Consider the following 57,671-nt stretch of genomic DNA (forward strand, 5'->3'; position numbering starts at 1 on the left):
GGGCTAGGGCCATCCGGCCCTAGCCCAGCCGACACCGACGCCGGATGATGTACCGATGTTCCAGACAGACGGCTTCCGCGAACTCGACCGGCAGGAGTGCCTGCGCCTGCTGGCCAAGGTGCCGGTTGGCCGCGTCGTGTACACCCGACAGGCACTACCCGCGGTCCTCCCCGTCAACTTCTCCCTGGACACGGACACCTCCGTCGTGCTGTGCACCTCGCAAGGCTCGGACCTCGTCCACGCCATCGACGGCGTCGTGATCGCCTTCGAGGCGGACGAGTTCGACGCAGCGACCCGGTCCGGTTGGAGCGTGGTGGTCACCGGGAGGGCCACGGCGGTGTCCGACCCCGCCGAGCAGGAACGGCTCTCGCAGGCCGGCCTCACCTCCTGGATGCCCCTGAAGGAACCGGTGTTCGTACGGATCGGCTCCGAGATGGTCACCGGACGCGAGCTCAGGGGCACGAGCAGCCCGCGGTGAGGTGTGACCCTCGGCGGGCCGAAGACAGGCTCGCGCGGCGACAGGTCTTGCGTGTGGGTCCGGGGCGGTCGTCGAAGGCTGCCGCCCCGTTCGATGGGGACCGCGACCGGCCGGCTCTCCAGGTCCCTGCCGAACGGCCGGGGGTGTGTATTGTGGAGCGATGGCTCCGGCACGACCGTCACTGCTCTTTCCTCCATTCCTCCGCTCCGCGTTCGCGGCCCTGGCCGACCGGCCTCTCGCAGCTACCTGCGACGAGAAGATCGCCCGGGGAAGGCACTACGCCTCGGCCTTCCCACCAGGTTCTGCTCCGTAGAGGGCCGGCCGCGGTCAAGGGCTCGACACCCCATAGGTCCGTCAGCATGTCCACGGTGTCGCCAAGTTGAGGAAGCGGGTAGTCGCCCGGTCCTGGCCCACTGCGGCCTGCCCTTTCGGTCCCCGTCCCGGTCGGTGAGGTCGGGTCAGGTCAGCGGGAGCCGGGTGGCGACGTACTCCGTCAGGTCGAGCAGGCGGTTGGTGTAGCCCCACTCGTTGTCGTACCAGCCGAAGACCTTGACCAGCTCACCGCTGGCCTGGGTCAGCGGGGCGTCCAGGACGCAGGAAGCAGGGTCGCCGACGACGTCGCGGGAGACGATCGGGGCGTCCGAGACCCGCAGGACGCCCTTCAGTTGCCCGTCGGCGGCCTCCCGGAACGCGGCGTTGACCTCGTCGGCGGTCACCGGCCGGTCGAGGACGAGACTCAGGTCGGTCAGCGAGCCGTCCTCGACAGGCACGCGTACGGCGATGCCGTCCAGGGTGCCTGCCAGCTCGGGTAGGACCAGACCGACCGCGCGGGCGGCACCGGTGGACGTGGGGATGATGTTCACCGCGGCGCTGCGGCCCCGGCGCAGGTCCTTGTGCGGGCCGTCGAGGACCACCTGGTCGTTGGTATAGCCGTGGATGGTGGTCATCAGACCCTTGACGATGCCGAAGTGCTCGTCGAGCACCTTCACCATCGGGGCCACGCAGTTGGTGGTGCAGGAGGCGTTGGAGATGACGTGGTCCCGCTCCGCGTCGTATGTGCCCTCGTTGATACCCATGACGACGGTGGCGTCGACGCCCTTGCCGGGCACGGACAGCAGCACCTTGCGGGCGCCGCCCTTCAGGTGCATCCCGGCCTGCTCGCGGGTGCGGAAGCGGCCGGTGGACTCGATGACGATGTCAACCCCGAGACCGGCCCAGTCCAGGGCGGCCGGGTCGCGCTCGGCGGTCACGGCGATGCGCTGTCCGTCGACGGTGATCGAGGTGTCGTCGTGCTCGACGGCGCGGCCGAGACGGCCGTACGTCGAGTCGTACGCCAGCAGGTGCGCCAGCGCGGCCGGAGAGGTGAGGTCGTTGACCGCCACCACCTCGATGGCCGTGCCTGGCTCGGTTTCCGCGCGCTGCAGCAGACAGCGCAGGTAGTTGCGTCCGATCCGGCCGAAGCCGTTGATGCCCACGCGCACGCTCATGTCCGTCGCCCTCCCCGATCGACCCGGTCCGATCCGCGTCGCTGCGTCTTTGCGTGCTGCCAGCCTGGCGTCGGGGGGTGCGGTCGGACATGGGCCGTACGGGGACAAGCCGGGGGACCTTCGGCCCGGGCTCGCCGCGCGGGTGTCAGTGACCCTCTTGCTTCAGCCTGTCCTGGGCCTGAGTGGCGATGACCGCGGCCTGGATGCGCCGTTCCACACCGAGCTTGGCCAGCAGCCGGGAGATGTGGTTCTTGACCGTCTTCTCGGCGAGGTAGAGCCGTTGGCCGATCTGGCGGTTGGTCAGGCCCTCACCGATCAGTGCCAGGATCTCCCGCTCCCGGTCGGTCAGCCCCGGCAGGGCGTCGGGCTCGGGTTCCGGCTCCTGGGCCTGACGCAGCCGGGCCATCAGCCTGGTGGTGGCGCTCGGGTCGAGCAGCGACTGGCCGGCGGCCACGGTACGGACGGCCGAGACCAGGTCCGTGCCCTGGATCTGCTTCAACACGTATCCGGAGGCGCCAGCCATGATCGAGTCGAGCAGAGCCTCCTCGTCGTCGAACGAGGTCAGCATCAGGCAGGACAGTTCCGGCATGCGTGAGCGCAGCTCGCGGCAGACGGTCACGCCGTCGCCGTCGGGCAGCCGCACATCGAGCACGGCCACCTGCGGGCGCAGCGCGGGAACCCGCACCAGGGCCTGCTCCGCCGTGCCCGCCTCGCCGACCACGGTGATGTCCGACTCGTCGTTCAGCAGGTCGCGCACACCGCGCCGGACCACCTCGTGGTCGTCCATGAGGAAGACCCGGATCGGGTTGTCACTACCGGGTCGTTCGCTGTCCGCCATCGACGGCTCCTGTCCTATGTCGTATGTCTCAGGAACCGGAAACCGCCGGATGGGCGGGACCAGTCCTTCCCCGCAACAGATCTTGCGCGATCCATGGGCCGAACGGCCAGGGCCGACCGGCCCATTTCGCTCTGACGTTCTCACATTCCCACGCGTACCGGTTCTGATCGCCCACCGGGCGCCGACCGGTGCCGAACCGTCTGCACGCTACGCCGGAAATGCCGCGATGTGCCGTCAATCGTCTGCCGCACCCCTCGTAGCCGGTCGCTCCCTCACGCTCGGCTTCGCCCGCGCGCGAGGAACCCATCGTGTACGGAGCAGCATGCGATGCAGCCCAGCGCCTCTCCAGGGCACCGCCGAACCGCAGCGGGCGTTGCCGAAGCCGCTCACGAGACCGTGCGGAGCTCCCCACGGGAACCACACCGGCCGAGTCGGGACCATCGGCCCCGGAAACGGCGGCCACCCGGTCGTGAGGCTCGGAAGGAGGGCGGTGCAGTCGTCCGCGGCCCGCTGGTCCCGAATCCGTGGGGGTTTCATGGTGCGGGCGAACGCTCACTCGGCTGCCAGCGGGACGGTCGAGAGGTCGTCGTCGGACTCGACGACCTCGGCGACCCGGCCACGCCGCTGCCGGACTTCGCCTTCGCCGCGGCCGCCGCCCGCAAGGCCGCACTGCGCGCCGTGCACGCGCCGAGCCTGCCGCCGCTGTACCGGCACGGCCCCGTTGTGGGCCGACAGGCCGGCCGGAACGCGGTATCACGAGACAGGCGGAGAAGGTGCTGTCCGGCGCTCTGGTGCCGTGGCGGGAGAAGTACCCGCACCGCGCGGTCGATCTCGCCCGTCCGTCGTCGTGCTGAAGGCCGCCGCTCGATGCGGACTCGTGGTCGTCGGCCGCCGGGTGCACCGGCCGACGCTCGGCAAGCGCATCGGCCCGGTGGTCCACGCGGTGCTGCAGCACGCCGCCCCCGGTCACCGTCGTCCCGCACGACTGCGGGCCGGTTCACGTGCGTCTCGAGGGCCGAGCGGGCCCATGGGCGGGGACGTCCAGGACCTGCCCACCGCGTCGGCACCCGTTCGACGCTGGTACCGCACTGAAGATACAGAGAACAGTCAGAGAACCGAGGAGTTGCGCGATGAAGGCAGCAGTCGTCCGGTCCTTCGGCCAGCCGCTGGTCATCGAGGAGCGTCCGGATCCGGAACCCGGTCCCGGCCAGGTCCGCATCCGGCTGGAGGCGTCCGGGCTGTGCCACACCGATATCCACGCTGCGCATGGTGACTGGCCGGTGAAGCCCACTTTGCCGTTCGTCCCCGGCCACGAGGGCGTTGGCATCGTCGAGGCGCTCGGCGACGGCGTGACCCACCTGGAGGTCGGACAGCGGGTTGCGGTTCCGTGGCTGGGCTGGGCCTGCGGGCGTTGCGAGCACTGCCTGTCCGGCTGGGAGACCCTGTGCGAGCGGCAGCGCAACACCGGATACAGCGCGGACGGCGGCTATGCCGAGAAGATGCTCGCCCCGGCCGACTTCGCCGCCCCCGTTCCCGACGGCATCGACCCACGTGACGCCGCCCCGCTGACCTGCGCCGGAGTCACCACGTACAAGGCACTCAAGGTCGCAGACGTCCGCCCGACACAGCTGGTGGCGATCTCCGGCGTCGGCGGCCTCGGGCACCTGGCCGTGCAGTACGCGAAGATCGCCGGGGCCACGGTGGCCGCGATCGACGTCACCGACGACAAGCTCGACCTCGCCCGCGAGCTGGGGGCCGACATCCTCATCGACGCCCGCAAGGAGGACCCGGCCGAGGTGCTGAAGCAGCACGGCGGCGCGCACGCCGCCATCGCGCTGGCTGTCAACGAGCAGGCGTTCGCCTCCGCCTACGGCGGTCTGCGGCGCGGCGGCAAGCTGGTCATGGTCGCTCTGCCCGCCGGCGGAACCATCCGGGTGCCGATCTTCGACACCGTCCTGAACGGCACCTCCGTCATCGGCTCGATCGTCGGCACCCGCCAGGACCTCGCGGAGGTGTTCCAACTGCACGCAGCCGGACGCACCAAGGTGATCTACGAGACCCGCCCACTGGACACCGTCAACGACTCCATCGCCGACGTCCTCGACGGTCGCATCAAGGCTCGCATCGTCTTCGAGACGTGACCCGACCGAGCCTGTCCGCCGTGGGTCGTGCGCCGACCGGCCACGACGCCCGGCGGACACGACCGAGCCCCACATCCTTCCCTGGGAAAGCCGCATGAAAGGGCACACCGTCGTGGTCCGTTACGTGTACGACTTCACCGCGGGCGGCCGTGACATGGCCGACCTGCTCGGTGGCAAGGGCGCCAACCTGGCCGAGATGACCCGGATGGGGCTGCCGGTGCCGCCCGGATTCACCGTCACCACCGAAGCCTGCCGCGCCTTCCTCGCCACCGGCTCCGAACCGGACGGCCTGGCCGGCGAGATCTCCGAGCACCTGACCATCCTGGAGCAGGCCGCCGGCCGGCGGCTGGGGCAGCCGGACGACCCTCTGCTGTTGTCGGTCCGCTCCGGGGCCCGCTTCTCGATGCCCGGCATGATGGAGACGATCCTGGACATCGGCCTGAACGACGAGTCCGTGCTGGGGTTGGCGAAGTCCTCCGGGAGCGAACGCTTCGCCTGGGACTCCTACCGCCGCCTTGTGCAGATGTTCGGCGGCACCGTCATGGGCGTCGACAGCGCGCTGTTCGAGACCGTGATGGCCCGCCTCAGGGAAACCCGCGGCGCGGCCGACGACCTGGGCCTGGACGCGGTCGATCTGGCCGAGCTCGTCGAGGCGTACAAGGAACTGATCCACCAAGAGACGGGCGAGTACTTCCCGCAGTCCCCCGCCGAGCAACTGCGCCGCGCGGTCCTGGCCGTCTTCGAGTCCTGGAACGGCGAGCGCGCCCGTCTCTACCGCCGCCGCGAACACATCCCCGACGACCTGGGCACCGCCGTCAACGTCCAGACCATGGTCTTCGGCAACCTCGGCACCGACTCCGGCAGCGGAGTCGCCTTCACCCGGGACCCGGCAACAGGGCGCCCCGGCCTGTACGGCGACTACCTGACCAACGCGCAGGGAGAGGATGTCGTCGCGGGCATCCGCAACACCGTCGCCCTGGACGAACTGGGCCGGCTGAACCCCGAGGCGTTCGTCCGGCTCCACGACCACATGCGAACGTTGGAGACCCACTACCGGGACCTGTGCGACATCGAGTTCACCGTCGAGCGCGGCCGACTGTGGATGCTGCAGACCCGGGTCGGCAAGCGCACCGCCGAGGCCGCGTTCGCCATCGCCGCCGCGCTGACGGACGAGGAACTCATCACCCCCGACGAGGCTCTGGCGCGCCTCAGCGGCGACGGCCTCGCCCGCCTGATGTTCCCCCGCTTCGACGCCTCCGCCGTCGGGGACGCCCTCGCACGCGGCATTCCGGCCTCGCCGGGCGCCGCGGCCGGCGCTGCGGTCTTCGACTCCGCCGAAGCGGTACGGCGCGCCGCGACCGGGGAGAAGGTCGTCCTCGTACGGCAGGAGACCACCCCCGACGACCTGCCCGGCATGATCGCCGCCCAGGCCGTGCTGACCAGCCGCGGCGGCAAGACCAGCCACGCCGCCGTGGTCGCCCGCGGCATGGGCAAGGTATGCGTGTGCGGCGCCGAGGAGATCTCCGTCGACCCGCAGGGCCGGCGCTTCAGTGCGGGCGGCAGCACCGTCGAGGAGGGCACGGTCATCTCCGTCGACGGCTCCGAAGGCGCCGTCTACCCGGGCGCCGTCCCGCTGGTGGACTCGGCGGTGATGCGGTACTTCGAAGCAGGTTTCGAGACGGGTACAGAGAGGAGCGCCGACACGAGTGAGGGCTCGGACAGAGTGGTCGACGCCGTCGCCCGTGCCATGCGACATGCCGATGGTGTACGGCGGTTGGGGGTGCGGGCCAACGCGGACACCCCCGAGGACGCCGCCCGTGCCCGCAGGTTCGGCGCCGAGGGCATCGGGCTGTGCCGGACCGAGCACATGTTCCTCGGCGACCGGCGGCAGCTGGTCGAGGCGATGATCCTGGCCCGCGACGACGCCGAACGCGAGCGAGCACTGGACGCGCTGTTGCCGCTGCAACGGGAGGACTTCGTCGGCATCCTGGAGGCGATGGACGGTCTGCCGGTCACCATCCGCCTCCTGGATCCGCCGTTGCACGAGTTCCTGCCGGACCGCACCGAACTCGCCGTCCGCGTCGCTGCGGCCGAGGCACACGGAACCCCGCCGAGCGCGCACGACACCGAGCTGCTTCGAGCCGTGAACCGGATGCACGAGGAGAACCCGATGCTCGGCCTGCGCGGCGTACGCCTGGGGCTGGTGGCACCGGGACTGGTCGCCATGCAGGTGCGGGCGATCGCCGAGGCGGTCGTCGAGCGCAGGCGGGCGGGCGGTGATCCGCGTGCGGAGATCATGGTTCCCCTGATCGACACGGTCGAGGAACTGCGGCTCGTACGCGAGGAGGTGGAACAGGTGACAGCCGAGGTCAGCAGGGCCACCGGAGTGCCCGTCGAGTGCCCTGTCGGTACGATGATCGAGCTGCCGAGGGCGGCTCTGACCGCGGGCCGGATCGCCGAGGAGGCGGAGTTCTTCTCCTTCGGCACGAACGACCTGACCCAGACCACCTGGGGCTTCTCCCGCGACGACGTGGAGGCGGCGTTCTTTTCCGCCTACCTTGACAAGGGCATCTTCAAGGTGTCCCCGTTCGAGAGCATCGACCGCGATGGTGTCGGCCGCCTGGTCGAGATCGCGGTCGCAGAGGGCCGCGCGGCCCGGCCCGGGCTGAAGATCGGGGTCTGCGGCGAGCACGGCGGAGACCCGGACTCCGTGCACTTCTTCCACGGCGCGGGACTGGACTACGTCTCCTGCTCACCGTTCCGCGTCCCGGTCGCCCGCCTGGAGGCCGGACGCGCCGCGCTTCCCGGGACGCAGACCAGCGACAGCCGCTGACACATCCCGAAGGGCCGAAGCCGGACGGGAAGGAACCGGCTCCGGCTCTTCGGGCTGCCGGCTGCCGACGGCCGACGGCCGACGGCATGTGAGAGCACACCAGCCGTCTCCAGGCCTGGGGACCACCGACGGCGGACCTCCGGCGGTGGTCGGCGTACAGGAAGAACCGCACTGGGGCCAGGCGCCATGTCGACGGCGTCGCTCCTCGGCCTCCACCAGGACCCGTGACAAGGACGTCGAAGGCGTTCACGTTCTGCGGAGACTTGATGCCGAGCCGATGGGCGGCGACCCGCGGGGACAACGTTGCGCCGTTCCGTTCTGCGTTCCAACACCCCGTCCGCCCTGAGCAGTTACATCTGCTGCACCCCCAGGTCCTTCACCAGGGGCCCGAGGAGACCGATCGGCACCTCGTACTGCCCCGCGATGATCTCGGCTAGGGCTGCCTCCGGCGTCTTCGCCAGCGTGCCTCAGGCGGTCTGCGGCATGGCCCACGGGGCGGCGGTCAGGGCGGTGAACCGAAGGGCCGGCCCGCGACCGCCTCGAAGAACGGCCGCATGCCCGACCCCGTTCGTTCCGCCCCGCGACGGCGACGGCCACGGCGCAAAGCCGGGTCCTGGTGCCGGTTCACCTGCCGGTGTCCGGCATCAGGACCTTGGCGCGGGCTCCCCGAAGGCTGCCGGTCGTCGGCAGTTGCTCGGAGAGGCGTTCTCCGGGTCCGGCCGTCAGCGCCGGTGGGTCGCGTCCACCGGGCGGCCGAGCCGTGTCCGGCAGGTGCGCCAGGCGTGCTCGGTCAGCAGCACGGTGGAGGCCGTGGTGAGGCAGATCGCCCACTGGGCGGGGCTGAGCGGCACGGTGTCGAAGACTCCCTGGGCCATGGGCACTTGCACGGCGACGACCTGGAGGGCCAGGACGGTGGCCAGGCAGATCCACAAGGCGCGGTTGTGCAGCTGGTGGCGGCCGAGGACGGGGCCGTCCTCGCCGCGTGCGGCCAGGGCGTTGCACAGTTGGAAGAGGACGAACGTCGTGAAGGCCATGGTGGCGGCGGTCGCGGTGTCGGTGAGGTGCCGGGCGCCGGCGAAGACGGCCAGGGTGCCTGCGGCCATGACCGCGCCGGAGCGGGTGATGGCGGCCAGGCGGCGGGCGTTCAGGATGCGCTCACCGGGCGGGCGGGGCGGACGCCGCATCACGTTGTCCTGCGGCGGGTCGATGCCGAGGGTCATGGCGGGCGGTCCGTCCATGATGATGTTGACCCACAGCAGCTGGATTGCGGACATGGGCGCGGGCAGTCCGGCCAACACGGTGGCGAGCAGGGTGAGGATGGCGCCGATGTTGGTGGACAGCTGGAAGCGGACGAACGTGACGATATTGTCGTATATGGAACGGCCCTCGCGGACCGCGCGGACGATGGTGGAGAAGTCGTCGTCCGTCAGGACCATGTCGGCGGCCTCTTTGGCCACGTCGGTGCCGGTCATGCCCATCGCGACGCCGATGTGGGCGGCGCGCAGGGCGGCAGCGTCGTTCACGCCGTCTCCGGTCATGGCCACGATGTGGCCCTTCTCGGAGAGCGCGCGGACGACGGTCACCTTGTGTTCGGGGGCGACGCGGGCGAAGACACCGAAGTCCTCGATGCGGTCCGCGAGTTCCTGCTCGCTCATCCGGGCCAGTTCTGTGCCTGAGACGACGTCGCCGGTGATGCCGAGTTCGCGCGCGATGGCGGCGGCGGTGTCGGCATGATCCCCAGTGATCATCTTGACGGTGACGCCGGCGGCCTGCGCCAGGGCGACGGCGTCGCGGGCCTGAGGACGCGGAGGGTCGGCTATCCCCGCGATCGCGGTCAGGGTCAGTCCCGTCACCTCCCGGGGGGCCGACCGGTCCGTGGTGCCGGTGGCTGCCCCGAGGACCCGCAGGCCCTGACCGCCCATCCGCCGGGCGGCGTCGGTGACCTCACGGCGACGCTCGGCGTCGAGGGGGACGCGGCACTGTTCGGTCAGGACGTGGGTGCAGCGCTCCAGCAGGACGTCGACGGCTCCCTTGGCGTGGACACGGACGCGCCCGTCCTCCGCGTCGGTGTGGAAGGTCGCCATGTACTTGGCGGCCGGGTCGAAGGGGATCTCACCGGTACGCGGCATGCGGTCGCGGAGTCCGGCGTCGACACCGGCCTTGGCGGCGAGTACGGCCAGGGCGGCCTCGGTGGGGTCTCCTATGACGCCGTCCGGGGTGACACGGGCGTCGTTGCACAGCGCGAAGGGCAGCACCGCGTCGCACAGGGCAGGCAGAGGCGCGTCATGCGGGGTCACATCGCGCTTGGCCTCGTCGTGCAGGGCCGCATCGTGCGGGTCCCGGCCGTGCCGCTCGTCCACAGGGCGGACGGTGCCCTCGGTGTCGTATCCCTCTCCGGTCACCTCATAGGCGCGCCCGGCGGCCCACAGGGCGCGGGTGGTCATCTCGTTCAGGGTCAGGGTGCCGGTCTTGTCGCTGCACACCACGGTCGCCGCGCCGAGTGCCTCGACGGAGGCCAGGCGCTTGACGATGGTGCCGCGGCGGGCCATGCGGTGGACGCCCAGGGCCAGGGTGAGCGCGAGAACGGCCGGCAGGCCCTCGGGAATCGCGGCGACGGCCAGGGCCACCGCGCGCAGCGCGAGGTCGGCGATCTCCTCACCACGCAGGAGGGCCACGAGCGCATAGGCGGCCACGGCGATGCCGCTGACCAGGGCCAGGCGTCGGCCCAGGCCGTCCATCTGGACCTGGAGCGGGCTTGGCGGTTCCGCGCCGGTCCGCAACGCTTCGGCGATCGCGCCGACCTCGGTGCGCATGCCGGTGGCCGTGACGATCATCTCGGCGCGGCCGCGGGTCAGCGCGGTGTTCATGAAGAGCATACCGGTGCGCTCGGCAACGGGTACGGGCCCGGCACCGTCGGCCCCGGTGGGCGCGGTCGTCTTGGTGACGGGCTGGGACTCGCCGGTCAGCGCGGACTCGCCCGCCTCGACCGACTCGGCGACCACCAGGCGCCCGTCGGCCGGGACACGGTCGCCGGCTTCCAGCAGGACGACGTCGCCGGGCACCAGGGTGCCGGCCGGGATCTCCTTCACCTGGCCGTCGCGGCGCACGCGTGCCGTGGGGACCAGCATCTGACGCAGGGCCTCCAGGCTGCGCTCGGCGCGGCGTTCCTGCAGGTAGCCGATGGTGGCGTTGATAAGCAGGACGACCGTGATGACGAGGGCGTCCTTGATCTGGCCGATGATTCCGGCGACGGCGGCGGCGGCGAGCAGGATGCCGATCAGCCAGCTACGGAACTGGTCCAGCAGGCGCAGCCACTGCGGTCGGCGCACCGGTTCGGCCAGTACGTTGGCGCCCCAGGCGGCGGCCCGCTGCTCGGCGTCCGCCGTGGTCAGGCCCGTGGCCGGGAGCACGGCCAGTAAGTCCGCCACTTCGGCGGCGTCGCGCCGGTAGGCGTCCGGCTGCCGGGGCGTCGGTACCGGCAGGGCGTGGTCTACGGCCGTGGTCTGCACGGGCAGGGTGTCATTCCCTGCCGTGGACCGCTCCTCGGGCACGGTCACTCCTTGCCACGGACGACGGTGACGGGGCAGTGGGCGTGGTGAAGCAGGGCCTGGCTGACCGAGCCGAGCAGCAGGCCGGCGAAGCCGCCCCGGCCCCGGGCTCCGGTCACCACCAGCTGGGCGGACCTGCTCGCCTCGATCAGCTCCTCCCGCGTCCCGCCATGCACCACGCGGCGCTCCACCACCACACCCGGGTACCGCTCCTGGCGTCCGGCGAGTGCCTCGGACAACAGTCGCTCCTCCTCCCCGGCGAGAGCGCCCGGCGGGTTCGCGTAGGGCAGCGACGGGTCCTGCGGCGCGTGCATCGGCGCGTTCCAGGTCGTCCAGGCATGCAGCGCCACCAGCGGCGCCCTCCGCAGCTCGGCCTCGGCGAAGGCGAAGTCCACCGCTGGCGCACCCGCCGCCGAGCCGTCGACGCCCAGCACGATCGGGCCTTCCGTACTCGGCTGCTCCCGCACGACCAGCACCGGACACCGGCCATGTGCCGCCAGATGGACGGCCGTCGACCCGACCAGCAGCCCGACGAACCCGCCCATGCCGCGGGACCCGACCACCACCAGCTCGGCCGCACGCGACTGCGCCTCCAGGACCGTCAGTGGCTCTCCGGGCACGACGGCATGGCTGACCTCGACCTCGGGTGCCGCGGCGCGCGCCCGCTCGACCGCCTCGGCCACCAGACGGTCGGCCAAGTTCCGGAGCCCGCCCTCGGGCGGGCCCGAAGGTGACGGGCCCAAGGGCACGTGCAGCGCGGGCCAGATGAACGCGTGCACCACCCGCAGTCCCGCCCCGCGCAACCGTGCCTCCCGCGCCGCGGCCTCGACCGCGGCGAGACTCGACGCAGACCCGTCCACACCGACTACCACCACACCGCTCATCGTGCCTCCCACATCCAGTGCCTACGCCATTGCTCTCACCCGTCACGCTCCCCCGAACACGCCCGGTGTGCATGGGCCTGATGGCGCCACGGCCAGGGCCGACCGGCGCTCCTTCACGGCGGCGACACACCCGTCCTCGCTCCGGCGGACGATCGTTGCGGCCGACGCCGTGGCGGCGTCGTCACCGACCGGGTCCAGGCGACAGGAGGAAAGTTCGCCTCGTGGCTCAGGGCCGGTCGGCCCTGCCCCGTCGATCCGGTGCACGGAAGGCTGTAGAGGCATCGAGGGCCGGCCACCCGGGACGGGCCAACGGGACGGCAGCGGCCGGACCGGCCGCCCGTACCCGAGAGTTCCGGCCCCCGATGCAGGCCACCGGCACCTCGCACTGTGGCGGCACAGGACGGCCCGCAGCGGCCGTACGCGGGGAAGGCGATCGCTCCACAGGCACCGGCAGAGGCCGGTGCCCCCACGGACACCAGCGGAGAAGGGAACTGCCGTGAAGACATCCAAGGTCGGCGAAGTGATGACCCCCGACGTCGTCCAGGCTTGCCAGGAGACGCCGTTGAAGGACGTGGCACAGCTGCTGGCCCGGCACAGGATCAGCGGCCTGCCGGTGGTGGACGCCGACGACAAGGTCCTCGGGGTGATCTCCGAGACCGACCTGGTCCGCCGTCAGACGGCGGGGGCCCGGCGAGCCCAGGGCATCCGCTCCCGGCTGCCGGCGCTGCGCCGCAAGGCCCGAGTCACCGCTGCCAAGGCCCGTGCCATGACCGCCGCGCAGCTGATGTCGACACCCGCGATCACCGTGCACCCGGAGCAGCGTGTCGCGGACGCCGCGCGGGTGATGGAGCGTCACCAGATCGAACGACTGCCCGTAGTGGACGAGGAGGACCGCCTTGTCGGCATCGCCACCCGCCGTGACCTGCTGCGGGTCTTCTTGCGCACGGACGAGGAGATCCGGCAGGAGATCATCGACGAGGTCCTGACCCATGCCATGTGCCTGCCGCCCCACATCGTCATCGTCTCGGTCCACGACGGGATGGCCACGCTGGAGGGACGCCTGGAACGCCGTAGCGACATCCCGGTGGCTGTCCGGCTTTCCTGGCGGGTGGACGGGGTGGTGGGTGTGATGAACAGTCTCACGTTCCTCGTCGACGACACCCGCCCGCCCGAGAAGCATCCCTCGCGCTGGATCCCCCACCGCTGGCTTTCCGAGCGGTGACGACGCCCCCAGGCGTGCTTCGCCGACGCACCCCTGGTCGAGCGGCCACGGGCGGTGGTGATGCCGCCCAGGTCGAGGATGTCACCGGCCGGCCGAAGGAGACGAGGAGCACAGTGACGGCCTCCTTCGCGTCGGGGCCATCGCCGGAGACGAACACTACGGGTCCTTTCCGGCGGTACGGAGGCCTCGGGTGATCCGTGGCGCCAGGACCAGGCGAACGTCCATACCCCCACCGTCCCCCAGGACGTCGACGACGCTCTGCGGGCGCCGGCGAACGCCCGCCCCGGTACGGGGTCCCGCACATCTCGCTGTCCCGGCCGATCGGCCCTGCCGATCCGGCCCGGTCGGGCCGCGGCCGGGACCTTCGACTTCTGGGTGACGGCTCCCGTCCGAGGGACGGTGGTGGTGGGAGCGGCACCGATCCCCCGCGGTGCCGCTCCCACACGGCACGTGCCGGTCTTCCGGCCCACGACCTCGACGACGGAGGCACGACCCCCATGGCCCGACAGGACGCCCCAACCCGCCCCGCCGCCCCGAGCGGCGAGCCGTCCGAGACCGCCATCGCCGTCGATCGGCTGGTCGCGAACGGGCTCAAGGCGCTCGCCGACTACGAGGACCTGACGCAGGAGCAGGTCGACCTCATCGTGAAGAAGGCGTCGGTCGCCGCCCTGGATCAGCACACCGCGCTCGCGCGGCTCGCGGTCGAGGAGACCGGCCGCGGTGTCTTCGAGGACAAGGCCGCCAAGAACATGTTCGCGTGCGAGCACGTCACGGACAGCATGGGCAAGATGAAGACCGTCGGTGTCATCGCCCGCGACGACATCGAGGACATGATGGAGATCGCGGAACCGGTGGGTGTGGTGTGTGCGATCACTCCGGTCACCAACCCGACCTCCACCACGATCTTCAAGGCGCTCATGGCGCTGAAGACCCGCAACCCGGTCGTGTTCGCCTTCCACCCCTCGGCCCAGCGCTGCAGCGCCGAGGCGGCCCGGATCGTGCGCGACGCGGCCGTCGCCGCGGGCGCGCCGGAGCAGTGCGTCCAGTGGATCGAGACCCCGTCCGTCGAGGCGACCGGCACGCTCATGCGTCACCCGGGGGTCTCGCTGATCCTCGCCACCGGCGGCAACGCCATGGTCAAGGCCGCCTACTCGGCCGGCAAGCCCGCGCTTGGCGTGGGCGCCGGCAACGTTCCCGCGTACGTCCACAAGAGCGCCAAGCTGCGCCGCGCCGTCAACGACCTGGTGTTGTCCAAGTCGTTCGACAACGGCATGATCTGCGCCTCCGAACAGGCCGTCATCCTGGACGACGAGATCTACGACGAGGCTCTGACGGAGTTCCGTACGCTGCACGCCCACCTGGCGACCGCCGAGGAGAAGGCGAAGCTGGAGGCGTTCCTCTTCCCGCCCGGCAAGGCCGCTCCGAGTGGTGGCTGCGAGCCCAAGGTCAACGCGGCGGCCGTGGGACAGAGCCCGGCATGGATCGCCGAACAGGCCGGTTTCAGCGTGCCCGCCGGCACCTCCCTCATCCTGGTCGAGGCCGAACGCGTGGGCCCGGACGAGCCGCTGACCCGCGAGAAGCTCTGCCCGGTCCTCGCCGTCCTGCGGGCAGGCTCCGAGCAGCAGGGTTTCGACCTGGCCGCCGACATGGTCGCCTTCCACGGGCAGGGCCACAGCGCCGTCATCCACACCGATGACCGGGCACTCGCCGAGGCGTACGGCAGGCGCATCAAGACCGTACGGATCATCGTCAACGCGCCCTCCTCACAGGGCGCCATCGGCGGCATCTACAACAGTCTGCTGCCGTCCCTCACCCTGGGCTGCGGCTCCTGGGGCAGCACGTCGGTGTCCAACAACGTCTCCGCCGCCCAGCTCCTGAACGTCAAGCGGGTCGGCACGCGCCGCAACAACCTGCAGTGGTTCAAGATCCCGCCGAAGATCTACTTCGAGCCGCAGGCCATCCGCTACCTGACCTCCATGCCGGACGTCCACCGCGTCACGATCGTCACCGACGCCACCATGACCCGCCTCGGCTTCGTCGAGCGCGTCGACCGCGTCCTCAAACGCCGTGCCGAACCCGTGACGCTGCAGATCATCGACAACGTCGAACCTGAACCCAGCATCGACTCCGTGCAGCACGGCGCCCGCCTCATGCGGGACTTCTGCCCGGACACGATCATCGCGCTCGGGGGCGGTTCGCCCATGGACGCGGCGAAGGTGATGTGGCTGCTGTACGAGCACCCGGACGTCGACTTCGCCGACATGCGGCACAAGTTCTCCGACATCCGCAAGCGCGCCTTCCGCTTCCCCACACTGGGCACACGCGCCCGCCTGGTCTGCGTGCCCACCACCTCCGGCACCGGCGCCGAGGTCACCCCGTTCGCCGTCATCTCCGACCCGACCACCGGCAAGAAGTACCCCCTCGCCGACTACGCGCTCACCCCGAGCGTGGCCATCGTCGACCCCCTCCTGACCACCGCCCTTCCCCCGGCCCTGGCCGCCGACAGCGGCTTCGACGCCCTCACCCACGCCATCGAGGCGTACGTGTCCGTCTACGCCAACGACTTCACCGACGGCCTCGCACTGCACGCGATCCGCCTGATCTTCGACAACCTCGAAGCGGCGGTCAACGACCGCGAGGGGTCGGCGGCGGCCCGGGAGAAGATGCACAACGCCGGCACCATCGCGGGCATGGCCTTCGGCAACGCCTTCCTCGGCATCGTCCACGCCATGTCCCACACCCTCGGCGCCACCTTCCACATCGCCCACGGCCGCACCAACGCCGTCCTGCTCCCCCACGTCATCCGCTACAACGGCACCGTCCCCACGAAGTTGACCGGCTGGCCCAAGTACGAGAACTACCGCGCTCCCGAACGCTTCCAGGACATCGCCCGCGCCCTCGGCCTGCCCGCGGCCACCCCACAGGCGGGTGTGGAGGCCCTCGCCTGGGCTGTTGAGCGGCTGCGTGACGCCGTGGGCATCGAGCCGTCGTTCCAGGCGCTCGGCGTCGACGAGCGGAGCTTCCTGCTCGCGCTGCCCCAGCAGGCCCTGAACGCCTACGAGGACCAGTGCGCGCCCGCCAACCCGCGGATGCCCATGCTCGACGACATGGCGGAGATCATGCGAGCTGCCTACTTCGGCTCGGTCAACGGATCCGGCGACTAGCACCCATCGCTGGTGGTGCGCCCAGGCGCACCACCATGGCGGAGGCGCGTCGTGCCGCATCGGCCTCCACGCCCACGCGCTGCCTTCGCCACGCCCCGATGCCTGCAGAAGGGTGGCTCGTCAGGGCCCTGGTACCGAGCACCGACTGACGGGTCAGAGCGCGATGTCGGGCACGTCTCGTAGGGGACGACGGGGTGTCGCGGGGCCTGACGGGCCATATCCGAGGCGCAGGACCGTCTGCACATGCCCGGTGCCTCTCACCGGACCGCGCAGTGGCCGACGCAGGTCGGGCCGTTCCAGAGCCCGGGTGACGAAGGAGCTGGACAGGCCCTTCACAACCACAGCTCGGCGGCCCGAGGGTCCGGCAGCAGCCGGGTCTGCGCATGCCACCGTCTGTGCACGGCAGCTACCCGCAGGTTCACCATCGCGGCGCCGCGGCCGAGGTGCAAGGCACGGCCAGGGGGGTCGGTGTGCTGCGGCGCGTCGGGGGTCCGAGCGCACCCGGAGGGTTCGGCTGCCGAGAAGGCAGCGGAACCCTCCGGCTGCGCGTTGTGCAGGGACGGCGCGGCCGTCGCGTCGTGGACCAGGGCTGTCACCGTCTCCTGGGTGAGCGATGGCGTCGACACCGAGTGCTCCCCCTGGCTCCTCGAGCGCGTTCTTCGTCCCCGACCCGCGCACCTCCAGGGTGCCACCGCCGCTCGGCCTTCGACCGGCTTCCCGGTATCTCGCCCGGGCGTGACATGCCTCTGTTCACAGGGCCCGCAGGCCGTGCTCCCGGAACTGCTCCCGCACCCGCTCCGTCAGGTCCGCGTCCGGTGTCGGTGTGTCGCGCAGGGGGAAGGGGGTGCCCAGCGCGTCGTACTTGTGGGCGCCGAGCTTGTGGAACGGCAGGACGTCGACCCGGTCGACGTTGCCCAGCCCGGCGAGGAAGGCGCCGAGGCCGTCGATGGCCGCCGGGTCGTCGGTCCAGCCGGGGACGAGAACGTAGCGGATCCACACAGGCACGCCGAGCCGGTCCAGGCGGGTGGCGAAGGTGAGGGTGGGGGCGAGGTCGCCGCCGGTCAGCTTCCGGTAGGTGCGGATGTCGAAGGACTTGATGTCCAGCAGGACCAGGTCGGTGTCGGCGAGCAGTTCGTCGCTCGCGCGGGCGCCGAGGAAGCCGGAGGTGTCCAGGGCGGTGTGCAGGGCGGTGTGCAGGCCGAGTTCCTTGCAGCGGCGGAAGATCGCGGCCGTGAAGGCCGGCTGGAGCAGGGCCTCGCCGCCGGTGAGGGTCACTCCCCCGCCTGCGGTGGTGATGAAGGGCCGGTACTTCTCGATCTCGGTCATCACCTTGTCGACGGTGGCCGGATTGCCGTCGCGCATGTGCCAGGTGTCCGGGTTGGCGCAGTACAGGCAGCGCAGCGGGCAGCCGGAGAGGAAGAGCACGAACCGGGTCCCGGGACCGTCCACTCCCGTGGACAGGTCCCAGGAGTGGATCCGGCCCGCCACCGGCTCGGCGGTGGTGTTCACAGCGATCCGTGGAAGGTGCGGCTGATCACGTCGAGCTGCTGCTCGCGCGTCAGACGGACGAAGTTGACGGCGTATCCGGAGACCCGGATCGTCAGCTCCGGGTACTTCTCCGGGTGTTCCATGGCGTCCTCCAGCGTCGCGCGGTCCAGGACGTTGACGTTCATGTGGAAGCCGCCGGAGGCCATGTAGGCGTCGAGGATGCCGGTCAGGTGCGCGGCACGCTCGGCCGGGTCGTGGCCGAGGCCCTCGGGCGTGATCGTCGTCGTGAGCGAGATGCCGTCGCGGGCCTGCTCGTAGGGCAGCTTGGCCACCGAGAGGGCCGAGGCGGCCACCCCGTGCCGGTCACGGCCGTTCATCGGGTTCGCTCCCGGCGCGAAGGGCGCTTCGGCACGCCGGCCGTCGGGGGTGTTGCCGGTGTGCTTGCCGTAGACCACGTTGGAGGTGATGGTCAGCACGGACTGGGTGTGCTCGGCGTCCCGGTACGCGGGGTGCTCGCGCACCTTCGCCATGAACGACTTCACCAGGTCGGTTGCGATGGCGTCGGCCCGGTCGTCGTTGTTTCCGTACGCCGGGTACTCGCCCTCGACCTCGTAGTCGACAGCCAGGCCGGTCGCGTCCCGGATGACCTTCACGCGCGCGTGTTTGACGGCCGAGAGACTGTCCGCCGCCACCGAGAGTCCGGCGATGCCGCACGCCATGAACCGGTGCACCGGATGGTCGTGCAGCGCCATCTGGATCCGCTCGTAGGCGTACTTGTCGTGCATGTAGTGGATGACGTTGAGCGCGTTGACGTACGTGGCCGCCAGCCAGTCGAGCATGTGGTCGTACGCCGCCCGCAGCTGCTCGTAGTCCAGGTAGTCACGAGTCAGCGCGGGCGCCTGCGGGGCGATCTGCTCGCCGGTCATCTCGTCGCGGCCGCCGTTGATCGCGTACAGCAGGGCCTTGGCCAGGTTGACGCGGGCGCCGAAGAACTGCATCTGCCTGCCGACGGCCATCGCGGAGACGCAGCAGGCGATCGCGGTGTCGTCGCCGGTGCGCGGGCGCATCAGGTCGTCGGACTCGTACTGGATGGCGCTGGTGTCGATGGAGAGCTGGGCGCAGAACCGCTTGAAGCCCTCGGGCAGCCCGGGCGACCACAGGACGGTGAGGTTGGGCTCGGGTGCCGGGCCCAGGTTGTAGAGGGTCTGCAGGAAGCGGAAGGACGTGCGGGTGACCAGCGGGCGGCCGTCCATGCCGATGCCACCGATGGACTCCGTCACCCAGGTCGGGTCACCGGAGAAGAGCGCGTCGTATTCGGGGGTACGCAGGAACCGTACGATCCGCAGCTTGATCACGAAGTCATCGATCAGCTCCTGGGCGCGACTCTCGTCGATCGTCTCCTCGTCCAGGTCCCGTTGGAGGTAGACGTCGAGGAAGGTAGGAGGTGCGGCCGAGCGACATGGCGGCGCCGTTCTGCTCCTTCACCGCGGCCAGGAAGCCGAGGTAGAGCCACTGCACCGCCTCGTGCGCGGTGACGGCAGGGCGGGAGACGTCGCAGCCGTACGAGGCAGCCATCTGCGCGAGTTCGCCCAGCGCCCGGATCTGTTCGGCCAGTTCCTGGCGGTCGCGGATGACGTCCGGGCTGGACGGCTGGGCGTCCAGCCGGGCCCGTTCGGCGCGCTTGGCCTGGATCAGCCGGTCGGTGCCGTAGAGCGCGACGCGCCGGTAGTCGCCGATGATCCGGCCGCGGCCGTACGCGTCCGGCAGACCGGTGATGATCCCGGCCTTGCGAGCGGCCCGCATCTCGGGGGTGTACGCGTCGAAGACACCGTCGTTGTGCGTCTTGCGATAGGTGCCGAAGACGCGGGTGACGAACGGGTCGGGCTCGTAGCCGTAGGCCTTCAGGCCGTTCTCGACCATCCGCAGGCCGCCGTTGGGCATGATCGCGCGCTTGAGCGGGGCGTCGGTCTGCAGGCCGACGATCAGTTCGCGGTCGCGGTCGATGTAGCCCGGCCGGTGCGAGGTGATGGTGGACGGCAGGCCCGTGTCGACGTCGAGGATGCCCCGGCGCCGCTCCTCGGGGAACAGAGCGGTGATTTTGCCCCAGACGGCGAGCGTGCGCTCGGTCGGGCCGGCCAGGAACGCGGAGTCACCGTCGTAGGGTGTGTAGTTGGCCTGGATGAAGTCGCGTACGTCGACTCGGTCCCGCCAGTGCGTGCCGGCGAAGCCGCGCCATGGCTCGGTCGCCGTCCGGGGTCCAGCTGTCGCCGTTGCCTTCATCGCCGGTCTCTCCCTCACTCTGCCCGTGGAAGTTCTTCACTCTTGGTGTTCGACTTTGATACTCGTCGCTCGCGACACCCCCGGAGAGGGCTTCTCGGCGCACCTGGGGCGCTCCACTCGTCCCTCTCGTGCCGGGCCGTAGGTCCCTGCAGGACCAGGGCTCCGCTTCTCGTCGCCTCGCCTGGACAAGACCCACCGTGCGCCGCCTCGCGGGAGCACAGGCAACCGGGGCACCCCCGCCGGCAAGCGGAGGCGCCCCGGTCAGAGGAGTGTCCGACCTTCACAGGAGCCAGCGGTTGCGGCTGACGAAGGGCAGCCGTGCCCATGCCTTGCCCAGGCCCCAGGTAGCGCCGGCGCCCGCGGCCGCGAGGGCGATGAGGACGACGGCGTAGATGAGGTGGTAGTCGGCGAACGGGTTGGTCGACATACTGGCCGACCCGTCGGACAGGTGCCGGGCGGGCGGCCACTCCGCGATCCACATCAGCGCCATCATCAGCGTGCCGGCGACCGCCGCGAGCCGCAGGCCGATGCCGGCGACCAGGGCGAGACCGATGCCGAGCAGGCCGAGCATGAACAGCCAGTCGGCCCAGGCGGCCCCCGCCCAGTCGTGGAAGGTGGACTCCATCGGCCCGACGGCCACACGACTCAGGAAGCCCTTGGTGGGTGAGCCGCCGTCGATCCAACCGTTGCCGGACTGGGTGGCGTAGCCGAAGCCGAAGGTCTTGTCCAGGAACGCCCACAGGAAGACGAACCCGGTCAGCAGGCGCAGACCGGCGAAGGCGTACGCCTGGGTGGCCGTCGCCGCCGCGGTCGTCACCTCACCGGACGCGGGCGCCGTCCCGCTTCGACGCAGGGACGGGAAGCGGAGTCCCAGGTGCCGGTGGGGGTGGTTGTGCACTGCCATGATGCTCATCCCTTTCGAGGGCTGTGACGCACAGGATGCGGGTCGACTTCTCGTGGTGTCTCCAATGTCCCGCGTCACTCACGTCCGTCGGAGGGGCTGCAAGGCCCCGGGCAGCGGGCCGAACGTCCCGCTGCCCGGGAACTCTTGGCATCAGGTTCAGCCGTCCCAGGACCAGTCGGCGACCTCCGGCAGGTCGACGCCGTGGACGCGGATCCACTCGGCGTGGCGCAGCCGGGTGTCCTCCATCCGCTGGCGTACGGCCGCGGCGCGCACCGCCAGGCCGGGCACACGGTCGATGACGTCCATGACCAGCCGGTAGCGGTCGAGATCGTTGCCGACGACCATGTCGAACGGCGTGGTCGTCGTCCCGATCTCCTTGTAGCCGCGCACGTGGAGGTTCTTGTGGCCGGTGCGGCGGTAGGCAAGGCGGTGGATGAGCCATGGGTAGCCGTGGTAGGCGAAGATCACCGGCTTGTCGGTGGTGAACAGGCCGTCGTACTCGAAGTCGCTCATGCCGTGCGGGTGTTCCTCGCTGGGCAGCAGCCGGGCGATGTCGACGACGTTCACGACGCGGACGGCGATGTCGGGCAAGTGTCGGCGCAGCAGCTGGGAGGCGGCCAGGACCTCCTGGGTGGGCACGTCGCCCGCGCAGGCCAGTACGACGTCCGGCTCCCGCCCGTTCTCCGTCCCCGCCCACTCCCAGATCCCCGCGCCACGGGCGCAGTGCACCTTCGCCTGTTCCATCGACAGCCAGTCGAAGCAGGGCTGCTTGCCCGCCACGATCACGTTCACGTAGTCCTTGCTGCGCAGCGCGTGATCGGCCACCGACAGCAGCGTGTTGGCGTCCGGCGGCAGGTAGACCCGTACCGCTTCCGGGCTCTTGTTGAGGATGTGGTCGACGAAGCCGGGGTCCTGGTGGGAGAAGCCGTTGTGGTCCTGCCTCCACACGTGCGAGGTGAGCAGGTAGTTGAGGGAGGCGATGGGAGCGCGCCAGGGCAGGCGGCGGGTGACGCGCAGCCACTTGATGTGCTGGTTGACCATGGAGTCGACGATGTGGACGAACGCCTCGTAGCAGGAGAACAGCCCGTGCCGGCCGGTCAGCAGATATCCCTCCAGCCAGCCCTGGCAGGTGTGTTCGGACAGGATCTCCATCACCCGGCCGTGCCGGTCCAGATGCTCGTCGACGGGAAGGGTCTGTGCCTGCCACGCCTTGCCGCTGGCGCCGAAGACGGCCTGGAGGCGGTTGGAGGCGGTCTCGTCCGGTCCCACGAGGCGGAAGTCACGCCGCTCGCGGGTGGCGTGCATGACGTGTTCCAGCAGATCGCCGAGGACACGGGTCGGTTCGTGCAGGGTCGCGCCGGGCTTGTCGACGGGCACGGCGTAGCGATCCAGTGGGGGCAGCGGCAGTTCCCGCAACTGCAGGCCGCCATTGGCGTGCGGGGTGGCGCCCAGGCGCCGGGAGCCTTCCGGGACGCAAGACAGCACCTGCTCGCGGGGGCTGCCCTGCGCGTCGAAGAGTTCTTCCGGCTTGTACGAGCGCAGCCATGTCTCCAGCTGTCGCAGATGCTGCGGGTTGTCCCGTACGGCGGCCAGCGGCACCTGGTGGGAGCGCCAAGTTCCCTCCACCGGCAGCCCGTCGACCTCCGCCGGGCCGGTCCAGCCCTTCGGTGTGCGGAGCACGATCACCGGCCAGTGCGACCGCTCGGACACGCCGTCTTCGCGCGCGCTGCGCTGCAGGAGCGCGATGCGGTCCAGCGCGTCGTCCATCGCGGCGGCCATCGCCCGGTGCACCGTCATCGGGTCGTCGCCGCTGACGTGGATCGGGATGTGGCCGTATCCCCGCAGCAGGGCGTCAAGTTCACTGTCGGGCAGGCGGGACAGCACCGTCGGGTTGGCGATCTTGTAGCCGTTGAGGTGGAGGATCGGCAGGACGGCGCCGTCGTAGACGGGGTCGAGGAACTTGTTGGAGTGCCAGGAGGCGGCCAGCGGGCCGGTCTCCGCCTCGCCGTCGCCGATCACACAGGCGACGAGCAGCTCCGGATTGTCGAGGGCGGCGCCGTAGGCGTGGGAGAGCGCGTAGCCCAGCTCGCCTCCCTCGTGGATCGAGCCGGGTGTCTCGGGGGCCACGTGGCTGGGCACGCCGCCGGGGAAGGAGAACTGCCTGAACAGCCTCTCCATGCCGACCGCGTCCCGGGTGATGTCGGGGTAGGTCTCGCTGTAGGTGCCCTCCAGCCAGGAGTTGGCGAGGACCGCGGGGCCGCCGTGACCGGGCCCCCAGATGCACAAGGCGTCCTGGCCGCGGGCCTTGATGACGCGGTTGAGATGCGTGTGGACCAGGTTCAGCCCGGGCGAGGTGCCCCAGTGGCCGAGCAGCCGCGGTTTGACGTGCTCAGGACGCAGCGGCTCGGTCAGCAGGGGGTTCGCCATGAGGTAGATCTGACCGACGGACAGGTAGTTCGCGGCCCGCCAGTGGGCATCCAGCGTCCTCAGCTCGTCCTCGGTGAGCGCAGCGAGATGAGGGTCCCCCTGGCCGGAGGCTGGGGGAGGGGCGGACGACTGCGGTGTATCGACGGACATCAAGGGTTCCCTTCCGGGTCGGGGCGGTCGGAGGTGCAGGGGGGTCCGTGCCTCCCCACACTCCCCCACCCAGCCGGGCACCCGACAGGGCCGACCGGGCCATCCGCGTGGCCCGGCGGCGGGCGTCAAGTGGTCGGCACCAGCACCACGGGGCAGTGGGAGTGATGCAGCAGGACATGGCCGACCGGGCCGATCTGCGGACCGATCCGGCCGGCGCGCCGGCGCATGCCGATGACCACGACGTCGGCCTCGCGGGTACCCGCCAGCACGGCGTGGGCCGGTCCCGTGCGGACCGTACGGCTGTCGACCTCGACCTCGGGGTACTCCTCACGCAGCCGGGCGACGCTGAATCGCGGCACGGCCACTTCCGCCCGGTCGTTTCTGGCCTGGCGCTCCTGGCCGGGGCTCGTCGCGGCCACCAGAGAGGGCAGTTCGGGGGTGGTGTGCCGGTGCGTCGACGCGTGCAGGACGCGCAGCCGAGTCCCGCGTCGTGCCGCTTCCCGGAAGGCGTAGGCGGCTGCGGCCGTATCGGCGTCGCTCTCCAGGCCGAGCAGTACCTCGCCGCCCCGGCCGCAGGGGTGATCCCCGCGGACGATCAGCAGCGGACCGTGCGTGTGCGCGGTCAGGCGCCAGCTCACCGAGCCCGCCAGCAGGCCACTGACACTGCCGAACCCACGGGTGCCCACGACGGTGAGCGCCGCGCCCTCGCTCTCCGAGGCCAGTGCCCGCACGGCGCCGCCCTCCACGGCCCTGGTCTCCACCGACAGACCGGGATGACGCCCCTGAACCCGGGAGGCAGCCGACGCCAGAACCGGCCCCGCCTCGTCGCGGTCGGCCACGGCGTACACGATGCGCAACGCGGTGCCGCGGCCCGCCGCCTCATCGGCGGCCCGGTCCAGCGCCCGTACGGCGACCAGCGAGCCGTCCACACCGACGGCCACATGACCGATAGTCATGGTCCTTCTCCTCATCTCTCCGTTCGCGGGATATCGGCCCTTGTGCGGACCGAGGACCGTGGTCGAGTTCGCCGTCGGCGACCGTGCTGTCGATCCCGCGGCTGCTCCACAGCCAGATGCTCGTCGTCCACGGCCCCTCCGGGGCAAGGGCCTACTGAGCCCGTCCACACGCCGGACGGCCCACGTGTTGTCGGGCCGGCCGGTCCCGGCCCGACCGGACGGGAGGGAACAGGAGGAGGAGAGGGGATGCTCAGACGGTGAGATCCACCCCGTAGAGGGAGCGTCCGCCGACGAGTTCTCGCCCGGTGACCAGTTCGGGCTCGATGCGGACGAATACCTCCTGCGGTGAGGGCACCCAGGAGACCGGCCCGGTGCGGGCCAGGCGTTCGATCTCGGCGGGGTCGGTCACCACCGTGGCCGTGCCCGTGACGACGACGCTCCAGCCGGCGTGGCGGACCGCGTCGACGTCGTCGGCTTCGAAGGCGACCACCGCGCCGTCGATCGCGCAAACCAGCTCCGAGACGGCGGAGGTGCACAGCAGGACGGCGCCGTCGCCGTCCATGCCGAAGTTCACCGGCAGCACGGCGGGCAGGGCCTGGCGCGTGTACACGATGCGGCCGACGGGCACCTTGGCCAGCCGCCGCAGGCACTCCTGCCGCCCGAGTTCGTGGAAGCCGTCGTTGGGGTTCATCAGCCAACCCGTCCTTCGCCTGGTACAGCGGTTCTGCGTCTCTCCATCCTGAGTGGCACGAGACCAGGGAGTGAGGGGCCATCGGTCCCGGCCACACCAGAGAACGACCCGCGCCACACGGCGATCGACGGGCCCGCCCGGCCCCTCCGGGCGGGCGGGAGCCACTCGGGCCGGTCTGCCGACCACACCGCCGGACAGCACGGCACATCGACCAACATCGGACCATAGGACCCGTCTGCCGGATCACGAGGTGTCGCCCCCGGTGCCGGAACTTCCTGAGCGGCCCCCGTCAACCGGCTACGAGCGCCCGCCGCGATCTGCGGACCTGAGGCACCGATCACGCGGCGAGCCTTGAGACACCGGTCAGGCGTCGTACTCCCGGTGCGGCACGATCGCGACGGGGCAGGCGGAGTGGTGGAGCACCGCGTGGGCGGTACGGCCGAGCTGGAGCCCGAGGTGCCCCTCGCGCCGACTGGCGCCGACGACCAGGAGGTCAGCACTGTGCGAGGCGTCCACCAACGCCCGGCGGGCATGGCCCTCGACGGTGCGCCGGCGCACCTCGACGTCCGCCGGGAGGTCCTGCAGCGCCCCTTCGAGTTCCTCGACGGCCCGCTCCTCGTACTGGCGGGTGGGTTCGCCGAGCATCAGGGGATAGCCGCCGGGCTCGTGCACGGGGCAGCGCCATGCCCGTACGGCCTCCAGAGGCACCCCGCGCCACCGCGCCTCCTCGGCGGCGAAGCGAACCGCCGCCGACCCCTTCGCGTCCTCGCCTACGCCCACGACGATCCGCCCGTGCACCGGGGGCGTCGCCTGGTTGTCGTGGCTGCCGCGCAACACGATCACCGGGCAGTCGGCGTGGGCGGCGACGGTCAGACTGACGGAGCCGAGCAGCATCTCGGCAAGGCCGCTGCGACCGCGGGTGCCCACGACCAGCGCGGAGGCGTTCCGGGCAGCGCGGACCAGGGCGTACTCCGGCTCCTCGAACACCACGTCGGCGGTGACCCGCAGGCCGGGGTGCCGGGCGCGTACCCGCTCGGCGGCGGCGCCCACCACGTCCTGGGGTAGGGGCAGTTCGGTCGGTTCGCCGATGTCCCGGGCGAGCGCGGCACCCTCGTACCGGTCCCAAAGGCAGGCGTACACCACCCGTAGTGGCACCCCGCGCAGGGCCGCCTCGTCGGACGCCCAGTCGGCGGCGCGCAGGCTCGGCTCGGAACCGTCGACGCCCACGACCAGGGGCCCGCCGAGGGCTCGCTCGCCCACTGCGTTCTCGTTCGCTGTGTTCATGTTCTCCACTCCTTTCGACGGCACGGTCAGTCGTGCGCGACGACGGCGACGGGGGCGGCGGCGTGGTGCAGTACCGCGTGCGTGACGGGGCCGATGTGGACGCCGAACGTGCTGCGGCGGACCCGGCGTCCTACGACGACCAGGGACGCTTCGCGGGAGGCGTCGATGACGTAATGGGCAGGGCTGCCGGACGGGGACTCCTCGACGACCTCGACGTCCGGGTACTTCTGCCGCCAGGGCCGCAGCACCGCGGCGAGGGCGGCGGCTTCGTGCCGGCCGAGTGTGGCGTTCAGCTCGGCGTCGGCGGGCAGGCCGTAGGCGAAGTAGGGCGGGAGGTTCCAGCCGTGCACGACCCGCAGTGCGGTGTCGCGGAGGGCGGCCGCCTCGAACGCGAAGGCGATCACCGTGTCGTCGGGGTGGGCGGTGTCGAGGCCGAGCACGACGGGCCGGTACGGGGTGGCGGCGGACGGAATGCCGGCGGGGTCCATCTCGTGCTCGTCGGCGGCCTGTTCCCCGGTCCGCACCAGGACGACGGGGGTGCCGGTGTGCGCGATCACGGCCGCGCCCACGGACCCGACGAGGAACCCGCCGATCCCGCTCAGCCCACGCGAGCCGAGGACCAGCAGTTCGGTGTCCTTCGCCACCTCCGGCAAGACGTCCATCGGCCTGCCGGGAACCTGCTCGATCTCCACCTGCACGCCGGGGTGGCGCCGACGCAGCCCCTCGCCCGTCTCGCGCGGAATCCGTTCGCTCCAGTGCCGCAGCTTCTCGGCGCCGAGCGGCGGGGCCTGCGCCTCGACCATGGGCTCCGGAACGGGCTCCCAGACGTGCACCAGCCGCAGCGGCAGGCCGCGCAGCTTCGCCTCCCTGGCCGCCCACTCGGCAGCCGTGCGGCTCTCTGCCGAGCCGTCGAAGCCCACGGTGACGTTGCGGGACATGCTGTCCACCTCCTGTGTCGGGGTTGCGATGCCAGAGTGGAGTCGGGGGAGGTCGCGGGTGCAGGTACCGCAGGTCCCCCGTCCGGGGCTGATCGGCCCCATCGGCCCAAGCGGCATCCCCGCACCACGCTGCGGCGCCGCTCGGCCCTGGCTTCCCGGCACCCCGTTGGGTCGATGCGCCTGAGTCAGTGGGGCCAATGGGCCCCTCTTCGCCCAGCGCCGCGAAACGACGACGGAACGCGACCTGATCACTGATACACAGAGGACGGCCGCCCTCATCGGATGCGGCTCTCCCCCTCAGGGGTCCTTGCATCCCCCATCAGCCTGCTCCAGGGAGGCTTCATGCTGTCCGCAGAGTCCGCCGCCGTGGTCCGCGCAACGCCGCCTGCCGTGGCCGGAGCGCTCGACGAGACAACGACCCGCTTCCACGGCGCGGTGTTCCGCGACCGGCCGGAGCTGCTCGACGGGATGTTGCACCGCGGCAACCGGGCCAGCGGAGTCAAGCGCCGCGCCCGCGGCGAGGTCTCCACCCTCCTGCACCACCACGTCCGCGTCGGCGACGAACCGACGCTCTCCGCCCCCTCGGCGTCTTCCTCGACGACCCGGCCGACGCCACCACCCCGGTCGCCCTGGCCTCCTCGGGCATCGGCAGCACCTCCATGGCCGACATCCTGGCCCCCCTCACCGCCCTCGTCTCGCCCACCCGGTGCTGCTCCTGCACGCCGACCGCTCCCCCGCCGACCACACCCTGCGCACGGAGCCCACCGAAACGGTCGGGCAACTGCCGGGCATCGCGCGGTCTTCTGCACGAGCACCCCGACCCGCAGGGACTCGATGTCCACGGGGCCTGATGAACCTCGGTGACGTCGAACTGCCCGACGGTTACGCGGTGTTCCTGTGCGGCCCGCTTCCCTTCCTACGCGACCTCCGCGCACGACTGCTGGACGCCGGAGCCCCCGCCGAACACATCCGCTACGAGTTTTCGACCCCGCCCCGGGGCTGCCCTGCCAGGCCGCCTGAACACCGGACGACCCCACCGCACTCCAGAAGAGGAACCAACATGACCAGCAACGACACCCAGACCACCGCTCCCGCCACCACCCCCACCGTGCTGCTGCGCTCGGACGGCGAGGTGGACGAGGAGACCATGGCGTACGCCCGCACGAAGATCGACGCCATCGTGGCCCGGCCGGGACTGCCCGCCGTCACCGGCGAGGTGCGCATCACGAAGGCGGCCACGCACCACTCGGAGCGTCCCTGGTCGGCCACAGCCGCCCTGCGCGTCGGACGGCGTGACGTCGTCGTGCACGCTGAGGAAGCCACCGGCCACGAACTCGTCGACCAGCTCCAGGACCGGCTGCGCCGCCAGGCCGACAAGGCGGCCCGCTCCGGACACGACGGCCACCGTGCGGCGACCCCGCCGTGGCGCGGCGGCCCCGGTACCCCGCATCCCGCGGAAAGCGACGGCAGGACGTCGGACTACCACCCGGCGTGAGACCCCGGTACGTACCGGCCCGGTCGGAGAGGTTCCACCGACCGGGCCTGCGTGGTAGCCCGCGCCCGTCCACGGAAGCCCACCTCGCGGGCCCTTCGGCCCACACGGGTGACCAACGGCCCACAGACGGTGCCCACCGACCCGGGAAACGCTGATGCCGGTGTTCCCCGATCAACGGGCGAGAACGAGGAGTTGTGTGATGGCGAAGGCTTATCTGGTGGGCAGCGGAATCGCGGCGCTCGCCGCGGCCACGTTCCTGATCCGCGACGGCGGGTTCGACGGAACGGACATCCACCTCTTCGAGGAGCAGCGGGACATCGGCGGCAGCCTGGACGCGGGCGGCACGGCTCACACCGGCTACTCCATGCGCGGCGGGCGGATGTTCGAGGCCGAGTACCGCTGCACCTACGACCTGCTGTCCGGCATCCCGACTCTCGACGACCCCTCCATATCGGTGACCGACGAAATCCTGGCCGGACACGAGGACTTCGCCTGGGACGACACCGCACGCCTCGTCGACGGCGACGGGAAGATCGTCGACACACACTCGATGGGCTTCTCCGAACGTGACCGCCTGGAGCTGGTCCGCTGCCTGGCCACCCCCGAGGGGCACCTGGACGGCAAGCGGATCACAGACTGCTTCGGCGAGCACTTCTTCACCACGAACTTCTGGTACCTGTGGTGCACCACGTTCGCCTTCCAACCCTGGCACAGCGCCATCGAGTTCCGCCGCTACCTCAGGCGCTTCATCCATCTGCTGCCCGGGTTCGCGACCATGTCGGGCATCCACCGCACCCGCTACAACCAGTACGACTCCATCGTGCGGCCCCTGACCGCCTGGCTGCGCGAACGCGGTGTCACCCTCCACACCGGCTGCCGCGTCACCGACCTCGGGCTCGCACCGGGCCGCCGCAGTACGCGGGTCGAAACGATCCACCTGTCCCGCGGCGACCGCGACGAACAGATCGAGGTGGCCCCCGAGGACCTGGTCCTGGTCACCAACGGCTCCATGACCGACGCCTCCAGCCTCGGCTCGCACACCTCCGCACCGTCCCCGCACCCCCACCGCTCGAACGCCTGGCTGCTCTGGCACCGACTGTCCCGAGGACGCGACGACTTCGGCGCCCCCGCCGTATTCGACAAACGCGTCAAGGAGTCCCGCTGGGAGTCGTTCACGGTCACCGCGAGCGACCCCGCCTTCCTCGACGCTCTGGAGGAGTTCAGCGGGCGCGAGACCGGCCGAGGCGGCCTGATGACCTTCACCGACTCCACCTGGCTGCTCACCCTCGTCGCCCCGCGCCAGCCCGTCTACCGCGACCAGCCCGAAGGCGTCTTCGTCTGGTGGGGCTACGCACTTCGCCCCGACCGCGCCGGCAACCACATACCCAAACCCATGACGATGTGCTCCGGCCGGGAGGTCCTCGAAGAGACCCTGCACCACCTGCCGTTCGACGACGCTGTGGCGGCCCGGGTCCGGAAGACCTCCACCGTCGTACCCTGCCTGATGCCGTACATCACCAGTCAGTTCCTCGCCCGCCGCCGCGACGACCGCCCCAAGGTCGTGCCCGACGGATCGGTCAACCTCGCGTTCATCGGCCAGTTCACCGAGGTACCGGACGACGTGGTGTTCACCGTCGAGTACTCGGTACGCACCGCCTGGACGGCCGTGGCCCAACTCCTGAACCTCGACAAGCACCCGCCCGCTGTCTACAAGGGCCACCACGACCCCCACGTCCTGACCGCCGCGCTGGAGACCGTGCACCGCCGGTAGTCAGGAACGTGACCAGCGGCCCGCCCGGTTGCTCTGACGAGCCGTCATGAGAGTCCGAAGTAGGGCGACTCACCTCCCCTGCCTCTGTTTCCGCTTGATGCGGGGGGCTTCGAAATGGTGGTAGTCCCTCGCGGCCCAGCGTCCACCCCACCGCAGTCCACGGCTCTCGAAGGCCCGTACGACCGGACTCTTGAGACTGCCGAGGACAGCCTCGTGAGGAAGGCGACGATCCAGGTAGGCACGGTTGGGGAAGACTCCCGTCCTGGCTTGGAAGGGGTTCTCCCACGTGTTGATGTCGATGGCCAGACCCCAGGCGTGCGGGGACAGCACCCGGCGGCTCTCCCAGCCGTCAACAAAGCGGCAGTTGAACGCACTGGTGTTGTCCGCGCTCATGGACGAGTAGTCGTTCGCACCCCGCACCGAGCCGTTGCCGAAATCATCGACCAGGCGCATCTGCCGGATCGGATACTTGAGCCGGTACAGGTCCGTGAAGACTGCCGCGGTCTGCTGGGCCACGGACGCATGGACGATGATCTCGCCCCGGTAACGGTAGCCGTCGAAGCCCCAGTGATTGACCTGCACATAGCGAAGATCGTCCCGCCCCACCGGGCAGCCCTCGGTGTAGGAGACACCCGTCATGCGCTCCCACACCGGCCCGGGGATACGTGAGACGCTCGCATGAGCGCCGGCACCGACAGCACGCGGCCGCCGCGCAGGGTCGGTCGAACTGCTGAAGCGGGGCTCCGCGGCGCGCTTCGGCACGACGACCGGTTCCGCCGCGGGACGGGTGCTGACCCGAAAAGGGGTACTGATCCCGGTGGCCGCATGACGGCCGCGGACGACTGCCCGGTACTCGGTCGCCTTCCACGGCGACACCTGGACCGACGCCCGCCCCTCACGGTCGAGCTCCAGCGTTTCGAACGTGCGCCACACCGAGGTCCCCGCGGCACGACTCTGCCATTCGACCTCGCCTCCGGTGTTCGTCGCACGCGGCGGAGCGGAGGTTGTGAGGTGCAGTGTCCCCGTCCCCTCGCTCACAACCACCGGGGGCCCGGTGAGCTTGACCGACATTGCGCCGTTCGGCGGCGCTTGGTTCTTCCCCTGACTGCCACCCGGATCAGCCGCCGGTTCCCCGAACGATGTCGGCCAGCCGACCTCCACTGCGGCACCGCCAACGAGCGCCACCGCGCCGAGGGCAACGGTGCTCAGCAGCGGAGCCACGGGTCTGCCCAACATTGCCTCAAGTCGCTTACGACTACGTTTCATCGATCCTCCAGCTCTTTGTGCAACCGCCGTGGCAGATGCATCAGAAAGTCTTCGGACGCCCGTCACCGGTCCTTCGGATGCTGGGGAAGCCGGAGACAGGCAACCAAGTCACTAGCGAGCGGGGAGATGTTTGGTATTGATGAGCGCTTGCGAACAGGACGGCCTCTCCTGCATTGCAACTGCCATGCAGGAGGCAGCGCCCGGTGGGCGTTCCTCCCCAGCGCACGGCGCGGAGTCCTGTGGCCTTTCGCCCCAGCCCCGTACCGGGAGTGAGGCGAGGCTGGCGACTTCTCGGTAGGGCCCCTGGCCGTGGACAGCGGTGGGGCGTGCCGTGTGTCGCTGAAGAGCTCGACGCAGCGTTCGAGGACGTTGTCCGCCCGTGGACAGCCGATTGCGGATCCGTCGGACGTCCTCACCGGTGTGCCGGATGTTCGCTCGTGGTCGGGAACGCCCCGACACACATCGAATCCCGGCGTGTCTGAGTCCTCGTTGGTGCTAGGACTCAGACACCGGCGCCAGAACCCGTATCCGCCGCGATACCATCGAACATTTCCTTACCGCGCCCACATCAACAGTGCGTTTATCGTACTCAAGTCGACCGCATACGCGTCAGCAACACGCACGAGTTCAGGGACAACACGCTGGGCGGGTGACCGGGCCGTCGGTGATGGCCCCACCTGCAGAAGGTGGTTCGTCCGGGCGCGTCCGGGACTGCTCGAGTGGTCTTGCCGATGACGTCGGTTCCCCGAGCCACAACCGGGGTCGTCCTCCATCAGCTCGCGCCGTGCCCTCAGGGGCCCGGCGGACGATCGCGAGCGGGACGCCGAACACGGTCGCACCCGGCTCCCGCCCGCGATCCGGGACGTCGGCCGCCGGCGTCTCGGCGGCGTCCGCCGGTGGCGCTCCGGGTGGGACGTCAGCGGGAGTAGAGGCCGTCCAGGCGACCGCGCGCAAGAGCGGGACCGCCCACGGCGTCGAGCACCTCCCGGGGTCGGGCCGCGTCCAGGGTCGCCCGCCCCGGAACCGAGATGATCGCGGTGCGCAGCGCGAAGAGTTGGAAGACGTACCGGTGTGCGCCGTGTCCCTTGAGCGGCTGCGGACCCTGGTAGCCCCGCCCCATGCCGGAGCGCAGCACGTGGACGCCTTCGACGGCGGCGTCCGCGCCCAGATCCCCCGGACGCAGCTCCTGCCGCCCGGGTGAGATGAGGGCCAGGCAGTGCACGAACGGCCTCCTGGTGGGGGCGTCGGCGTCTTCCACGACCAGGAGCAGCTGCGCGGCTTGTCCGGGTGCGCCGGACCAGGTGAGGGCCGGGGAGAGGTTCACCCCTCCGCCGCGTCGGCCGGCGTGGACCGCGGGCATCGTTCCGCCGTACCCGAAATCGGCACTGCGCAGGTCGAGCGTGTCCGGCCCGGACAGGTTGGGGTGGCGCCAAGCGAGCTGTGCTTCGCCCGCCCGCTTGTTCTTCAGCAGCGTTCCCAGGATTGCCATGCCGTCGTCCCTTTCGTCGGTGGTGCGCGCGCCGTCCCGGATGCGGGCCCGCGAGTCGGACCGACGCGCGGCAGCTCCCGCTCGGGCCCCTCCCCTGCGGGCCCCCGGCGCGAGGTCGGCCGCGCTCGGCTTGCATCCGTGAGTCACTATATCTAGAGTGACACTGAGTTTCACGTATGAGCCATGAATTCACCATCGACTCTTCGATGCACCACCTCGTCCGACACGGGGCGTCACAAAGCCGTGCTGCCCGCCGCCCGGCCGAGCCCGCCCCGGCCACTGCCAACCGGGCGATCAGCCAGCCGAAAACCGTCCGACCCCGTCGACGGTCGAACCACCAAGAGGAGTGTTCACAATGAGCGACGACAGGAAGACCGACCTCACGGGCCGCACGGTGGTGGTCACCGGCGCGAGCTCAGGCATCGGCGCGGCGGCGGCGCGGCGCTTCTCAGCACTCGGGGCCACCGTCGCCGTCGTCGGTCGATCGCACGAGAAGACGAGAGCCGTCGCGGCGGAGATCGGCGCCGAGGCTCATCTGGCGGACTACGGACGGCTGGACGACGTACGCCGCCTCGCAGGGGAACTCCTCGCCCGCTACCCCCGCATCGACGTCCTGGCCAACAATGCCGGGGGGTTCTTCACCAGCCGCAAGGAGAGCGCGGACGGTCACGAGCTGACCTTCCAGATCAACCACTTGGCGCCGTTCCTCCTGACGAACCTGCTGCTGGACCGCCTCACGGAGGCACCCGACGGCTCCCGAGTGCTGAACACCGCCAGCGTGGAGTACCGCAAGGGGCACCTGGATCTGAGCGACTTGGACCGCACTCACGGCCGCTACCGTTGGCGGGAGGCGTACGCCGCCGCCAAGCTCGCCACCGTCGTCTTCACCCGGGAACTCGCCCACCGATCGCAGGGCACGGGCGTGACCGCCACGGCCTTCCACCCCGGCTCCGTCGCCAGCGACGTCGCCCGGGACAACGCCATGATGCGAGCGTTCATGGGGACGCGCCTGGCCAGGGCCATGATGGCCACGCCCGAGCAGGGTGCCGAGCCGCTGCTCCACCTGGCCAGCGCGCCGGACACCCTCGCCGCCAACGGCGCCTACTTCGACCGCCTCGAGCGCGAGGAGCCCCGGAACGTACAGGCCACCGACACCGAGCTGGCGCGGCGCCTGTGGGAACGCTCCGCGGAGCTGACGGGTCTGCCGGCCACCACTCCCCGGTGACGGCGCAGGCTGCCGGCGCGGCTGCGGGAACGGCCGCTTCGTCCCACGCGTAGGCGGCACCCGCCCTCACGCACCCGTCCCCCGGCACCCGCCCTCCCGGCATCGGCGAACACCGGCACGGTGGCGATCGGGTGCACGGTTCCCGCTGCGACCGCCCGTCGGGCCCGGAAGCCAGCACCACCGCGGCGACCGGGCCGCCCGGACCCACTCCGCGGCCCGGGCGGTACGACCCGTGGCGCGGTGAAGGCCCGGTCGGACGGGGAAGCGACGACACCGGCCCCACGTTCCGCCATGACCTCCCGGCGAGGAGGCCGGGGGACGACGCCCGTGGCGTGGATTCCCGCCCGAAGCAATAGTCACGGACCGGGCGCGAGCGGCCGGTGGACGCTCACCCGCAGACGGCGTGATCGATCCAGCGGCACCGGGAACGACGACACCGGCCAACGAGGGGCGACCACGCCGGCCGCACCGCGGGCGAGAGGCGTCTGGTCGATGGCCGGGCAGCGGGGGACACGCTCCTGGCGCCCCCTCCCGGCCGGCCCGCTGACCGCGGATCCCGCCGACGGAAAGAAGGCGAAGGGCTACCGCCGCGCTGACCGGGGCCGCCATCCGCGAGAGCCGGTCCGCATCCGGCCGCAGCGCAAGCCGCCGGGCAGAGCGGCGCCGGTCACGGTGAGAGCGCCGCGAAGGCTTCGTCGAGCAGCGCGATGAGGTCGAGACTGCCGTCCGACACGGTCCAATGGTCGACAGCGATGTTCAGGCAGTCCAGCGCCGCGGCGGCCTTCACCGACAGCGCCACGGCCGAGGACCCCGAGGACCCCTCGCGACCGGCGAGTGCCTGCTCCAGCAACGGGTACCACGTGCGCTGCCGCTCCAGCTGGCGTGCGCACAGGGCAGGGGTCTCCCGGACGAGGTGGGCCAACGCCAGCGCTCCGTCCGGATCCTGACGGTAGGGCCCGACGACCACGTCCATCGCGGACCTCAGCGCTCTCCAGTCGCCCTCGTCGGCTGGGCGTGTCCGCAGGGCCTCGGCGATCTGCTCACCGTGCGCGTCGAACGCGCTGAGGGCCGCGTCCTCCTTGGTGCCGAAGTAGCGCAGGAACGTGCTGCGGGACACGCCGGCGGCAGCGGCCAGGTCGTTCACCGTGACGTTCTCGAAGCCCTTCTGTCGGAACAGGTCGAAGGCCACCTCAGCCAACTCGGCACGTACGGCCGCTCGCGCGATGTCCCTCGTGTTCGTACGCGGTGCTTCACTCACCGGGCGTCCCCAGCTCCCACTCGGCATCGATTTCTTCCACGATACTTGGTATCACATGTTGAACCCCATATCGAATGCAAAATCAACGTTCAAAAGTGAGGCTCTCGCGACCACGGCGCTCGCGGTCCGGTCGTGGCGCGCCCTCTCCCCGGCCGGGGGGTGGCCGCACGCCCTCACACCCGGTAGAAGGAGGCCGCGTTGTCGTACATGACGCCGTCCAGGTGCTCCGCAGCCGCCTCCGCCACGACGTCGAGGTCGCTGTCGACGAAGGGACGCCGGGCACGGGTCGACGGCAGATCGGAGCCGACCATCAGGGCGGTCGGGTCGACTTCCAGCACGGCACGGATCGCGTGAAGGACATCGAGCTCGACCCGACCGAAGCCGGACGCCTTGACGCGGACACCGCGCTCGACGAGCGCCAGGAGATGCGGCAGTCCGTCCGCGTGCAGGCCCAGGTGGTCAACACTCACCGCAGGCAGGACGGCCAGGGTCCCGGCGAGTTCGGGAAGGTCACGAGCATCGACGTAGAGCTCGATGTGCATGCCGGCCACATGGTGGATGCGGCGGGCCAGGGCGTCGAGACGCTCCACGCCGACGGCCCCGCCGCGACGCAGGTTGAACCGGACGCCTCGCACCCCCCGGTCAGCAAGCCGTGCGACCTCCTCGTCAGGAAGGTCGTACGGAATCTGGGTGACTCCGACGAAGCCCGGTCCCAGCCGGTCCAACGCGTCCAGCAGACAGGTCTGGTCGAAGCGCTGGAACGAGCCCGAGACGACGGCCCCGCCGACCACCCCCAGTGCGGCCGTGCGGTCGAGGTACTGCTGGACGGTGAATTCCCCCGGCAGGTAGCCGTCGTTCTCGAACAGCGGAAACCGACGGTCGATCACGTGGAAGTGTGCGTCGAAGAACGGGCGTCTGTGCGTCACACGATTCCATTCCGGTGGACAAGGGGGCCCGCATCGGTACCGGACCCCGGCCGTTTGCCATTGTCCGCCCAGTAGATCTCCCCGAGCACAGGTGAGTGATCACGCACCCGCGCCTGCGCGCCGGGCGCAAGGCCGGCAAGCGGGGACGCGGCTGTGACGCGTGCCGGGGTCGCCTGCGGAGCGTACGGCGATTCGGGGGTCCGGTCAGCGCTCCCCGGGGACCGCCTGAAGCACGCTGCCCGACGGCAAAGGCTCCCGACACACCGTCAGAACAGTGCGGGAGCGGACCCCCGGCCCGACGGCGAGGGTCCGCTGAGCAGCGTTCGCGGCGCTGATCAGTGGCTGCCTGCCAGTTCGCCACTGAGCCTGCCGTGCAGCCGGGCGCTGGGCGTGTTGAGGCCGATGATCTCGACGGTCTTGCCCCGCTGGGCGTACTTGGTCTCGATGGCGTCCAGGGCCGCCACGGACGAGGCGTCCCAGACGTGGGCCGCCGAGAGGTCGATGACGACCCTGGCCGGGTCGGCGGTGTAGTCGAACTGGCCGACGAGGTCGTTGGAAGAAGCGAAGAACAACTCGCCCGTCACCCGGTAGACGACGGTGCTCCCGTCCGGGTCCACAACTGCGGTGACCTCGGCGAAGTGGGCGACGCGCTGGGCGAAGACGACCATGGCGGTGATGGATCCGACGACGACGCCGACGGCGAGGTTGTGGGTGGCGACGACGCAGGCGACGGTGACGAGCATGACGACGATCTCACCGGCGGGCATCCGCCTGAGTGTCTTCGGTGCGATGGAATGCCAGTCGAAGGTCGCGAACGACACCATGATCATGACGGCGACCAGGGCCGCCATGGGGATGTCGGAGACGACCGGGCCGAAGACGATGCACAGCACCATCAGGAACGCGCCCGCGAGGAAGGTGGACAGGCGGGTGCGGGCGCCGGAGACCTTCACGTTGATCATCGTCTGGCCGATCATGGCGCAACCGCCCATTCCGCCGAAGAAGCCGGTGACGATGTTGGCTATGCCCTGGCCGATGGACTCGCGGGTCTTGTCGGAGCGGGTGTCGGTGATGTCGTCGACGAGCTTCGCGGTCATCAGCGACTCCATCAGGCCGACCAGCGCCATGGCGAACGCGTACGGGGCGATCGTGGTCAGCGTGTCGAGCGTGAACGGCACGTCGGGCAGACCCGGGACCGGGAGGGAGGACGGCAGGGTGCCCTTGTCACCGACCGCGGGAACGGCGATGCCGGCAGCGAGCGTGATCACGGTCAGGACGACGATGGAGACGAGCGGAGCGGGGATGACGGTGGTGATCTTCGGGAAGAACACCATCAGCGCGAGACCGCCGACGATCAGCGGGTAGACGGCCCACGGCACGTTCCGCATCTCGGGGACCTGGGCCATGAAGATCAGGATGGCGAGCGCGTTGACGAAGCCGACCATGACCGAGCGCGGGATGAACCGCATCAGCTTCGCCACCCCCAACGTGCCCAGAACCACCTGGAACACGCCGGCCAGGATGACGGCTGCGATCAGGTAGCCGAGGCCGTGCTCGCGGTTCAGCGGGGCGATGACGAGGGCGACGGCGCCGGTGGCAGCGGAGATCATCGCGCGCCGGCCGCCGACGATCGCAATGGTCACGGCCATGGTGAAGGAGGCGAACAGACCCAGCGCCGGGTCGACGCCGGCGATGATCGAGAACGAGATCGCCTCGGGGATCAGGGCCAGTGCCACCACCAGGCCAGCCAGGATTTCGGTGCGCCAGACCTTCGGGTCGGACAGCCAGTCGGGCTTCAGGCCGCGCAGACGGGCGGCCGGGGACACGGCGGAAGCAGCAGAAGACAAAGGAGACGGAACCTGTCGTGCTCGGGCGCGCCCCGTTCGGCAGGCAGGGACGTGCAGGAGGACGCGGAGGGGCCGGGCCGGCAACCCCGCGGGGCAGCTCCGTGAGCGTGGAGCCGGAAGTCGAAGGTGGGCGGCACGGCCAGCGCAGGGGCGCGTCCCGCCCATGTCCAAGGGCGAAGACTCACGGTGGGCAGGGGGCGGCGCCGGGCTTCACGGGCTCGCGCACGCTTCGTCTCCTGCGGGAATCGGATCTTCGCCGGGGGCGCCATCGGCCCCGACACGGCAACGGCGGAACGGCGGCACGCCGCCCTCGCCGCCGGCAACTCTACCCTAACGTTAGGGTAGGGATCGGCGGCGCCCACCCGGGCCGAGCACACCGTCGACGAGAAGGGCCGGGACCACGGGCGTGGATGGCAAGCACATGCAGATCGGCGAGGTCGCCACGCGGACCGAGCTGTCCTTGCGCACGATCCGCCACTACGAGGAGAGCGGTCTGGTCGTTCCCTCGGCCCGCTCGCAGGGTGGCTTCCGCCTGTACACGGAGGCCGATGTGGCTCGCCTGATGGTGATCCGCCGGATGAAGCCCCTCGGTTTCTCCCTGGACCAGATGCGCGACCTGCTGGACGCCACGGACCGCCTTGACGGTGGCCAGCTGGGACCCGGTGAGCGAGAGGCCCTTCTCGATCGCGTCCGCGGATACGAGCAGAACGCCGCGGACCAGGTGTCCAAGCTGCGTGTCCAACTGGCGCGGGCCGAGGAGTTCGCGCGGTCGCTGCACGTGCGGGTGGCACGGAGTCAGGGCGCCGAGGTGACGGCGGCTGAGGCCCGAGCCGGCGCAGGGGCGGGTTGACGTCCTCTCCACTCCGAAGGGGGAGATTCCCGCTTACCGCGCCGTTGGACGCTGCGGTGTCGGTTGGTTCCCGCTTCGCTGCGCGGTGCCGGGACGGGTCCCGGTCTCACCTGCACTCCACGGGCTGACACGGCCGGTCCGGCCGCCTTGGCGACGTTGACCGTCGCGTCGGTGTCCCGGTCCAGGACGGCCCCGCACGCCGAGCGCGCCTCGGTCCGGCCGTCCGCCGCCAGGGCTCGCCGGATCGCCGTGCAGCGTGGTGAGCCGCCCGTGACCCGCGGGCGCCGGACACCTGGGCTCCACGACCGGCGTGCGACGTGCCCGGGGAAGCGCACGACGACAACCGGGGCGACGATGTTGTCAGGTGGGTCGACCCGCGGCGGCGGCGACGCCACGGCCTGACCGGGGCCGCGACGCCCTCGCTGATCGGCGGGCTCGGCCGTCCCGGCGTCGGACCGGGAAACAGGGACAGACGGGTGGAGAGGTCGGGCAAATGGTGCGGATCGGTGCACTGGTGGCGGTGGCGGCGGCCGGCTCGGGCGCGGCGGCCGGATATCTGGGGCTGGTGACCGGCGCCGTGCCGATGGATCTCGGAGTGGGCCGGCGCACGCGCCGGCTCGGTCCGCGGAGCGTCGACATCACGGCACCGCGAGAGACGGTCTTCGAGGTGATCACACAGCCCTACCTCGGTCGGCAGACCCGGGCGATGAGCGAGAAGGTCACGGTGCTGGAGCAGGGAAGCGACATGGTGCTCGCCGCACACCGCACCCCCGTCGCGGGCGGGCGGTTGACGGCGACGACGGTGGAGACCGTGCGGTTCACCCGGCCGGAGCGGGTCGACTTCCGCCTGGTACGCGGGCCCGTCCCGACGGTCACCGAGACGTTCGCACTCCACCGGGAACGTGCGGGCACGCGGCTCGTGTACAGCGGGGAGCTGGGCACCGACCTGTGGGCGCTGGGCCGATGGTGGGGCGACGCGGTCGCCGCACGCTGGGAGGCGACGGTTGCTGCCACGCTGTCCGCGGTCAAGCAGGAGGCCGAGCGGCGCGCGGCCGTCGGCTGATCGGCGGCAGGGATCGCACGTCAAGCACGGTGCGCGTCGGGGTCCGGGTGGTCGGTGGAGGGGCCGGGCGCATGCCGCCGCCTCCGCGCAGCACCATCGCCGCACCTCTCGCCGCGGGCCCGGAGAACCTGCCGCGGGGTGGGCTACGGACTCTGACCGGGTGGTGCCTCCCGATCCCCCCGCGCGTGGTCCCGATCCCCGGGACGTGGGCCCGTACGGTGGCGGGACCCGCTCGGTCGCGCATCGTGCCGGGAGCGGCGTGGGTGGTTCGCTGCCGCGCGCTTGCCGTACTCGCGCCGGCCGAGGGCCTACGGTCGGACCGTGGTGCTGCGGGGCGTGCTCGGGACGGTACACCCGGCGACGGGCGTCACCCGGCTCGTGCCCTCCGGGCGCCTGCCGCGGGTTCTGGCCGCGTACGCGCAGGCGACCGGCGGTGCCGCACGGTCTGCTCGTCGGGACGCCGGGCCGCGCGGCACCGGGATACCTCGAGCGGGCTCAGCCCCGACCCTGTGCTGGGCACCGCCCACGCCGGCCCACGCCCCACTGGCCGACCGGCAGGCGGTGGGGCCCGCGTCGCAACGTGCGGCGCCCCGATCGAGGCGCCGCACGGAGAGCCGAGGAAACCCGTTCGTGGAGGAGTTTCGCGTGACGCAGGAACCCGCGCCGCAGCGCAAGGCGGACCGCGACGAAGTGTTCGTGGAATTCACCAGGTCCATCTGCCCGATGTGCAAGGCACCCGTCGACGCACAGGTCAACATCCGCGACGGCAAGGTGTACCTGCGGAAACGGTGCGTCGAGCACGGCGAGTTCGAGGCCGTGGTCTACGGGGACGCCGAGGAGTACGTGTCGTCGGCCCGGTTCAACAAGCCCGGCACGATCCCGCTCAGCTTCCAGACCGAGGTGAAGGACGGCTGCCCCAGCGACTGCGGGCTGTGTCCGGAGCACAAGCAGCACGCCTGCCTGGGCATCATCGAGGTCAACACGGGCTGCAACCTGGACTGCCCGATCTGCTTCGCCGACTCGGGCCACCATCCTGACGGCTACTCCATCACCCAGGAGCAGTGCGCACGGATGCTCGACGCCTTCGTGGAGTCCGAGGGGGAGGCGGAGGTGGTGATGTTCTCCGGAGGAGAGCCCACCATCCACAAGGACATCCTGGACTTCATCGACCTCGCCCAGACCCGCCCGATCAGGAACGTCAACCTCAACACCAACGGCATCCGCCTGGCCACCGACGAGAACTTCGTCGCGGAGCTCGGCAGGCGCAACCAGGTGCCCGGCAGGTCGGTGAACGTCTACCTGCAGTTCGACGGTTTCGACCAGCGAACCCACCTTCAGATCCGTGGCCGCGACCTGCGCGCCTTCAAGCAGCGGGCCCTGGACAACTGCGCCGAGCACGGCCTGACCGTCACACTCGTCGCTGCCGTCGAACGCGGCCTGAACGAACACGAAGTGGGGGCGATCATCGCGTACGGGATCGACCACCCCGCCGTCCGCTCGGTGGCGTTCCAGCCGGTCACCCACTCCGGCCGGCACGTCGAGTTCGACCCCCTGCAGCGGCTCACCAACCCCGACGTCATCCGGCTCATCACCGCCCAGCGCCCGGACTGGTTCGAGAAGGGCGACTTCTTCCCCGTACCGTGCTGCTTCCCGACCTGCCGCTCCATCACATACCTCCTGGTCGACGGCGAACCGGGCCACCGCACCGTCGTCCCCATCCCGCGGCTGCTGAACGTCGAGGACCACCTCGACTACGTCACCAATCGCGTCCTGCCCGATGCCGGGATCCGCGAGGCCCTGGAAAACCTCTGGTCGGCCTCCGCGTTCATGGGCACGGAAAAAACCGAGGAGAAGCTGCGGGCCACCGCCGAGGCCCTGGGCTGCGCCGGCGGTGCCTCTCGGGCCGAAGGGGACGGCGGGGCCTGCGGCATCGATCTGCCCCCGGGCCGTGAAGGACCTCTCCGACAAGGCGTTCATGATCGTCGTGCAGGACTTCCAGGACCCGTACACCCTCAACGTCAAACAGCTGATGAAGTGCTGCGTCGAGGAGATCACCCCTGACGGGCGCCTCATCCCCTTCTGCGCGTACAACTCCGTCGGCTACCGCGAGCAGGTCCGCGCCGCGATGTCCGGGGTTCCCGTCGCCGCGGTCGCCCCCAACGCCCTACCGCTCGCCGACCGCCTGACGTCGACGCCGTACGGCTCGAAGACCGCGCACACCCCCGATGCGGAAGGGAAGCTCCCCTCATGACCCGGCCGACACCCGGCGATGAACTGAAGGCGTGCTGCGCCGCCGCGTACTCCTCCGACGCAGTCACCCTGCTCCTCGGAAAGGCCTACCATCCGGGTGGCACCACGCTGACCCGCCGACTCGCCGACGGCCTCGACGTGGCCCCCGGCACGCGGGCGCTCGACGTCGCCTCCGGGCGCGGCACCACCGCCCTGCTGCTGGCCGACGCCTACGGCGCCGACGTCGACGGGGTCGACTACGCGCCGGCCAACACCGCCCTCGCCCAAGGCGCCGCCCAGGCCGCCGGCCTCGCCGACCGGGTGCGGTTCACCACCGGGGACGCCGAGCACCTGCCGTATCCCAAGGGAGCCTTCGACGTCGTGGTGTGCGAGTGCGCCCTGTGCACCTTCCCCGACAAGGGGCGCGCCGCGGCCGAGTTCGCCCGCGTCCTGCGGCCCGGCGGCCGCCTCGGCATCACCGACGTCACGGTCGACCCCGCACGGCTCCCGCCCGAGCTCACCGGCCTGGCCGCCCGGATCGCCTGCATCGCCGACGCCCGACCGCTCACGGAGTACCGCGAGATCCTGGCCGGCGCAGGACTGCACATCCTGCGTACCGAGCAGCACGACCAGGCGGTGTCGCGGATGATCGACCAGATCGAGGCGAGGCTCGACGTGCTGCGCATGGCCGCTCCCGACCGCCTCACTGCCGCGGGCGTGGATCCCGGCGTCGCCTCCTCCGTGCTCGAAGCCGCCCGTGCCGCCATCACGGACGGCTCTCTCGGCTACGCCCTTCTCGTCGCCGAGCGCCCGCCGGGGTGAGGGCCGGGGCGCGAGCGGTGGGACTCCAACCACTCACCGGGGGTCTACTTGGGCGGCAGGCTCGCCGCGAATCCGCGTCCCCGCTCGATCCAGTCGGCCAGGGCCCCGTCCTCGGACACGGCGGACGGTGCCACGAGGACCCAGCCGCGCATCGGGCGCCCGGTGAAGTCGAACGGCCGCGCCCCGGGGCGTGCCAGGGCGGCTTCGGTAGCCTCCGGGCCGACCCGGACCATCAGCTCGTCGCCGATCACGCCCACCGCCATGTTGCCCTCGTACAGGAACGCGAGTCCGCCGAACATCCGCCTCTCCGTGACGCCGGGGTCCGTGCCCAGAGCCGTCCGGACGCGCTCCGCCAGTCCTTCGTCGAACGCCATGACCGTCCTCACCTTCGGGTTCGGCGACCCACCTGCCGCTCCAGGTCCTGGAGGTCCTCGACGGGCGACGGGCGCACCTTGCGTCCCATCATCGGGCCGGCCAGCCGGTGGGCTCCCGAGGCGTCGCCGCGCACGCGGATCCGGGCGTGCGTGCCACCGTCCGGAAGCGGGTCGACGGCGCAGGTCACGTGCATCGGCATCGGGCCGGCGACCGAGACCGTGTCCTAGCAGCCTCGGCGGCTCGTACGGGCCACGCGCAACACGTGGTCGATCCGCTTGCCCAGGAAGAACGCCGTCCGCGTCACCTCGGCCCCGACCCCGAAACCGCCCGCATCGGCTTGCCGCGTCAGCTCCGCGGTCCGGATGCCCTCGGTCCACTCCGCAGTGGCGCCACTCCACGGCGTAGGCCGCAACCTGCTCACCCGGCAGCGGGACCACCCGCTGCACGATCACGTCGACCGGCTGTGCTGATCGGCGCCGGCCGGATGTCCCCTCCGGCACGGCTCCTTCCCGGCGCACCGAGCGTGTCGGACGGTGCGGGTCCGTACGCGGGCCTGCATAGTGGGCTCCGTGCCTGAAGGGGAAGCAGCCGTGTGCCGCGCGGCCCGTGCGTACCGGATGCCGCCCGGCCTCCGCCCTCGTGCACGGACCGAGTCGATCCGACACACGGCGCGACTCCGCGATGCGTGAGGGGCTCCGCTCACAGCTGTGGCCGCTGCCGGTACTGGGCGTTCTCCTCGCCCTCGGCGCGGGCATCGGGCTGCCCGCGCTCGACGGTGCCGTCGGGCGGCACGTGTCGCTGCGGATGAGGTCGTTCCTGTTCGGCGGCGGTCCGGATGCGGCACGTGCCGTGCTCGAAGCCATCGCCGGGTCCCTGATCTCGGTCACCGCGCTGACGTTCTCCCTCACCGTCGTGGCGCTCCAATTGGCCAGCAGCCAGTTCTCGCCCCGGCTCCTGCGGACCTTCGCGGCCGACCGCTACGTCCAAGCGACCCTCGCTCTGTTCCTGGCGACGTTCACCTACGCGCTGACGGTTTTGCGCACGGTTCGGACCGCTCACGATGCACAGCCGGCCTTCGTTCCTCAGATGTCGGTGACCCTCGCCTTCGCTCTGGCGCTGGCGAGCATCCTGGGCCTGGTCCTCTTCCTGTCCCACCTGGCCCGCGAACTGCGCGTGGAGACCATGCTCGTCGCGGTCCACCACGACGCCGAGGACACCATGGAACGGATCCTCGGCACGCCCGCCGACGAGGGCACGGACGGGGCGCCGGTCTTGCCACCCCGGCCACCCGGCGACGCGGTGCCGCTGCTCGCAGCCCGATCGGGCTTTCTGACGGCCGTGGACGAGAGCGTCCTGCTGAGGGCCGCTGCCCGCGCCGATGCCGTTGTGCTCGTCGACCGGCCGCCCGGCGGGTCCCTGATCGCCGGCACTCCGTGCGGCAGGGTGTGGCGCCGCGACGGCTCGACCTTCCCGCCCGACGTCCTGGACCGGTTGCTGCGACAGGCCGCCGACGCGGTCGTGGCGGGCGGTGAGCGCACCGACGAACAAGATGTGGCCTTCGCTCTCCGGCAGCTCACCGACGTCGCTGTGAAGGCGCTCTCCCCGGGCGTCAACGATCCGACCACGGCCGTCCACGCCCTCTCCCACTCCTCCGCGCTGCTGTGTGCCTTCGCGCAACGACCGCTCGGCCCCCGCCTGCTGCACGACGCGGACGGACGGCTTCGTGTCATGCTCGAGCGGCCCGACCTGCCCGCTCTGCTGGAGCTGGCCGTGTCCCAGCCCCTCCGGTACGGCTCCGCCGAGCCGGAGGTACTGCGGCGGATCGCGATGCTGCTGCACGAAGTGGCGTGGACCGCCCCGCCGGCCCGGCGCACCGACCCCGGCGCTCTGCTCCAGCGACTGCGCGTCACCGTGGCCGGCCAGGACTTCTCGCCCGAGGAACGCGACCGATTGGACGAGCTGGTCAGGCGGGCCGAGCGGACCATGCGGCCAGGTGGGGACGCACCCGGAGGGGCCACGTGAGGGCCGAGGGCCCTGTCCCTCCGAAGCTGCCGGGATCAGAGGTCCACGCCGTACGGTCGCTGTACCCCGTTGGAGTACCTCGCGCGGCGGATGTCACGCGTGCGGCCGTTACTGCTGCTCGCACAGCGGAAACACCTGAGGACGGCTGGAACAGCCCTGAGGGGGCGGGCGACCCGTTCGCCCCGACAACAGACCGGTGCACCGTGCCGACCGGGAGGTGACGATGCTGCTCGACGGCGTGATGCTGCTGTGGTTCATCCAGGTCGTGATCGCCGTGGCGTTCGTCGCCATCGACATCCGCACGACCCCCGAAGCCACCGTGATGAAGTGGGGCTTCGTGATCGTCACGGCCTTCAGCGGCCTCTTCGGAGCACTGCTGTACACCCTCAGCTGCCGCGAACCGCTGCCCGGGACGCACGAGCAGTACGTCGCCGCGAAGTGGCGTCAGGTCGTCGGTTCGACGATGCACTGCGTGGCCGGCGACGGGATCGGCATCCTGGTCGCGGCGGTCGTCACCACCGGGCTCGGCCTGCCGATGTGGGCCGACGTGCTCTGCGAGTACGCCTTCGGTTTCCTGTTCGGCTGGACGGTGTTCCAGGCACTGTTCATGAAGGACATGTTCGGCTCCTACCGGAGGTCGCTCTCCAAGACCTTCATCTCCGAGTTCCTGTCCATGAACGCCGTGATGGGCGGCATGACCGCCGTGATGGTGCCCTGGATGACCCACGACACGGCGGCCATGAGCCCCGACGGGGCCCGCTTCTGGTTCGTCATGTCGATCGCGCTCTGCGCCGGCTTCGTCGTCGCGCTCCCGATGAACTGGTGGCTCGTCGACCACGGCCTCAAGCACGGCATGATGACCGTCCGTCACGACAACACGCCTTTGCCACAAGCCGCCGCGCTGGCTGCGGCCGGCGCGGCGCTCACCGATGGCCCGTACCGCCCCGCCGGCAGCGTCCTCCCCTCCGGGCACGCCGCGCACCGGGTCACAGCAGCCACGACGCCGGCCGCGACGGGCGAACCGGGCGCCTCGACGACCGGCCGCGAGCACCACGCCATGGAGTCCCGGGTCAACAAGAACCAGCTCGCCGTCATGACCGTGGTCAGCCTCACCCTCTTCGGACTCGGCTTCCTCGTCGCCGGGCTCCTGGGCGACCTCACCATGCACCGATGACGCCCGTCCCCGGCGAGCCGCGAAGGGCGCACCACGGCGCAGCGTCGGACACCGCGGACGCGGCAGCGCGCCCCGGAGCCGGCCGGCGCGGCAACGGTTCGAGTGAGCCCACCACCACGGCCCCCGGAGCGATCGGACCCGGGCCGGCCTGAGATCCGTCCCGGACGTTGCCGCGTCGCCCTGCCGAGGGTTCCGGATCGGCCAGCCGGCCCGATGGCGTTCCCCGGTCCCGCACTCGCCGCTCGCCGCCCGGTTCGGCGCCAGGGTTCCGATGACCGGTCGAGCCCGCCCCGCCCGAACGCCGCAGTCGGGCAGCGGTGCGTGCGCGGCTCGTCCGCCCGACGGCCCCGACCCGGCCGCGTACGCCTGACGGCTCGGGCCGCACAACGGACGGGCGCTACATTTTGCCGCGGCTTGACCACGATCACTTTCAGACACGGAGCTGTTTCTCAATGACCGACATAGTCAACGGACTTGGCCGGACCGCGGCCTACGGCGCCCTGGGTGTGGTCCTGCTGATCCTCGGCATCGCCCTCGTGGACGCCCTGACGCCGGGCAAACTCGGGCGCCAGATCTGGCAGGAGCGCAACCGCAATGCCGCGGTCCTGCTCAGCTCGGCCCTGCTCGGCATCGGCGGCATCGTCTTCACGGCGATCTGGACGACGTACGACGACTTCGGCAAGGGCCTGCTGTCGACGGCCGCGTTCGGCTTGCTGGGACTCGTGCTGATGGCCGTGGCCTTCCTGGTCGTGGACCTGGTCACGCCGGGCAAGCTGGGGGCGACGCTGGTCGAGCAGGAGCCGCACCCTGCGGTGTGGGTAACCGCATCGTGCAACCTCGCGGTCGCCGCCATCGTCTCGGCGTCGATCGCCTGACGACGTGGCGGCCTCCGGGCCCGCCCCTCCTGCGGTCTGCACGAGGGATCCCGAACGCACCGCGGCAGCGGGTCCCGGAGCGCACTGCGACAGCGGGTTCGCCGTGCCTGCGGCCGCCCGTACTTCGGCATTTCCGGCGCGATGCGTCCGCCGGGCTGCATCGGACGGGATACCGCGTGATGCTGGTAGTCAGTCGCTCAACACGGGAGTCGCCCGGAGGCACATCATGACGCAGGACAAGAGCGTGAGCGAAGAGCCGGAGAGCAGGCAGAGGCCGGCGCAGATCTTCACCGGGTCGGAGCGCCCCTTCGACGCGGAGGACCTGGTGATGGCGTCCGGCCGCGAGCCCACGCCCGCCAATCTGGCACGTGCACGCAAGGAGATCGAGGAGAAGGGCGCAGCCGCCCTGGAGCGCTACCTGCCCTGACGGGAACGGGCCAAGACCGGGAAGACCACGCACGGTTGGCGTTCGTCACGCTGTGCGCGCACGTGTCGCCCGGCGAGAAGTAAAAGTATCAAAAGCAGACAAGTGGGTATCTGCTCTGACGGAGCTCGTACGACGGTCCCGCCGAAGCCACGGCGCCGGCCCCACCCCGTCGAGGAAGCCTCATGTCCAGCTTGCCGATCACCGGTGGCCCCACCGTCCGTACCACCCGACCGTACCGGCCGGCGGTACTGGACGGGGTCCCCGACATACCCGACCCCCGCACCATCAGCACGGTGGACGCACGGGCCCTGTCCGTCTGCCTCTTCCAGCGCCTGAACACGCTGGAAGAGGGCACGGACGACTACTCGTACGTCCGCAACACGCTCGTGGAACTCAACCTGAGCCTGGTGAAGTTCGCCGCGGCCCGTTTCCGTGGCCGCAGCGAACCCATGGAGGACATCGTCCAGGTCGGCACGGTCGGTCTGATCAAGGCGATCAACCGGTTCGACGTGGAGCGCGACGTCGAGTTCAGCTCGTTCGCCCTGCCCACCGTCATCGGCGAGATCAAGCGCTTCTTCCGGGACACGAGCTGGGCGGTGCGGGTCCCCCGGCGCCTCCAGGAACTGCGCCTCGACCTCGCCAAGGCATCCGACGCCCTGGAACAGGACCTGGGACGGCCCCCGACCGCCACCGAGCTGGCGGCCCGCCTCGGGCTCACCCCGGAAGAGGTCGTCGAGGGCCAACGGGCCGCCAACGGCTATCTGGCGCGTTCCCTGGAACCTCTCGAGTCCGACGAGGCGACCGGACCGCTCGGCCGGCGGTTGGGGGCGGAGGACCCGGCCCTGGACGTCGTCGAGTGCCTGGAGTGCCTGAAACCGATGATCGGTGGTCTGCCCGAGCGGGAGCGCGCCATCCTCTCCCTCCGCTTCGGCGAGGAACTGACGCAGTCGGAGATCGGTGAGCGGCTCGGGATCTCCCAGATGCACGTCTCCCGGCTGCTTGCGCGCGTCCTCACGCAGTTGCGCGAGGGACTGCTGGCAGACGACGGGCAGCCCGATGACGAGGACGCGCGACGCACGCCGGCGGACCTGCGCCCGTTATTACGCCTCGTGGACCCGCCCGATGAGGCCGCGGCGGTGGACGCCGTAGTCCGCACCCGACGGACCTGAGGTCGGCCGACGGACCAGATGTCGGCGCGGTGACTGCCCGCCGATGCTCCGACTGTGGGCGGGCCCGCCGATGCTCCGACTGTGGGCGGGCAGATCCGGGTCTGGGCGGGCGCACCCGAAGACGCGCCCGCTCGTCCGCTGGTACGTAGCCCGCCGACCCCCTGCCCGCCGACCCGCCTCACCTGGACCACTGTGCCGGCCCCGGCACCTCCCCAAGGTGCGGCCCGGGGCGGCGGGGAGCTGCTCCGGGCCGGTCGGAGAGCGTCCGAACGCCGGTCGGTATCCGCGCGTGCGGGCGAGTCGATCCTTGCGCTGGTCAGTATCCGAGCTTGCGGGCGAGTTGCTCCTTGTTCATCTTCGAACGGCCCTCGATTCCACGGCTCTTGGCCTCCTCGTAGAGCTGGTCGAAGGTCGGCCCCTGCGCGCCGGAGTGGGAACGCAGTCCGCCGCGCCGACCGGAGGAGATGTCCTCGACGGAGGTACGGCTCGCGGTCTCGGCCTCGCCGTGCCGTGCACGTTCCTTGTTCACCGTGCGCGCGGCGATCTCCTCGGCGCGCTCACGGCTCTCGCCCCGGTCGAGGGCGCTCTCCTTGATGTGTTCGTACTGGCGCTCCCGCTTGGGGCTGGCTCCTCTGGGCATGGTCGACCCTCCTCCCGGACGGGCCGGGGCCGGTGCGGTCCCGCTTCACTGCCGCGTCTACCCCCGCCGGGTCGCGGCAACCGCCACCGGTTGAGACGCTGGCTTCCGGGTACCGTCGCCGATCCGGCTGCCCACCGGCAAACCCAGGAGGAAGGACGACGCCATGGGTACAGGCATCTGGGGCTTCCCCGAAGCTGCGGGATACGCACCGGGGGCCCGGCTCGTCGGCTACAGGGTCGAGGCGACCGACGGCACCGTCGGCAAGATCGACAAGCATTCCGAGGACGTCGGACGGTCCTACATCGTGGTGGACACCGGTCCGTGGCTCTTCGGTCACCGCGTGCTGATCCCCGCGGGCGTCGTCTCGCGCATCGACCGCGAGCACCGGGTGGTGCACGTCAGGTGCCCGAAGCAGCAGATCAAGGACGCGCCGGACTTCGAGCGCGGGCGCGAGGGCGACGACGTGGCCGCGCTCCGGTTCATCGAGAACCACTACCAGCACATGTGAGGCGGCGGTCCGCACGGCGAGCCCGGGCGGACGGGCCGAACGAGACTCACGCCCCGTTGTTCGGCGGACCCGCACTGATCCCGGCGAGGACCGAGCGCGGATCCGTCGCCCTCGCGAGATCCCCCAGGGTGACGACCCCCAACGGACGGCCGTCCGCGACGACGGCGAGGCGGCGCACCAAGTGGTCCCGCATCATCCGGACGGCCTCGGCCGCTTCCTGGTCCGGTCGGACGGTGAGCACGTCGGGGGTGCAGACGGCGCGGACCGGCATCGTGCGCGGGTCGTGGCCCATCGCGACCGACCGGACGGCGACGTCCCGGTCCGTCACGATGCCGAGCAGCCGGCCGTCGTCCGCGACCAGCACGTCCCCGATGTCGAGGTCGCGCATGAGCCGGGCGGCCTCGACGAGCGGAGCGTCAGGCGGCAGGGCCTGCACTCCCTTCGTCATCACGTCCCTCACCAGCCGTGTCATGACACTGCCTCCCTTCCCCTGATACACCGCGCCTGCCCTGGTTCCCCCGCGATATCCCGGAAAGTCGAGGCAGCTCCAGGGCGGGTACCCGTACGCGCGGACCGCGCCCCGCCACCACGACCCCGTTCGGGATCCACGATCGAGGATCACCGCAGACGGGACGGGGTTTCGTCACACTGGGTCACGAATCGGCGTGCAAGGGTCACCGGCTCGTGATTGCCTGGCACATGGCCCCTGGCCCGGAGCCGACAGGCGACGGGCACGGAAGGAGGAGCCATGAACACAGCAGGTGAACCCGTGAGGACCGCCGAACAGCTCCGGGTGATGGCCGAGGAGCTCACTCGCGGCGCGGACCGCTGCAACGACCCCGAGCACCGGGCGAGGCTGCGCCGCAAGGCCGAGGAACTGCGTCGGCAGTGCGACGACGGCACCGACCTCGGCGAGGCTCCGGCCACGCCCGGACCTGCGCCCGCACACCACCATCCGCACCAGCAGCAGCGCGGCCCTCGAGGGGCCCAGAGGCCGCAGCCGGAACGGCCGCGGGGCGCCTGACGCCCTCGGCGGCGGCCGCCGTACCCCGCCGGGCGTACGGCGGCCGTCCGCTGCCCGGACGGGTATGCCCGAGTAGAATCCGGTTCGTCACGCTGGAGATCATATGAGCATGCCCGATCCAGGGCGGACCGAACCGGGGCCGGAGCAGCTGGCCACCGCAGTCGCGCAGCTCACCGCCGAACTCTCGGCGCTGCGCAGTGATCTCGCACGCCGTCATCTCCACGACCTCGCCGCAGGCGTGCTCGTCGCGCAGCTCTCCCTGACGCCCGCCGACGCCGTGGACCACCTCGCCCGACTCGCCCGGACCATGGGCGTCTCCCCTGATGACCTCTCCGCCGACATCGTCAATGCCGCGAGCGGCACGGCGGCCGTGCACGGGGAGGCAGGGGTGCCGCACGCCGGCACCCGGGCCGCCGCGTCCGCGGCGGCAGACCCTCCGGACGTGGCGGACGCCGTACGCGATGCCGGTTCCGGGGCCGCTCCGGCGGCCCCTGACGGCACGATGGCGGAGGGGGTCGCGGCCGGAGGGGCGGAGACCGCCTCGGCACGCGGTACACGGCGGCTCGAAGCGGTCGTCGAGGCCGGCACGCGGTCCGGAAGCCCCGTGGACGACATCGTGGAGACACTGCTGCACAGTGGGATGCGCCCGCTCGGCGTCCGCGGGCTGTGGCTGTTCCGGCGTACGGAGACGGACTGCCTCGAACTGGCCGGACGGGCCGGTGTCAGCCCGTTGGAGGCGGCCCACTGGCAGTGGGTGCCGCCCGCTCCGTGCAGCCCGCTCCACCGGGCGCTGGCGGACGCGGCACCTGCTTGGCTGCCGAACGGTCCGGCTGCCGGCGAGCGGCTGCCGGGACGCGCCCCGGACGCCGCACGGGCCGTTCTGCCGCTGCGGCAGCGCGGCGTGGTGACGGGGCTCGTCGTCGCCGACTGGCCCGGCCGCGCGTCCCTCGACGATCCCGTACGACGGGCCCTGGTGGGTCTCGCCGTACCCGCCGCACGGATCCTGGACGCGGGCCCGCCGACTTCCGCAGAGCCCGCGGCGCTCGCCCCGTTCCTCGACCTGCTGACACATCCGGCGATGGCCCTGCGCTCGGACCCCGACACCGGAACCCTGCACGTGGAGCACCTCAACCGGCCGGCGCTGGAATCGGCGAGCAACGTCCCCGGGCCTGCGGGTCGCCCCCTCGCCCAGGTCTTCCCGGGCATGTGCACCGACCTCGAGCAGCTGGCTGAGGCTGCACGGGAGTCCGCGGCCCCCCAGCGCGCTGCACGGGTGCCCGTCGAGCACCGGACGGGCGACCCCGGCCCACTGCACGACGTCCGGGTGCTGCCCGTGGCGCCCGGCCGGACGGTGGTGCTCTGGCACGGCGCCACCGATCCGGGTCTGTCCGTCTCCCGGGTGCTCGGTCGACTGGAGAACCTGGCGGCCTTCGAGGACGACCTGATCACCGGGAAGTCCCGCTGGAGCGAGCAGGCGTACCGGATCTTCGGCATTGACCCGGGCACCGCTCCCGTGCCGCTGCGCCGGCTGGGCCCGCACCTGCACCGGGACGACGCGGGAACCCTCACCGAGTTGCTGGCGGAACTCACCCAGAACCGCGAGGGCGCCCACACCGTGGTCCGGGCGGTCCGTGAGGACGGCGGACTGCGGCACGTCCGGATCGCCGCGGAGCCCCTCCTGACCGGAGGGGTGCTCACCGGGATCACCGGCGTGTACCAGGACGTCTCGGCGCTGCACCACACCGAGGTCGCGCTCAGCGCGACCTTCGACCGGTTGACCGCGGCGCAGACCCAGGCCGCGCTGCGCCACCAGCTCGTACTCCAGCTGCAGCAGGCGATCGTCCCCGAAGTGCCCGTGTTGCAACGGCTGCCCGGCCTCCAAGTGGCGGCCCGCTACCGGCCGGCGGCCGAGGAGTACCGGGTGGGCGGCGACTGGTACGACGTGCTGCCGCTGCCCAGCGAACGGGTGCTCGTGGCCGTCGGCGACATCGCAGGACACGGCATCGATTCGGTGACGGGCATGGTCGCGCTGCGCAACGCCCTGCGCGGACTGGCGTTCACCGGCCACCCGCCGGGCCGACTGATGACCTGGCTCAACGAGGTCACCCTGCACACCCACGGGCAGCCAACGGCCACCGCCGTCTGCGCCCTGTACGACCCCGCGGACCGGTCGCTGTGCTGGGCCAGCGCCGGGCACCTGCCACCGCTCCTGCTGCGTGACGGGCGTGCCACCTTCCTCGAACCGCCCAGGAACCTCCTGCTGGGAGCAGCCCACTCCGCGGAGTACGCGGACAAGGTGACGCGGCTGGAGCCCGGAGACACCCTGATGCTGTACACGGACGGCCTGGTGGAACGGCGGCACACCGGGCTCGACGAGAGCCTCGCGGCGCTGCGGCGAGCGGCGGAACGGCTCGGTCCCGGCCGGCTGGACGAGCGGACGGACCGGTTGCTGGCCTCGGTCACGGGGGACACCGACGACGACACCAGCCTGGTCGTCCTCCGGGTGCAGTGACACCTGCCCGGGGAGAGCACCCCGTGCCGCCCGTGGCACCTCGGGGCGACGGCCGAGCACGCGCCGCGCCACGCGGTCGACCCTGTCAGCGCCTCAACTGGCTCCGCACCCGGGAGATCAGGTCGTGGGCGTCGACGGGTTTGGTGATGTAGTCGTTGGCCCCGGCCGCCAGGCTCTTGGCCCGGTCGCCCGGCATGGCCTTCGCGGTCACCGCGATGATGGGCACGTCCGCGAACCGCGGCATGCCGCGGATCTCGGCGGTGGCGCTGTAGCCGTCCATCCCGGACATCATCACGTCCATCACGATCAGGTCCACCTCTTGGTGGGCGGTGAGCAGGTCGATACCGGAGCGGCCGTCGTCGGCCGTGAGGACCCGCACCCCTTCCGCCTCCAGGATCTCGGTCAGCGCGTAGACGTTGCGCGCGTCGTCGTCGACGATGAGGACCACCCGGCCGGCCAGCGAACCGTCGGCCGCGGGCGCCGGCCCGCCGGCCGGTAGGCCGCCCGGCCCGCCGAAAGCGGCACCGACACCGGCCGCCGGCTGCTCCGGGAGGGATCCACCGACCGGTACGAAGAAGGTGAACTCGCTTCCCTCGCCCAGTCGGCTCTCCGCGACGATCAGTCCGCCGAGGAGATGGGCGACCTCGCGGCTGATCGAGAGGCCGAGTCCGGTGCCGCCGTACCGCCGCCCGGTGGTGACGGCCCCCTGCTGGAAGGCCCCGAAGATGCTGTCCAGGTGCTCGGGTGCGATACCGACCCCGGTGTCCCGCACCCGGAAGGCAACCACGGGGACCCCACGCATGGAAGCCGGAAGCTCGTCCTCGACCGCGTTGTCCACGCTCAGTTCGACGCTGCCGCGCTCGGTGAACTTCAACGCGTTGGAGAGCAGGTTGCGCAGCACCTGCCGCAACCGGGGCTCGTCGGTCACGATCTCCGTGGGCACTTCGGCCGACGCGACCACCCTGAACTCCAGGTTCCGTTCGCTCGCCAGGGGCCGGAAGGTGGTCTCCACGTGGTCCAAGAGGTGTCGCAGGGAGAACGACTCGCGGTGGACGTCCATTTTCCCGGCCTCGACCTTCGACAGGTCCAGGATGTCGTTGATCAGCTGGAGCAGGTCGGAGCCCGCGGAGTGGATGACCTCGGCGTAGTCGACCTGTTTCTCGGTGAGGTTGCCCTCGGGGTTCTGGGCGAGCAGCTGGGCGAGGATCAGCAGGCTGTTGAGCGGGGTCCGCAGCTCGTGGCTCATGTTGGCGAGGAACTCGGACTTGTACATCGAGGTGCGCGAGAGCTGTTTCGCCCGTTCCTCCAGCTCCTGCCTGGCCTGTTCGATCTCCAGGTTCTTCCGCTCGATGTCACGGTTGCGGTCGGCGAGTAGCGCGGCCTTCTCGGCGAGCTCGGCGTTGGAGCGCTGGAGTTCCTCCTGGCGTGCCTGCAACTCCTGTGACCTCGCCCGGAGTTCGGAGGTGAGCCGCTGGGACTGCTCCAACAGTTCGTCCGTGCGGGCGTGCGCGAGCAGCGAGCTGACGTTGACGCCGACCGTCTCGATGAACTGGTCGAGGAAGTCCCGGTGGATGCCGGTGAAGGGGCGCACCGCGGCGAGTTCGACGGCACCCAGCACCTGGTCCTCGACGAGCAGGGGCAGCACGATCAGGGCCGCGGGCGCGACGGCGCCGAGGCCGGAAGAGATCGTCACGTAGCCGGCCGGGAGGTCCTCGACGGCTATCGTGCGGCGGCCGACGGCGGCCTGGCCCACCAGGGACTCGCCCAGTTTGAAGCGGGCCGGGGGCCGCCGGTCCGCCGGGACGCCGTACGAGGCGATCATGACGAGCTCGGTGCCACCGTCGTCCACGGCGTCCGTGGCCAGGTAGAACGCACCGTACTGGGCGGAGACCAAGGGGGGGACCTCGTTCATGATCACTTCGGCGAACTGCACCGGGTCGCGGCTGCTCTGCATCAGCCCGGAGATCCGGGCCAGATTGGTCTTGAGCCAGTCCTGCTCCTCATTGGCCCGGGTGGTGGCACGCAGCGACTCGACCATGGAGTTGATGTTGTCCTTGAGGTCGCCGACCTCTCCGGGGGCTTCGACCGCGATGGAGCGGGTGAGGTCGCCCTCGGCGACGGCGCTGGTGACCTCCGCGATGGCACGGACCTGCCGGGTGAGGTTCCCGGCGAGCTCGTTGACGTTCTCCGTGAGCCGTTTCCAGGTCCCGGAGACACCCTCGACCTCGGCCTGACCGCCGAGCCTGCCTTCGCTCCCGACCTCCCGCGCGACCCGGGTGACCTCCGCGGCGAACGACGACAGCTGGTCGACCATGGTGTTGATGGTCGTCTTGAGCTCCAGGATCTCGCCCCGCGCGTCCACGTCGATCTTGCGGGTCAGGTCTCCCTGGGCGACGGCCGTGGTGACCTGGGCGATGTTGCGGACCTGGTTGGTCAGGTTGTTCGCCATGCTGTTGACGTTGTCGGTGAGGTCCTTCCAGGTGCCCGAGACGCCGCGTACGGTCGCCTGACCGCCGAGATTCCCCTCGGTCCCCACCTCACGGGCGACCCGCGTGACCTCTTCGGCGAACGAGGAGAGCCGTTCGACCATCGTGTTGATGGTTTCCTTCAGCTCCAGGATCTCGCCCCGCGCGTCGACCCGGATCTTCTGGGTCAGGTCGCCGCGCGCGACCGCCGACGCCACCTGGGCGATCGAACGCACCTGGGAGGTGAGGTTGTCGGCCATGGTGTTCACGCCGGTGGTCAGCTCCTGCCACACGCCGCCCACGTCCCTCACCCGGGCGTGCCCCCCGAGCCGGCCCTCCCCGCCGACCTCCCGGGCGACCCGCGTGACCTCCGAGGTGACGAGCGAGAGTTGCTCGACCATGCCGTTGTAGACGTCCGTGATCTCGCCCATGATGCCGTCGGCGTCGTCGGGGAGCCGGACGGAGAAGTCCCCGTCGCGTACGGCGGTGAGTCCGGCCAGGAGCCGCCTGAGTCCCTCCTCGCTCA

Annotated in this window: 44 protein-coding genes and 2 pseudogenes (1 of these 46 running past the window's edge); 22 read left to right on the forward strand and 24 right to left on the reverse strand. The window is 71.0% G+C overall.

Going from position 1 to position 57,671, the window contains the following annotated elements; genetic code table 11:
- Window positions 1-55: 55 nt before the first annotated feature.
- Complete coding sequence (locus ACFXOM_RS25930) at window positions 56-478, forward strand: pyridoxamine 5'-phosphate oxidase family protein (RefSeq protein WP_384941325.1); 423 nt, start codon at window positions 56-58, stop codon at window positions 476-478.
- 458 nt (window positions 479-936) lie between these two features.
- On the opposite strand, the gene gap is transcribed toward ACFXOM_RS25930, so the two are convergent.
- The 3 genes from gap to ACFXOM_RS25945 form a co-directional block, all read right to left on the reverse strand.
- Entirely contained in the window at window positions 937-1,965 is a 1,029-nt protein-coding gene (gene gap, locus ACFXOM_RS25935) for a type I glyceraldehyde-3-phosphate dehydrogenase (protein ID WP_385039505.1), read from the reverse strand.
- Between the two features lie 145 nt (window positions 1,966-2,110).
- Window positions 2,111-2,803 carry a response regulator gene (locus tag ACFXOM_RS25940; protein ID WP_384941328.1) on the reverse strand — a complete coding sequence of 231 codons (693 nt, stop codon included), beginning with the start codon at window positions 2,801-2,803 and terminating at the stop codon, window positions 2,111-2,113.
- Between the two features lie 552 nt (window positions 2,804-3,355).
- Window positions 3,356-3,487 (reverse strand): hypothetical protein, encoded by a 132-nt coding sequence (locus ACFXOM_RS25945; protein WP_384941330.1) that lies wholly within the window; start codon window positions 3,485-3,487, stop codon window positions 3,356-3,358.
- Window positions 3,488-3,933: 446 nt separating this feature from the next.
- Between ACFXOM_RS25945 and adhP the strand changes: the two genes are divergently transcribed.
- Together adhP and ppdK are read left to right on the forward strand one after the other, a co-directional pair.
- Window positions 3,934-4,944, forward strand: a complete 1,011-nt coding sequence (gene adhP / locus ACFXOM_RS25950; RefSeq protein WP_384941331.1) for an alcohol dehydrogenase AdhP — start codon at window positions 3,934-3,936, stop codon at window positions 4,942-4,944.
- A 112-nt stretch (window positions 4,945-5,056) separates the two neighbouring features.
- Window positions 5,057-7,777 (forward strand): pyruvate, phosphate dikinase, encoded by a 2,721-nt coding sequence (gene ppdK / locus ACFXOM_RS25955; RefSeq protein WP_384941427.1) that lies wholly within the window; start codon window positions 5,057-5,059, stop codon window positions 7,775-7,777.
- 722 nt (window positions 7,778-8,499) lie between these two features.
- Here the strand turns inward: ppdK and ACFXOM_RS25960 are convergent.
- Together ACFXOM_RS25960 and ACFXOM_RS25965 are read right to left on the reverse strand one after the other, a co-directional pair.
- Window positions 8,500-11,328: a cation-translocating P-type ATPase gene (locus ACFXOM_RS25960; RefSeq protein WP_385039508.1), complete on the reverse strand. Its 2,829-nt coding sequence runs from the start codon at window positions 11,326-11,328 to the stop codon at window positions 8,500-8,502.
- Window positions 11,329-11,330: 2 nt separating this feature from the next.
- Entirely contained in the window at window positions 11,331-12,209 is an 879-nt protein-coding gene (locus ACFXOM_RS25965; protein WP_384941335.1) for a universal stress protein, read from the reverse strand.
- Window positions 12,210-12,705: 496 nt separating this feature from the next.
- Between ACFXOM_RS25965 and ACFXOM_RS25970 the strand changes: the two genes are divergently transcribed.
- Both ACFXOM_RS25970 and adhE read left to right on the forward strand, forming a co-directional pair.
- A complete protein-coding gene (locus ACFXOM_RS25970) occupies window positions 12,706-13,431 on the forward strand; it encodes a CBS domain-containing protein (RefSeq protein WP_385039512.1) in 726 nt (241 codons plus the stop codon).
- Window positions 13,432-13,928: 497 nt separating this feature from the next.
- Entirely contained in the window at window positions 13,929-16,595 is a 2,667-nt protein-coding gene (gene adhE, locus ACFXOM_RS25975; RefSeq protein ID WP_385039515.1) for a bifunctional acetaldehyde-CoA/alcohol dehydrogenase, read from the forward strand.
- A gap of 332 nt (window positions 16,596-16,927) precedes the next feature.
- Here adhE and ACFXOM_RS25980 read toward each other — a convergent pair whose 3' ends face one another.
- The 7 genes and pseudogenes from ACFXOM_RS25980 to ACFXOM_RS26010 all read right to left on the reverse strand — a co-directional run bounded on the left by ACFXOM_RS25980 (window position 16,928) and on the right by ACFXOM_RS26010 (window position 25,491).
- On the reverse strand, window positions 16,928-17,221 hold the full coding sequence (locus ACFXOM_RS25980) for a hypothetical protein (RefSeq protein WP_384941340.1): 294 nt from the start codon (window positions 17,219-17,221) through the stop codon (window positions 16,928-16,930).
- A 124-nt stretch (window positions 17,222-17,345) separates the two neighbouring features.
- Window positions 17,346-18,104, reverse strand: a complete 759-nt coding sequence (gene pflA / locus ACFXOM_RS25985) for a pyruvate formate-lyase-activating protein (protein WP_385039518.1) — start codon at window positions 18,102-18,104, stop codon at window positions 17,346-17,348.
- Window positions 18,101-20,363, reverse strand: a pseudogene (pflB, locus tag ACFXOM_RS25990) (formate C-acetyltransferase). Before pflB ends, pflA begins: the two are co-directional and overlap by 4 nt.
- A gap of 280 nt (window positions 20,364-20,643) precedes the next feature.
- Window positions 20,644-21,267, reverse strand: a complete 624-nt coding sequence (locus ACFXOM_RS25995; RefSeq protein ID WP_384941346.1) for a hypothetical protein — start codon at window positions 21,265-21,267, stop codon at window positions 20,644-20,646.
- 156 nt (window positions 21,268-21,423) lie between these two features.
- Window positions 21,424-23,844, reverse strand: coding sequence for a phosphoketolase (locus ACFXOM_RS26000; RefSeq protein ID WP_384941348.1), 2,421 nt, complete (start codon window positions 23,842-23,844; stop codon window positions 21,424-21,426).
- Between the two features lie 125 nt (window positions 23,845-23,969).
- Entirely contained in the window at window positions 23,970-24,800 is an 831-nt protein-coding gene (locus ACFXOM_RS26005) for a universal stress protein (protein ID WP_385039521.1), read from the reverse strand.
- 250 nt (window positions 24,801-25,050) lie between these two features.
- Window positions 25,051-25,491: a pyridoxamine 5'-phosphate oxidase family protein gene (locus tag ACFXOM_RS26010; RefSeq protein WP_384941352.1), complete on the reverse strand. Its 441-nt coding sequence runs from the start codon at window positions 25,489-25,491 to the stop codon at window positions 25,051-25,053.
- 235 nt (window positions 25,492-25,726) lie between these two features.
- On the opposite strand from ACFXOM_RS26010, the pseudogene ACFXOM_RS26015 reads away from it, so the two are divergent.
- A pseudogene (locus ACFXOM_RS26015) lies at window positions 25,727-25,844 on the forward strand (polyphosphate kinase 2); the annotation flags it as partial.
- A gap of 10 nt (window positions 25,845-25,854) precedes the next feature.
- Here ACFXOM_RS26015 and ACFXOM_RS26020 read toward each other — a convergent pair.
- Together ACFXOM_RS26020 and ACFXOM_RS26025 are read right to left on the reverse strand one after the other, a co-directional pair.
- Window positions 25,855-26,775 (reverse strand): universal stress protein, encoded by a 921-nt coding sequence (locus ACFXOM_RS26020; RefSeq protein ID WP_384941354.1) that lies wholly within the window; start codon window positions 26,773-26,775, stop codon window positions 25,855-25,857.
- A 26-nt stretch (window positions 26,776-26,801) separates the two neighbouring features.
- Window positions 26,802-27,713 (reverse strand): universal stress protein, encoded by a 912-nt coding sequence (locus ACFXOM_RS26025; protein WP_385039524.1) that lies wholly within the window; start codon window positions 27,711-27,713, stop codon window positions 26,802-26,804.
- Window positions 27,714-28,773: 1,060 nt separating this feature from the next.
- Between ACFXOM_RS26025 and ACFXOM_RS26030 the strand changes: the two genes are divergently transcribed.
- Together ACFXOM_RS26030 and ACFXOM_RS26035 are read left to right on the forward strand one after the other, a co-directional pair.
- Window positions 28,774-29,208, forward strand: a complete 435-nt coding sequence (locus ACFXOM_RS26030) for a hypothetical protein (RefSeq protein WP_384941358.1) — start codon at window positions 28,774-28,776, stop codon at window positions 29,206-29,208.
- 199 nt (window positions 29,209-29,407) lie between these two features.
- On the forward strand, window positions 29,408-30,979 hold the full coding sequence (locus ACFXOM_RS26035) for an oleate hydratase (protein ID WP_384941360.1): 1,572 nt from the start codon (window positions 29,408-29,410) through the stop codon (window positions 30,977-30,979).
- 69 nt (window positions 30,980-31,048) lie between these two features.
- Here ACFXOM_RS26035 and ACFXOM_RS26040 read toward each other — a convergent pair whose 3' ends face one another.
- Entirely contained in the window at window positions 31,049-32,215 is a 1,167-nt protein-coding gene (locus ACFXOM_RS26040) for a M15 family metallopeptidase (protein ID WP_384941362.1), read from the reverse strand.
- A 946-nt stretch (window positions 32,216-33,161) separates the two neighbouring features.
- Complete coding sequence (locus tag ACFXOM_RS26045) at window positions 33,162-33,734, reverse strand: YbhB/YbcL family Raf kinase inhibitor-like protein (protein WP_384941364.1); 573 nt, start codon at window positions 33,732-33,734, stop codon at window positions 33,162-33,164.
- Between the two features lie 355 nt (window positions 33,735-34,089).
- On the opposite strand from ACFXOM_RS26045, the gene ACFXOM_RS26050 reads away from it, so the two are divergent.
- Window positions 34,090-34,959: an SDR family NAD(P)-dependent oxidoreductase gene (locus tag ACFXOM_RS26050; protein WP_384941366.1), complete on the forward strand. Its 870-nt coding sequence runs from the start codon at window positions 34,090-34,092 to the stop codon at window positions 34,957-34,959.
- Window positions 34,960-35,626: 667 nt separating this feature from the next.
- Here the strand turns inward: ACFXOM_RS26050 and ACFXOM_RS26055 are convergent.
- From ACFXOM_RS26055 to ACFXOM_RS26065, 3 genes are all read right to left on the reverse strand, one after another.
- Complete coding sequence (locus tag ACFXOM_RS26055; RefSeq protein WP_384941368.1) at window positions 35,627-36,217, reverse strand: TetR/AcrR family transcriptional regulator; 591 nt, start codon at window positions 36,215-36,217, stop codon at window positions 35,627-35,629.
- A gap of 173 nt (window positions 36,218-36,390) precedes the next feature.
- Window positions 36,391-37,143 (reverse strand): amidohydrolase family protein, encoded by a 753-nt coding sequence (locus tag ACFXOM_RS26060; RefSeq protein WP_384941369.1) that lies wholly within the window; start codon window positions 37,141-37,143, stop codon window positions 36,391-36,393.
- A gap of 335 nt (window positions 37,144-37,478) precedes the next feature.
- Window positions 37,479-38,969 (reverse strand): SulP family inorganic anion transporter, encoded by a 1,491-nt coding sequence (locus tag ACFXOM_RS26065; protein ID WP_385039569.1) that lies wholly within the window; start codon window positions 38,967-38,969, stop codon window positions 37,479-37,481.
- Between the two features lie 427 nt (window positions 38,970-39,396).
- On the opposite strand from ACFXOM_RS26065, the gene ACFXOM_RS26070 reads away from it, so the two are divergent.
- From ACFXOM_RS26070 to ACFXOM_RS26090, 5 genes are all read left to right on the forward strand, one after another.
- Window positions 39,397-39,840 carry a MerR family transcriptional regulator gene (locus tag ACFXOM_RS26070; RefSeq protein WP_384941373.1) on the forward strand — a complete coding sequence of 148 codons (444 nt, stop codon included), beginning with the start codon at window positions 39,397-39,399 and terminating at the stop codon, window positions 39,838-39,840.
- Between the two features lie 493 nt (window positions 39,841-40,333).
- Window positions 40,334-40,903: an SRPBCC family protein gene (locus tag ACFXOM_RS26075; protein ID WP_385039527.1), complete on the forward strand. Its 570-nt coding sequence runs from the start codon at window positions 40,334-40,336 to the stop codon at window positions 40,901-40,903.
- 645 nt (window positions 40,904-41,548) lie between these two features.
- Complete coding sequence (locus tag ACFXOM_RS26080; protein ID WP_385039530.1) at window positions 41,549-42,964, forward strand: radical SAM protein; 1,416 nt, start codon at window positions 41,549-41,551, stop codon at window positions 42,962-42,964.
- Window positions 42,879-43,154, forward strand: a complete 276-nt coding sequence (locus ACFXOM_RS26085) for a hypothetical protein (RefSeq protein WP_385039532.1) — start codon at window positions 42,879-42,881, stop codon at window positions 43,152-43,154. The genes ACFXOM_RS26080 and ACFXOM_RS26085 overlap by 86 nt, the downstream gene beginning before the upstream one ends.
- A complete protein-coding gene (locus ACFXOM_RS26090; RefSeq protein WP_385039535.1) occupies window positions 43,151-43,954 on the forward strand; it encodes a class I SAM-dependent methyltransferase in 804 nt (267 codons plus the stop codon). Before ACFXOM_RS26085 ends, ACFXOM_RS26090 begins: the two co-directional genes overlap by 4 nt.
- Window positions 43,955-43,998: 44 nt before the next feature.
- Here ACFXOM_RS26090 and ACFXOM_RS26095 read toward each other — a convergent pair whose 3' ends face one another.
- Together ACFXOM_RS26095 and ACFXOM_RS26100 are read right to left on the reverse strand one after the other, a co-directional pair.
- Complete coding sequence (locus ACFXOM_RS26095) at window positions 43,999-44,328, reverse strand: TfoX/Sxy family protein (RefSeq protein WP_385039538.1); 330 nt, start codon at window positions 44,326-44,328, stop codon at window positions 43,999-44,001.
- Window positions 44,329-44,336: 8 nt separating this feature from the next.
- Window positions 44,337-44,528 (reverse strand): hypothetical protein, encoded by a 192-nt coding sequence (locus ACFXOM_RS26100; protein WP_384941382.1) that lies wholly within the window; start codon window positions 44,526-44,528, stop codon window positions 44,337-44,339.
- A 482-nt stretch (window positions 44,529-45,010) separates the two neighbouring features.
- On the opposite strand from ACFXOM_RS26100, the gene ACFXOM_RS26105 reads away from it, so the two are divergent.
- The 5 genes from ACFXOM_RS26105 to ACFXOM_RS26125 all read left to right on the forward strand — a co-directional run bounded on the left by ACFXOM_RS26105 (window position 45,011) and on the right by ACFXOM_RS26125 (window position 49,996).
- A complete protein-coding gene (locus ACFXOM_RS26105; RefSeq protein WP_385039541.1) occupies window positions 45,011-46,351 on the forward strand; it encodes a DUF2254 domain-containing protein in 1,341 nt (446 codons plus the stop codon).
- A 196-nt stretch (window positions 46,352-46,547) separates the two neighbouring features.
- Window positions 46,548-47,525, forward strand: coding sequence for a DUF4396 domain-containing protein (locus ACFXOM_RS26110; protein ID WP_384941385.1), 978 nt, complete (start codon window positions 46,548-46,550; stop codon window positions 47,523-47,525).
- A gap of 452 nt (window positions 47,526-47,977) precedes the next feature.
- Complete coding sequence (locus tag ACFXOM_RS26115; protein ID WP_384941386.1) at window positions 47,978-48,400, forward strand: DUF350 domain-containing protein; 423 nt, start codon at window positions 47,978-47,980, stop codon at window positions 48,398-48,400.
- 226 nt (window positions 48,401-48,626) lie between these two features.
- Window positions 48,627-48,827, forward strand: a complete 201-nt coding sequence (locus ACFXOM_RS26120) for a hypothetical protein (protein ID WP_385039543.1) — start codon at window positions 48,627-48,629, stop codon at window positions 48,825-48,827.
- A 182-nt stretch (window positions 48,828-49,009) separates the two neighbouring features.
- Window positions 49,010-49,996 carry an RNA polymerase sigma factor SigF gene (locus tag ACFXOM_RS26125; protein ID WP_384941390.1) on the forward strand — a complete coding sequence of 329 codons (987 nt, stop codon included), beginning with the start codon at window positions 49,010-49,012 and terminating at the stop codon, window positions 49,994-49,996.
- A 316-nt stretch (window positions 49,997-50,312) separates the two neighbouring features.
- Here the strand turns inward: ACFXOM_RS26125 and ACFXOM_RS26130 are convergent, their stop codons facing one another.
- Window positions 50,313-50,636, reverse strand: coding sequence for a plasmid stabilization protein (locus ACFXOM_RS26130; RefSeq protein ID WP_384941392.1), 324 nt, complete (start codon window positions 50,634-50,636; stop codon window positions 50,313-50,315).
- 163 nt (window positions 50,637-50,799) lie between these two features.
- Here ACFXOM_RS26130 and ACFXOM_RS26135 point away from each other — a divergent pair, with 163 nt between their 5' ends.
- Window positions 50,800-51,144 carry a PRC-barrel domain containing protein gene (locus ACFXOM_RS26135; RefSeq protein ID WP_384941394.1) on the forward strand — a complete coding sequence of 115 codons (345 nt, stop codon included), beginning with the start codon at window positions 50,800-50,802 and terminating at the stop codon, window positions 51,142-51,144.
- Between the two features lie 46 nt (window positions 51,145-51,190).
- On the opposite strand, the gene ACFXOM_RS26140 is transcribed toward ACFXOM_RS26135, so the two are convergent.
- Complete coding sequence (locus ACFXOM_RS26140) at window positions 51,191-51,616, reverse strand: CBS domain-containing protein (protein WP_384941396.1); 426 nt, start codon at window positions 51,614-51,616, stop codon at window positions 51,191-51,193.
- A 276-nt stretch (window positions 51,617-51,892) separates the two neighbouring features.
- Here ACFXOM_RS26140 and ACFXOM_RS26145 point away from each other — a divergent pair, with 276 nt between their 5' ends.
- Both ACFXOM_RS26145 and ACFXOM_RS26150 read left to right on the forward strand, forming a co-directional pair.
- A complete protein-coding gene (locus tag ACFXOM_RS26145) occupies window positions 51,893-52,168 on the forward strand; it encodes a DUF6381 family protein (RefSeq protein ID WP_384941398.1) in 276 nt (91 codons plus the stop codon).
- A gap of 109 nt (window positions 52,169-52,277) precedes the next feature.
- Window positions 52,278-54,680, forward strand: coding sequence for a SpoIIE family protein phosphatase (locus ACFXOM_RS26150; RefSeq protein ID WP_385039546.1), 2,403 nt, complete (start codon window positions 52,278-52,280; stop codon window positions 54,678-54,680).
- A gap of 85 nt (window positions 54,681-54,765) precedes the next feature.
- On the opposite strand, the gene ACFXOM_RS26155 is transcribed toward ACFXOM_RS26150, so the two are convergent.
- Window positions 54,766-57,671: the 3' portion of a HAMP domain-containing protein gene (locus tag ACFXOM_RS26155; RefSeq protein ID WP_385039549.1), read on the reverse strand. It continues 73 nt past the right edge of the window; the window shows 2,906 of its 2,979 coding nt (coding positions 74-2,979); the start codon falls outside the window, past its right edge; it ends in the stop codon at window positions 54,766-54,768.

Source organism: Streptomyces sp. NPDC059169 (assembly GCF_042755225.1).
Taxonomy (GTDB): domain Bacteria; phylum Actinomycetota; class Actinomycetes; order Streptomycetales; family Streptomycetaceae; genus Streptomyces.

Coding starts and splice junctions, on each gene's coding strand:
- ACFXOM_RS25930 (WP_384941325.1), top strand. CDS start 56: ATGTTCCAGACAGACGGCTTCCGCGAACTCGACCGGCAGGAGTGCCTG.
- gap (WP_385039505.1), bottom strand. CDS start 1,965: ATGAGCGTGCGCGTGGGCATCAACGGCTTCGGCCGGATCGGACGCAAC.
- ACFXOM_RS25940 (WP_384941328.1), bottom strand. CDS start 2,803: ATGGCGGACAGCGAACGACCCGGTAGTGACAACCCGATCCGGGTCTTC.
- adhP (WP_384941331.1), top strand. CDS start 3,934: ATGAAGGCAGCAGTCGTCCGGTCCTTCGGCCAGCCGCTGGTCATCGAG.
- ACFXOM_RS25965 (WP_384941335.1), bottom strand. CDS start 12,209: ATGAGCGGTGTGGTGGTAGTCGGTGTGGACGGGTCTGCGTCGAGTCTC.
- adhE (WP_385039515.1), top strand. CDS start 13,929: ATGGCCCGACAGGACGCCCCAACCCGCCCCGCCGCCCCGAGCGGCGAG.
- ACFXOM_RS25995 (WP_384941346.1), bottom strand. CDS start 21,267: ATGGCAGTGCACAACCACCCCCACCGGCACCTGGGACTCCGCTTCCCG.
- ACFXOM_RS26000 (WP_384941348.1), bottom strand. CDS start 23,844: ATGTCCGTCGATACACCGCAGTCGTCCGCCCCTCCCCCAGCCTCCGGC.
- ACFXOM_RS26005 (WP_385039521.1), bottom strand. CDS start 24,800: ATGACTATCGGTCATGTGGCCGTCGGTGTGGACGGCTCGCTGGTCGCC.
- ACFXOM_RS26010 (WP_384941352.1), bottom strand. CDS start 25,491: ATGAACCCCAACGACGGCTTCCACGAACTCGGGCGGCAGGAGTGCCTG.
- ACFXOM_RS26020 (WP_384941354.1), bottom strand. CDS start 26,775: ATGAACACAGCGAACGAGAACGCAGTGGGCGAGCGAGCCCTCGGCGGG.
- ACFXOM_RS26025 (WP_385039524.1), bottom strand. CDS start 27,713: ATGTCCCGCAACGTCACCGTGGGCTTCGACGGCTCGGCAGAGAGCCGC.
- ACFXOM_RS26030 (WP_384941358.1), top strand. CDS start 28,774: ATGACCAGCAACGACACCCAGACCACCGCTCCCGCCACCACCCCCACC.
- ACFXOM_RS26035 (WP_384941360.1), top strand. CDS start 29,408: ATGGCGAAGGCTTATCTGGTGGGCAGCGGAATCGCGGCGCTCGCCGCG.
- ACFXOM_RS26040 (WP_384941362.1), bottom strand. CDS start 32,215: ATGTTGGGCAGACCCGTGGCTCCGCTGCTGAGCACCGTTGCCCTCGGC.
- ACFXOM_RS26045 (WP_384941364.1), bottom strand. CDS start 33,734: ATGGCAATCCTGGGAACGCTGCTGAAGAACAAGCGGGCGGGCGAAGCA.
- ACFXOM_RS26050 (WP_384941366.1), top strand. CDS start 34,090: ATGAGCGACGACAGGAAGACCGACCTCACGGGCCGCACGGTGGTGGTC.
- ACFXOM_RS26075 (WP_385039527.1), top strand. CDS start 40,334: ATGGTGCGGATCGGTGCACTGGTGGCGGTGGCGGCGGCCGGCTCGGGC.
- ACFXOM_RS26085 (WP_385039532.1), top strand. CDS start 42,879: ATGATCGTCGTGCAGGACTTCCAGGACCCGTACACCCTCAACGTCAAA.
- ACFXOM_RS26090 (WP_385039535.1), top strand. CDS start 43,151: ATGACCCGGCCGACACCCGGCGATGAACTGAAGGCGTGCTGCGCCGCC.
- ACFXOM_RS26095 (WP_385039538.1), bottom strand. CDS start 44,328: ATGGCGTTCGACGAAGGACTGGCGGAGCGCGTCCGGACGGCTCTGGGC.
- ACFXOM_RS26100 (WP_384941382.1), bottom strand. CDS start 44,528: ATGCCGATGCACGTGACCTGCGCCGTCGACCCGCTTCCGGACGGTGGC.
- ACFXOM_RS26105 (WP_385039541.1), top strand. CDS start 45,011: ATGCGTGAGGGGCTCCGCTCACAGCTGTGGCCGCTGCCGGTACTGGGC.
- ACFXOM_RS26115 (WP_384941386.1), top strand. CDS start 47,978: ATGACCGACATAGTCAACGGACTTGGCCGGACCGCGGCCTACGGCGCC.
- ACFXOM_RS26120 (WP_385039543.1), top strand. CDS start 48,627: ATGACGCAGGACAAGAGCGTGAGCGAAGAGCCGGAGAGCAGGCAGAGG.
- ACFXOM_RS26125 (WP_384941390.1), top strand. CDS start 49,010: ATGTCCAGCTTGCCGATCACCGGTGGCCCCACCGTCCGTACCACCCGA.
- ACFXOM_RS26130 (WP_384941392.1), bottom strand. CDS start 50,636: ATGCCCAGAGGAGCCAGCCCCAAGCGGGAGCGCCAGTACGAACACATC.
- ACFXOM_RS26135 (WP_384941394.1), top strand. CDS start 50,800: ATGGGTACAGGCATCTGGGGCTTCCCCGAAGCTGCGGGATACGCACCG.
- ACFXOM_RS26140 (WP_384941396.1), bottom strand. CDS start 51,616: ATGACACGGCTGGTGAGGGACGTGATGACGAAGGGAGTGCAGGCCCTG.
- ACFXOM_RS26145 (WP_384941398.1), top strand. CDS start 51,893: ATGAACACAGCAGGTGAACCCGTGAGGACCGCCGAACAGCTCCGGGTG.
- ACFXOM_RS26150 (WP_385039546.1), top strand. CDS start 52,278: ATGCCCGATCCAGGGCGGACCGAACCGGGGCCGGAGCAGCTGGCCACC.